The organism is Bacillus sp. FSL K6-0138 (assembly GCF_037982765.1).
In the GTDB taxonomy this organism is placed as follows: domain Bacteria; phylum Bacillota; class Bacilli; order Bacillales; family Bacillaceae; genus Bacillus; species Bacillus glycinifermentans.
This window is the reverse complement of record NZ_CP150286.1, coordinates 1,451,535-1,509,205: the sequence shown is the minus strand read 5'-3', so window position 1 is coordinate 1,509,205 and position 57,671 is coordinate 1,451,535. Positions and strand designations below refer to the sequence as shown.

The window sequence follows — 57,671 nt, the reverse complement described above, 5'->3', positions numbered from 1 at the left end:
AAAGAAGGTGAACGTAACGTGACGAAAGCGCAAACCCTTGCAGAAGCCGTCGTATATGACACGAAAAAAAGATTTAACAAGCTTGTCCAAAAACCTGATGACATAACACTAATCGGGAAAGGAAGAAGCGCTTATGTTTTTAAATTGAATGATCAGGGAAAAGAGATGGCGCTGAAGGTCTTTTTCCCCGAATTTCAAAAAACCGCCGAAAAAGAAGCGGAGATATACAAAAGGCTGTCAGGGTCTTCCTATTATCCGGATATTTATGAAACGGGCAGCTCATATATTTTAATGGAGTATATTAAGGGCCATACGTTTTATGAGTGTTTACATCAAGGCATTCCTATCGATGATGAAATGGTGATGGAAGTCGACCGCGCTTTACACGATGCGCGTCTGGCCGGATTAAATCCGTCTGACATTCACCTCCGCAATCTGATCTTGACGCCGTCAGGACGAGTAAAGGTCATCGATGTCGCCAGATTTACGCAAACGAAACAATGCACACAGTGGGATGACTTAAAAACAGCTTATCAAATCTTTTATAAAAAAAACGGATTCCCGCAAAAACTCCCAAAATGCTGGATGGAAATGATCGCTTTTCTTTACAAACGAAGCTGGCTGCAAAAACAATGGACCGCCAGAAAAAATAAATTTCTTTCATAAAGCAAAAGAAGTGAAACCCATCCGGCGCTTCAGCCGTATGCCTTTTTATGAAAGGAGAAGCGAAATTGGAGAATAAGAAAAAGCGTAAACAAAAGCATGATAAGTGGGATTTTTTTCATTTCTCAGACCTGATCGAGCCTTTGTTTTATTTGCTGAGATGGGCTTTCAAAGGGATCATCAAAATCATCAATTAACGAAAAAACACTCACGCTATTCGAGTGTTTTTTCATATGGCTGAGTCTAAAATTCATACCTCGAATTTGATTGAAGCGGACCCGCTTTTAACGGCAAAAGAAAATCCCCTTCGGAAAGAAGGGGATTTTTTTACTGCTCTTTTAGGCTCGCCAGCGGCACTTCCTGTTCGTTTTCAGGCTGGCCGAGCGGATAAATTCTCGCGGTTTCATTCTGCTGATCGACATGCTGAATATAAATCGGCCGGCCGTTGTAGGTGACGTCGACCATCACCGGCGATTCGACGATTTCCTGGGCGCGCTGTGTATTCATCATGGCATCCTCCTTTAGGTTTTATCCATAATGTGCTCACCGCGCCGCTATCGTATTCTTTATGACTGCGTTTTTTTGAGAGATCAGCGGATTTTGACGTATAACGGCAGGTCTGTATGCCCCATTTCACGGACATAGACGAACAGGTTGCCTTTGTGGTGGATCTCATGGCCGATCGCAAATTGAATAAGCTGTTCAGCTGTCACTTTCATGCCGAATGTCGTCGTCAGATCGATTTCACGGTCCAAGTCCTCATCAGTAAAAGATTCGAGCAGCTTGTTCGTTTTCTCGGTATACGTTTTCGCAAGCTCGGCAAGGCTTCCGTCCGCCTCTTCCGCCTTTTGTTTAAACGCGGCCGGGTTCCCTTCCTTAGCCGTCAAAGCAAACTTATAGAAAGAATCGAGAATATGAACAGCCAATTCTTTCGCAGACATTGATGTTTCAGTCGGTTTGTAGTCCAGATGTTTTTCGTCGATTTTTTGAATCAATTCTTCCGTCACTGTACGGTGTGATAAAAATTCCTTAATGATGCTGTTTTTGCGCGTCATTTTCGAATTCCCCCTTTTTGATGTGGCAGATCAATCATAGAATAACATGTTTTTCCTCAGGAATAAATTAAGCTTGAGCCTTAACATTTGTCTTCCAATACTTTTCGAACCGCACGGACGTATCGATAAAACGTCCGCGTTTTTGTTTCTGCTCTTTTTTTATAGGAAAAATTCCCAAAAAATTCTTTTCGCTGCGCGGTGCTGATTTCCAGCTGCACGCTCAACCCGCTTTGGCTTTCATTGTTGATATTCTCAGGGTGCGTTCCGGCGAATTTTCCGTCCTTTTCCACCAGTTCGGCAGAAAAATCTGATTTTTCGAGCGATCTGACGATGGCTTTCGCCAGCCTTCTGTCCGTGCCTCCGACCAAAGTATGCGGCCGGTCTCCCGAATATCCGTGAAACGCAATCGTGTAGCGATATTCTTTTATTTTTTGCATGGCCAGCGGCTCATCAAAATTTGTGCTCGTCAGGTGCAAATTTGAATTGTTCTCATCTTTTTTCCCTTCAAATAAATATGTTGAGAAATCGTTGTTAAACGCGCGGACAAGCTCGCTGACCCCGCCTTCAATCCTTCCTCCGTGGGGAGAAAAAATGAGACAATCGCTACCGGCTTCTTCATGATAGTCGATGCTATAATTGTTTTTTTCATGCGCTTTTAGTTCCTCGAAATTGGCATACCTGTCCCCTGCCTGGCGCTGAAATTCCTCTCTGGACGTTTTCTCCGCCCATCTGCAGACGCCATTTATCATCACAGCAGCGATCGCCAAATAGATGAACACTTTCTTTTTCATGTTTTCTTCCCCTTTTACAGCTTATCTTACAAGTATAAGGGCATGTCCTCCATGCCCGCCTGTTATATGTTTTTTGACTTTTTTGTGACACAGTTATTTTACGCTTTACATATTGCTCATTCAATTATGAATAAGTTCGATAAAAAATAAAAATTTAAATATTTTTATTAAAACAATTCTTTTTCAGTAGTTTGAAAGAAGGATAATTGTTATGAGGAAAATCCGATAAGAAAATATCCCGGCCAACTCCGTTTTTTTCTGACGCCGCATTCTCCGTGAATCTGAGCCCGATTTCTGCAAACGGGGTATACGGTTTGATAAAAAAGCGACGAATCGCTGTCATGTTTAACTGCAAAGTATATTTCATTTTTCATCTCCTTCTGTTATCCTATTAGCTGATTATAAAAGCGCAGGTGAAAAATATGATAGAATCAGAATTTGAAACAAAAGGGTATGATTTGACAATAGTTTACGACTACAATCAGTATCCTGATGTCCGTCACGGCCGCTGTGACAATTGTGATTATACGCTCTTCAAAAGCTCAGTAAAAAACGGGCAATTCTTGCGGGAATGCAGACGCTGCGGCATGAAAAAAAGCATTTAATACAAAAAAGCTGCGGATGTCTCCGCAGCCGTTCATCTATAAAAAATGCCGGCAATGCTATATCAGCTTTGCCGACAAACCAAGCCAACGATTTCCTATTCGTCGTTATTTTTCTGTACAATCGTTCCGTCAATGGCCTGACCGAGCGTTCCGTTCAGCTGGGAATTCAGACTGTTGATACTTTGGATATAATCGTTGACAAGGTTTTGAATGGATTGGTTCAGCTCTAAGTTTTGATTGTTTGTCCAGTCGACATTGCTTAAATCGACATTGCCGTTCTGCTGAACCAAGTCAGAAATGGACTGGCCAAAGCCAGAGATCATATTGTTGACCTGCTCAAGGATTTGGGCCGTTTGTGCATTCAATTGCTCTGCATTAACAGCCGGGATGTCATTTTGGAAATTTTCAGCCATTTATACACCCTCCTTTCCCTTTATGCCAATCTCCCTCATAATATATGATCCAAAACCAATCTTGTCTCCGCTGCTGTTCGGGAGCGGTTTTGAAATGGTTAAAAACATAGGAAAAGGACGCTCTTTCATTACAGCGTCCTTTTTATTTAATGAACGTTGGTATACACTTCCTGGACATCATCATCATCTTCAAGCGCATCAACGAGTTTTTCGATTTTTTCCTGAACCGGTTCATCAATTTCGGCATACGTCTCCGGGACCATTGTGATTTCAGCTGTCACAGGCTGATACCCGCGGTTTTCCAATTCCTTTTTGATCTCCTCAAATTGCTCCGGTTCTGTATATATTTCAAACAGTTCATCGCTCGTTTCAAGCTCATCAGCGCCTATATCAATAGCTTCGAGCATGAATTCATCTTCATCTGTATCAAGTTCCTCACGCTCGATGGCAATATATCCTTTTCGATTGAACATGTAAGAAACGCAGCCCGTCTCTCCGAGGCTGCCGCCGTTTTTGCTGAAAGCGGTTCTGACGTTTGTCGCCGTACGGTTTTTGTTATCTGTTAAACATTTGACCATTACAGCTACACCGGAAGGGCCGTAGCCTTCATAGGTAATTTCCTCATAGTGGCTGCCGTCCTGGTTTCCGGCCGCCTTTTTGATCGCACGGTCAATGTTGTCATTCGGCATGTTTGCCCCTTTGGCTTTATCAATTGCGAGACGCAGGCTTGCGTTGGATTCCGGATCAAGTCCGCCCCCTCTTGCCGCAACATAGATTTCTTTGGCAAGCTTCATGAAAATTTTGCCCCGTTTTGCATCTTGGGCATTTTTTCGTTTCTGAATGTTTTTCCATTTAGAATGGCCAGCCATGTCTTTCTACCTCCAAACAAATTGTGTCGTCTCTATGTATCACTTTAAACGTTTTTGCCCGGTTTTGTAAAGAAAACGGGAAAAATGCCGGGACGTCTGAGCCCGGCATTTTGCTTGTCACTGGTTCCGCAGGCGGTTCAAATGCTCGTTCGTGGTGTCCCCGCGGTTCCATACGTTTTGGAAATTGTTATTCATTTCCCGAAGTCTGGTGAATGTACCATCATCGGCTGTGATTTGAACGGTACGATTGCCGGCAAAGTCTTTAGCCGTTTTTCTGATTTGATTTTTATCATCATTCGTCAGCCTTTTGTTGGCCCGCACGGCGATAATGACCGTTTGGTCTGTTACAACCGCCTGGCTTTCGTTAATATCGTCCATTTTATTGACACGTTCGGTGATGTTCCGTGAGATGGCGCGGTTTTTCGGCGTGTTATATCCGGTGTTGGCCGCATTTACCAAATGGTTGTGATAATTCATGTCTCCCCTGCTGTAGGTTCCATCTCCGGTCGGAATGCGATTGTTATACGATACGTTCGTTGTGCCGTTTCGGCCGTTCATATTTTCCATCATGTCGGTTACAGGACCGTCTTGATCGTAACCGGCATCACGCTCCGGATCGTTTGAATAGTATCCGACCGTGCGCGTATTGTTTCTCGTATCCATGGCATTGTTATAACCGCATGCTGAAAGACCCGCCGTTAAAAGCAAGATACTAGAGAACACTTTCAGCTTCTTATCCAATGGTTGAACCCCCCGTGAAAACCGCTTTAATTTTTGAGCATGACGCTCATTTTTAGGATGTGCGGGATGCCGGGAGTTACCCTTGACAGTTATAGACAATATGCTCTTTTTGGTATGAAGCGCTTAAAGGAAAGACAACATTAAAAAAGGAACGATATATCATCGTCCCGAATGAAATCAGTCTTCATCCTCTTCCGGTCTTCCAAACATTTGCCCTCCAGCCGGCTGCTGTCCGTATGCTCCTGTTCCGTAAGGTGCACCCATTTGCGGCATTTGTCCGGGCATTTGTCCGGGCATTTGTCCGGGCATTTGTCCGAATGGCATGCCGCCTGGGTAGCCTGTCGGAATGCCTCCCGAATATTGCCCCGGTCCGCATCCGCAGTCTTCTTCACCGGCGTGCGCAATGTTCGGGTCACCCGTGTGTCCGACATTCGGCGGCGCAAATGAAGGGTACGTTTGACCCGGATAAGCTCCGTAAGACGGCATGTAGGCCGGAGCCGTCATGGGCTGATGATGGTGGGTGTGATGATGGCCGGCATTGTCGTGTCCGACGTTTTCTCCGCCTCCATATTCTGCCGGAGATACATAGCCATGATGCGGATAAGGCATATAATGCATGTGGGCAGGATACCACGGATGGCACAAACCAGAACCCGGCAATACCGGTGAAACCGGAATCAAGCAACCCGGATAATACGGATAGTGGTGAAAGTAGTGCGGATGATGATAATATCCGGCTGCTGCTACGTTCGGCATCCCGTGATATGCAGGGGGTTCCTCAGCTGCCGCTCCTGCGTGCTGAGGGTTCGGAACGTTTGGATAGTTGACGTTTTCCATTTTACTCTCCTCCTCATTTGTCCATGGAAAATACATGTTTGACTCTTTCTCTTGATGTTCATAAGGTTTTGGAGGTACAAACGGCTGATGGAGCTGGTTTACATTTTGATAAAGATTGGAAATATCGCCTTCCGGCAAACCTGGCTGCCCCAGATTGGGGACAGGCGGAACGTACGGGATTGAAGGCTTTTCTTTCATCTTTACGTCTTCGATTTCCACTTTTTCTTTAGGCTTTTCTTGTGCAAATGGGTGCTCCATTTTTGGAAGTTCCTTTTTGGGAAGCTCCTTTTTCGGCAATTCCTTCTTTTTAGACAATTCCTTACGCATATTGAGCTGTTCTTCTTCTTTTTTGACCGGCACTCCTCCAGACGGTACTTTTATTTTCATTCCGGGCATGATCAGATCCGGGTTGCTCAGCTGAGAATTTAATTTCTTCAGTTCCTGAAAGTCTACTTCGTATCTTTCTGCAATTTTTTCCAGAGAGTCGCCCTTTTGGACAATATGAATTTTCAACGTTTTCCCCTCCTATGCAAAAACGTGAACGAACGCATTAGAATAACAAATATGTTTCCTCACAAATTTATGCGGAAATAGAAGGGGTTATGATAAAAACTTGGTCTTCGGCGTCAGCTGATGCTTAGCATCCTGTTGAGAGCGCTGATGGCATCTTTTGCGATGTCTTCTTCAACTTTTATTACACCTACAGGTTCGCCTTTATCGATTTGCTCTAATGACCACAGCAGATGCGGCATGTCGATTCTGTTCATCGTCAAGCACGGGCACATGTCCGGATTGAGAGATTCGATTTGTTTGTCAGGATGCTCGCTGATGATTCTCTGTACAAGGTTCATCTCTGTTCCAATCGCCCACTTGCTCCCCGGTTCAGCCTTGTTGATGGTGTCGATGATGTATTTCGTAGAACCGCTGAAATCGCTCTGCATCACGACTTCGTGCGTACATTCGGGATGAACAATGACATTGATGGCGGGATCGCGTTCTTTTACGTTTTTAATATTATCCACGGTAAATTTTTCGTGGACTGAACAATGCCCCCTCCACAAAATAACCTTTATCTCCTGCACATCCCCATCGTACAGCAGCTTTTCTTCAATTGGATCCCAAACTGCCATCCGGCTGAGGGGAATGCCGAGATCATATGCCGTATTGCGCCCCAAATGCTGATCCGGAAGAAATAAAATCCGCTCCTTTTGTGTAAGCGCCCATCTCAGTATATGTTTGGCGTTCGATGATGTGACTGCAGCTCCCCCGTTTCTTCCGGTAAAAGCTTTAATTTCAGCCGTCGAATTCACATATGTCAGCGGAATGACCGTCTCCCCGAAGATGTCCGTCAGCTTTTCCCATGCCTTGTTTGTTTGCTGCATGTTGGCCATATCGGCCATTGAACAGCCGGCTCTCATATCTGGCAAAACGACGACCTGATTGTTTTCCGTCAGCATGTCTGCGGTTTCTGCCATAAAATGCACCCCGCAAAACGCAATATATTCCGCTTTGTTGTTGTGCTGCGCCACTTGGGCGAGCTGCAATGAATCCCCTGTGGCGTCCGCAAATTGGATGACTTCATCTTTTTGATAGTGATGGCCAGGGATAAACAGCTTTTCTCCGTATTTCTCTTTGATATGCAAAATTCTCTTCTTCATTTCCTCTTCGGGCAGCTCTTTATAAGAGCCGGGCATCATCATCTTTTCGTTCATGTTGTTCATCATGTTTAAAATCGACATTTTGTTATCTCTCCCATTTTCTTTAAATTGACATTCATACTGATATCAAGGGCTTTCGCCGAATGCGTCAAATAACCCAGTGATATGTAGTCAACTCCTGTCCCCCTGTAAAACGGCAAATTTTCGAACGTAATGCCGCCCGATGCTTCCGTTATAATGCCCGGAGGCGTCATGTCCGCAAAATTCCGCACCGTCTCCGGAGAACAGTTGTCAAACATAATGATATCCGCTTCAGCTTCGATCGCCTCGGCGAGCTCTTTCTCTGACTCGATTTCCACTTCGATCTTGATCATGTGCCCGCAGGCTGCCCTCGCTTTTTCGACGGCTTTTCGGATCGAGCCGCAGGCGGCGATATGGTTGTCTTTGATCATGACCCCTCCGTCGAGTCCAAAGCGGTGATTTGCGCCGCCGCCCGTTTTGACGGCGTGTTTTTCAAGCATGCGGAGCCCGGGAGTCGTCTTTCTCGTGTCACATATTCTGATCTCAGGGTCATTTAAACGCGAGACCGACTGCTTTGTCAGCGTGGCGATGCCTGACATTCGCTGAATGAGGTTTAAAACGACCCGCTCACCTGTCAAAAGCGAGGCTGCCGGTCCTTTTAGCCTGGCGATTACTTCCCCTTTTTCAACGGGATCACCGTCATTTTTATCGATGTCGACGGCGATTTTGCTATCGATCAGTCCAAAGCCTTCCTTTACAACCATCGCCCCTGCAAACAAGCCGTTTTCCTTCGCAGAAATGAAAGCCTCGCATTCCTGATCTTCGGCAAAAATGGCCTGGGACGTGAGATCTCCCCAGCCGACGTCTTCTTTGAAAAATTGTTCGAGCATGCGTTTAAGCGTGAGCTGCTGCATTGTTCACAATCCCTTCGTTTTGTCTTATCGTTATGCTTCCTTTTGAATGAACGATCTGTTTGCCTTTCCATCCCGCATCATCCCGAAAAGGAAAATCAGAGCGAAAATGCCCGCCTCTGCTTTCCGTTCGCAGCAAGGCGGAATCTGTCATCAATCTGGCCGTCTGCCACAAATGGGCCAATTCAAGCGCTTCCTTTGTGATTTCTTTCACATTTATCATCTGAACCGGCATCTCTTCAAACCATTTTTTCACCTTCTTCAGTTCGTCCGCCGTTCTGATGATCGAAACATGATCGGTCATGTTTTTACGGATGTCTTCAAGGCTGCATTCAGGCACGGCAAATGCAATTTCTTTCAAGCTTGGCCGTTTTGCGCTGAGAGACGTTCCAGTCGTTTCGGTTTGGATGCGTTCTGCCGCTCTTTTTCCGAAAACGAGGCATTCCAGAAGAGAATTGCTCGCCAGCCGGTTGGCGCCGTGAAAACCGGTGCACGCCGCTTCTCCGATGGCATAAAGGTGCGGCACTGACGTTTCCCCCCACCTGTTCACAGATATGCCGCCCATTAAAAAATGCATGCCGGGCGATACGGGAAGCCGGCCCTCTTCAATTGAGATTCCCGCTTGATCGCAAAGAGTAGTGACTGTCGGAAACCGCTGATGAAAGTCCGGAATTTCGCTGATATCCAAAAATACGCGGCTTCCCTGCTTCTGGTAATCATGAATCGCACGCGCTACGATGTCGCGGGGCGCCAAATCCTTTAACGGATGTACACCTTCCATGATCCTATGCCCGTTTTCATCAATCAGGACGGCCCCCTCTCCGCGGACGGCCTCTGAAACCAGTCCGTACGCTCGCCCGTTTTTCGCGAGCAGCGTAGGGTGAAATTGGACAAATTCCAAATCGGTCAGGCAGGCTCCGGCCCGGTATGCCAATGAAAGGCCGTCGCTTGTCACTGAGCGGTTGTTCGTGTGCAGTTGAAAAAGGTTTCCGCACCCTCCGGCCGCCAGCACCACATGATCCGCCTTCCTGAGACGCACCGAGCCCGCCTGATCTTTTGTCCAGACGCCTGCACAGCGGCCGTTATCGATCCATAGCTCACAAGCGGCTTCGTATTCCTTCAGGATGACATTCGAATGAAGCCGGCTGATGAGATGCCGGACAAGCATCCGTCCCGTCGCGTCTCCGCCGGCATGCAAAATCCGGCTGGCCGAGTGGGCCCCCTCCCTGCCGAGCTGAAGCCGCCCGTTTGGGTCCTTGTCAAAAGGAAAGGCTTGGCTGATCAGCTCCATCACGAATCTGCGTCCGTCTACGATAGCATCATTGACTGTTTCGATATGATTGTGGCCGCCTCCGGCGTACAATGTATCCTCAGCGTGCGCCGCAGTTGAGTCCTGCGGCAGTACAGAGGCGGCAATACCGCCTTGGGCGAGCATCGAATTGCTGTCATGCACCGAGCTTTTGGTGATGACGATGACTTCATATGAAGGCGGCATCGCGGCAGCAAACGACAGCGCAGCCGCTCCGGCGCCGACCACAACAATGGTCTGAGAAGACATGATGATTCCTCCTGTAAATTCACATGTGTCTTGACACCTATATTTACACATAGATAAAATAAACTCAAGCATTTTTTATAATGGAGACGATGATCATGATATACCTTGACTATGCAGCGACAACCCCTGTCTTAAGCGATGCCCTGCAAGCGTTTGAACAATTGAGCAGAGAGGTTTACGGAAATTCAAGCAGCCTCCATGACGCCGGCGGAAAAGCGGAAAGCGTGTTGCATTACTGCCGGGCTAAGCTGGCAGAGATCATCTCAGGCAAGGCTGAAGGCATTTATTTTACGAGCGGCGGCACCGAATCGAATATGTTGGCCGTCCATTCGATATTGAACGGTCTGCCTTCAGGAAAACGCCATTTTATCATGACAGAAATGGAGCATCAGTCCATGCATATTTTAAAGCGGCATCTGATCGCGCTCGGATACGAAGTCAGCACGATGAAGCCTGACGCAAACGGGGTGATCACGGCCGATATATTGGAACGGCACCTCCGTCCTGACACAGGGCTTGTCTCGATACAGCATGCCAATTCAGAAACAGGAATCATCCAGCCGCTCGCTGAATTGTCCTCCTTTTTGCATAAACGGGGCGTTCTCCTGCACAGCGATGCCGTTCAGACGTTTGCCAAAATCCCGGTAAAAGTTGAAGAACTCGGTGTGGATGCTTTATCCGTTTCAAGCCATAAAGTATACGGCCCTAAAGGAATCGGCGCAGTTTATATTCGGCCGGGCGTGGGCTGGAAGCCGGTTTATCCCGGAACTCTGCATGAGGGCGGTTTTCGCAGCGGAACCGTCAATGTGCCCGGAATCGGCGCATTTATTACGGCGGCTGAAAAGACGGCCGGCAGGATGGACGCCGTTTTTGAAAAACACCAAAAGCTTCGCGGCTATTTTTTGAGGCGCTTGCAGGAACGATGCCTTCCCGTCTCCCTCGCCGTCTTCGATTCGGCCGGTCACGAAGTGCTTCCGCATATTTTAGGTTGTTTTTTTCATTCCTTTGAAGGACAATATGTTATGCTGGAATGTAACAGGCGCGGCATTTGCATTTCAACGGGAAGCGCGTGTTCCGCGGGCCATCAAGAGCCGTCAAACACGATGAAGGCTCTCCGCGTTCCAAAGGAGCAGGCCCTTCGCTTTATTCGAATTTCGTTCGGATATGAGACGACAAAAGAGCACGTAGATAAACTGCTGGACGTATTTGAAAAGATGAAAACATGAGAAAGGAGACCATCGGATTGACAGACGGATTAAAACTTACGGGAGCTGAGCGGCGAAAACACCTGCTCGCATGGCTTAAAGAATCTGAGAAACCTCTGACGGGCAGCGAGCTGGCGAAAAAAGCTTCTGTTTCAAGACAGGTGATCGTACAGGATATATCCTTATTAAAAGCAAAAAATGAACCGATTATTGCAACGAGTCAAGGATATATGTATTTGCGGGCGCAAGCCTCTGACAAACAGCCGGTCAAACGCATCATCGCCTGCGACCACGACCCCGGCAAAACGGAAGAAGAATTGAACATGATCGTCGATTTTGGGGTGACGGTAAAGGATGTTACGATCGAGCATCCCGTGTACGGCGATCTGACAGCATCCATCAGGGTCAGTACGAGAAAGGAAGTCGCAGATTTCGTGAAAAAAATTTCTTCGACAAACGCCGCATACTTGTCACAGCTGACAAACGGCATACACCTTCACACGCTGGAGGCAGACGGCGAAGAGAAAATCGAACAGGCTTGCGATGCGCTGAAGAAAGCCGGCATCTTAATTCAAGAATAAACGAAAAAAGGTCCCTTTGCCTGATGGCACAAGGACCTTTTCATTATAAGGCATAGGCATTGTACGTCCCGAGCACCTTCACTTTGCAGCCCAATGCTTCGAGCTCTGCCGCGGCACCTGGGATAAGGACGTCGTCTAGCGCCATTTCGATATCAATGATAAAAAAGTAATTTCCCAATCCTGTTTTTGTCGGCCTGGATTCAATTTTAGAAAGATTCAAATTTCTCCAAGCGAAAGCGGACAGCACTTGATGAAGCGCCCCTGATCTGTCCGAAGGAAGGGTCACCATCAAAGTCGTCTTCGGCCTTGATGTTAATTCCGGATTGACTTGAACGGAAGCATGCTGATCCGGATGGAGCATCACAAATCTCGTATGATTATATTCGTAGTCGTGGATGTCCCGCTTTACAATGTCTAATCGGTACGTTTTCGCCGCCATTTCATTGGCGATCACCGCGATATTTTTGTCCGGGTTCTCGCTCACGTATTTTGCCGCGGCTCCCGTTGAAGTCGCGTATTCGAAAGGAACCGAATCAAACTGGCGGTGCAAAAACTTGTGGCATTGCGCAATCGCGTGTGAATGTGAATAGATTTTCTCGATGTTCGTCCATTCTTCTTTTCTTGAAGGGTGCACCAGCAAATGCTGGCGGATCGGCGCCGTGATTTCCCCGACAATATAAAGAGGCTGTTCATGGATTAAATAATCGATCGTCATGTTCACCGATCCTTCGATCGCGTTTTCCAGCGGAACAACGGCAAGATCGATTTCACCGCTCATGGCTGCGTCCATACAGGCAGGTATCGTATTATATGCTTGCTGTTTGGCCTCTGCAAAACAAGAGCACACGGCCAAATGGGTAAATGTTGCTTCTGGACCTAAATAACCGACTTTCATGTTCATGGTATATACACTTCTCTCCCTTAAGCGCCTGAACCCAGTATTTCGACCTTTTCTACGAATTCCAGCTTTCTTAATTTGTTCATAAGCAAATCAACATTTTCAGCCATCCCCCTCGTGCTGAGCGATAATGTAACATTGGCTCTTCCTTGAAGGGGGATGGTCTGGTGAATCGACAGCACGTTGCACCCTGAATCAGCCACAACCTGCAGCAGATGCGATAATGTTCCCGAACGGTCTTCCAAATGGAAAAAAAGTGTGATGATTTGTTCTTTGACCATTGTATAAAAAGGAAAAACCGCATCTCTGTACTTGTAAAAAGCGCTCCTGCTTAAATCGACTTTTTGGACGGCTTCTGCTACAGACTCGGCTTTCTTCCGTTTGATCAGCTTTTTGACCTCGAGCGTTTTCCGCATGGCTTCGGGCAGCACGTCTTCCCTGACAAGATAAAAGGTCTCCTCTTTCAATGGCTCTTCTCTCCTTTTAAAAACCCTGTATCCTAATGAATGTCGGAGAGTTTGCGATGCAAACTCTCCGGCACGATCAATCAATGAATTCAAATTCAAATTCAAGCAAGCGTATCGTATCCCCGTCTTTTGCCCCGCGTGCGCGCAATGCATCATCAACGCCCATGCCGCGAAGCTGTCTCGCAAACCGCTTGACGGACTCGTCCCTTGAGAAATCTGTCATTTTAAATAAGCGTTCGAGCTTGGCTCCGCTCAGGACGAAGGTTCCGTCAGAATCACGGGTAATTTCAAACGGCGCCTCTTCGTCTTCCAATTTGTACATGACCCTGTTTTCTGTCAGTTCTTCCTCGTCATACAGCGGGAATTCCGGCGTTGTTTCCAAACGATTGGCGATCTCAAACAGCAGATCTCTCAATCCCTGTCTTGTAACGGCGCTGATCGGGAAAACGGGGTGATCGTCTGTGAGTTTTTCTTTAAAAGCCTTCAGGTTTTCTTCCGCCTCAGGCATATCCATCTTATTGGCGACGATAATCTGCGGCCGTTCTGTCAGCCTGAGATTGTACTGCTCAAGCTCCTTGTTGATTGTCACATAATCCTCGTAAGGATCGCGTCCTTCAAGGCCTGACATGTCAATCACATGAACGATGACACGCGTTCTCTCGATATGTCTCAAGAACTGATGGCCAAGGCCGACTCCTTCATGAGCGCCTTCAATCAGCCCCGGAAGGTCAGCCATCACAAAGCTGCGGCCGTCATCGGTTTCCACCATGCCGAGGTTCGGAGCAAGCGTCGTAAAGTGATAATCGGCGATTTTCGGCTTGGCTGAAGAAACGACAGACAAAAGCGTTGACTTTCCGACGCTCGGAAAGCCGACAAGCCCGACATCGGCCAACACCTTTAATTCAAGAACGACGTAGCGTTCTTTGCCCGGTTCGCCGTTTTCCGAAAGCTGCGGCGCCGGATTTGCCGGTGTTGCAAACCGTGTGTTGCCGCGGCCTCCTCGGCCGCCTTTGGCAATGACGGCTTCCTGTCCGTGTTCCGTCAAATCGGCGATCACCTGTTTCGTATCATCATCAATGACAACGGTGCCCGGCGGAACTTTGACAACCATATCCTCCGCATTTCTGCCGTGCTGGTTTTTGGACATGCCATGCTCTCCGCGGGCAGCCTTGAAATGCCTCTGATAGCGAAAATCCATCAGCGTGCTGAGACCTTCGTCGACTTTAAACACGACGTCTCCGCCTTTTCCGCCGTCTCCCCCCGCAGGGCCTCCTTTCGGCACATACTTTTCGCGGCGGAACGCAACCATTCCGTTGCCTCCGTCTCCGCCTTTAACATATACTTTTACCTGATCAACAAACATAATGTCCTCCGTTCTATTCCTTTAAAACCGCGTTTACTTGACGTGGATTTCAGCAAGACATTCACGCTCTGAAACATCGAGCCGCCTGATTTCATAAAAATCTTCAGGTGATTTCTGAAATTCTTCAAAGCCGATAAGCTCTGTCAAGGCGCCGTGAAAGTCGAGATAAATGACGAGGCTTCCCTCGGGTCCGTCCGTTTGCAGCGTGACGGTCAAATGGTTTTCGCTCTCTTTTGAAACGCATTCGTCAAAAATCCGAAACAGCTTTCTGATGAGAATCACCAGCTTTTCATCATAAGCCGAGAGATCCCTGACTTCTCCGATCACCTCATATTCAAGCGTCAGCGAATGAGCCGTCCAGTTAAACGTGAGCAAATCGTAAGCAAACCGCGGTATTTTCAGGTTTGAAAGCTTTGATTCATGCTGAGCCTCAATGACCACTTCATCAATGATCTCAAACACGCGGTCATATTTCTTTAATGTTAGGTTTCCTTTAATCAATTGAAGTTTATTCATCCAGTCGTGCCTTGAGTGGCTGAGCAGATGGATAAGCTCATGAGTCAAAGCTGTATCATCGATATTCTTTTCTCGTTTTTTCGATATTTCTTCCATTTTGGCACTCCCAATCGTTTGGTCTCTTTTTAGGAGTCTGATCCGGTTTGTACTTTGAATTATAACAGAGAAGACAGTATAAATGAAACACGTTTATGCGGAATCTCCAGCGGAATCCCGGCATTTGCCGGATAGCGTGTCCGGGATTGAAATTGATATGTAAAAAAAACTCCGGTCAGAACGACCGGAGTTTCGTTTAAAGGTTAGGCTACAGGATATACGCTCACTTTTTTGCGGTCACGGCCGAAACGTTCGAATTTAACAGTTCCGTCGATTTTCGCAAATAGAGTGTCATCTCCGCCGCGGCCCACGTTTTCACCTGGGTAAATTTTTGTTCCGCGTTGACGGTAAAGGATGGAACCGCCTGTTACGAATTGACCGTCAGCACGTTTAGCACCTAAACGTTTAGCCTCAGAGTCACGTCCGTTTTTCGTTGAACCTACTCCTTTTTTAGAAGCGAAAAACTGAAGATCTAGTCTTAGCATGTAGCTCACCTCCTATATTTTGTTCTCTGTTACTCGTAAGTAACCTTTGTAATCCCGTTCGATCGTTTGCAGGGAAACGATCATGCCTTCAAGAAGCAGCTGGGCTTTGCTCCGCGCTTCCTGATCTGTCTCATCAGGGAACCGGAAAGACAAATATCCCCCGTCTTCCCCAAGATCGAGAATCGGATCAATGCCGGTCAGTGCGATGACAGCATTGACCGCTCCGAAGGCAACGGCAGATGCTCCGGCACAAACGAGATCGTGTCCATGTTCAGCAAAATTCGCATGCCCCGTCATTTCAAAGGACAAAATGTCCCCGTCCAGCCGGGATCTTGTAATTGTTGCCTGAATCATATCCTACACGCCTTAAGCGTTAATTTTTTCAATTACGACTTTTGTGTAAGGCTGACGATGACCTTGTTTTTTATGTTGGTTTTTCTTCGGCTTGTACTTAAATACGGTAATTTTTTTAGCGCGGCCTTGTTTTTCAACTTTGCCTGTTACCGTAGCGCCTTCAACCGTAGGGTTTCCAACTTTAACGTTTTCACCGCCGACAAACAATACGTTGTCAAAAGTAACTGTTTCGCCGACTTCAGCAGCAAGCTTTTCAACGTATACAGTTTGACCTTCTTCAACTTTGATTTGTTTTCCGCCTGTTTGAATAATTGCGTACATCTCTGCACCTCCTAATAAACTAAGACTCGCCAGTCAGCAGGGGGCTTTATCAAGCACTTAGCGCCTGCGCTGAGCGGTTGTAGCACGGGTGCTACATCCATAACATTAAAAAATATACCAGAATCACAGACGAATGTCAATACAGTTTTCAATAAACCGACAGAAGCTCTCCCATTGAAGACGTCGTTCGTTTATCGGCGAAATAGGCGTGAAGAACTTCATTTTCATCGAGCTGGCTCAGCTTTTCCCCGTCTTTTTCAATGATAATCGGATGCTTGCAGCCTCTCCTGAACATCAACATGACGTCGTATATGCGCTCATCCGCGCAAACGGTGAGCGGTGCAAGCCGGCGGACTTCCCGCTCTTTTCCGTAATAGCGTTCAAGCAGAAAACGGATATGGGCGTAATGCCTGCTTCTGTATTCCCGGTAAAGGGAGACGGATAGAAATACGAGCAGCACCCAGGCGCTCAGCTGCATTGGAGAAACCGCCAAAACCGCTATCATGAACAGTGCACAGCCACCACACGATACGGACAGGATCATTTGCTGCGCCTTTTGATACGGCAAATATTTCGAAAAAAGCAGAAACAACAGCTTCCCCCCGTCCAGCGGCCAGACGGGAAACAGATTCATCAGCAGGATCGTCAAGTTGTAAAATGTAAACATATCAAACATTTTCGGTTCGAGGAGCGAATTGGCAGACATCAGCCAAGCGGCTGACTGAAGCCATATGTGCTGTACCGGACCAGCGCAAACGACGGCAAGTTCTTCTTTTAACGGTCTGTTTCCATGCTCGTCAACCTCAAGGGCTCCCCCGAAAGGAAGCAGAAAAATCCGTTTGATCCTCCAGGAAAAATAGACGGCTGCTGCGGCATGGCCAAGCTCATGAACCAAAATGACGATCATTAAGCAAAATAACGCTTTAATATGCCCGGTCATTAAAGCGAGCGCCATCACCAGCCAGAGCAGGGGATGGATATGAAGCTTTGCGATGAGCTCTGTCCATCTATTCATCAAACGATATCACCTGTATCGGATCGACAAATTCGTCTCCTTGTTTAATTGCAAAATAATAGACGCCTTTATGGTCTTTATTTTGCTGAATCGTTCCGAGCTTGGCTCCTTTATCGACGAAATCGTATAAAGCGACATCGACCTTTTTCAACTGTCCGTAATAGGTGTAGCTGTTATCGGCATGCTGGATGACAACCGTCAGGCCTGTCTCCGGGCTTTTTTCCACTTCAATGACATAGCCCTCTTTCATGCTCTCAATCGTTTCGCTTTCCGTTTCGACTTTGATCCCCTCTCCGGAAAATTTCTGCTGAACTTTCCCCATCGCAGGGGTGACAAGCTCCTGGTTGACCTCCATTTGCTCTGACTGCTTTCCGCTTTTCGGCTGAAACAGCGAAAGCGGGTGTCCGAACTTTGATTCATACCAATGTCCAAGGGCCGCAAATTGAAATTCTTCTGTGAACATCCGGCCGATCACCGGTTTGACCTGCTTCACGGGTTCAAAATGGCCTTTATAAGCAATGGCAGACACAAGAACGAGGCATGCTGACAGGAGGCATTTTATGATGAATGCATCGGCCTTTACAAGCGGATGCTTTCCGTTTATCAAAGTTGAACCCCCTTCATATGCGGGGAACTCCTCATGTTTATCATCCTCCGGAAAGGCTGTCCAGGCGGGCGGTGGCAGCGGGCGCTTTGATCTGTCAGGGCGGCCCGGTCCATTTGCCGGCGTTTTCCGTTTTCGCTTTTTCGCGATTCTTTTGCGGATTTCATCTGCTCTGTGACTCATACCCCTCATCCTTTACATTCACGTTGGTTTGTACCATGATATGTCTTGTCCACAGCATTTATACCGATATTATTGACATGAAACCAAAAGGTTTCGTATAATAAAAAAACGAAACCTTTTGGTTTCATATTTTTCATGACGGAGGTATTCGAATGAAAGAACAAAACAGCCATGTGCCTGATATACATAAAAGGGTCACATTTCATGCGCCGATTCAAAAAGTATGGGAAGCGGTTGCGACAAGCGAGGGAATTGCCGCCTGGTTCATGCCGAACAATTTTCAGCCTGAAATCGGCCATGAATTCACCCTGCAGTCGCCATATGGACCTTCACCGTGCAAAGTGATTGAGCTTGAAGCTCCACATCGCCTCTCTTTCACCTGGGACACGTCAGGCTGGATCGTGACCTTTGAATTAAAAGAGACAGCCGGCGGCGACACTGAGTTTACTTTGATTCACTCCGGCTGGGGAGAGCCGGAAGAAATCGTTCCAAAAGCGGGAGCAAACAATTCGGACGTCCGCGACAGGATGAACGGCGGCTGGGAAGGGCTCGTCAATCAAAAGCTTCGCATGGCAGTTGAAGGCTAGTGTCTTCATCAGCGCAAAAACATGATGTGTTTCGGGCGGTCGCCGATCCGACGAGGAGGAAGCTGCTGAAGCTTCTCGCTGATCGGGAAATGCCCATTACCGATATCAGCAGCCATTTTCCGATAACAAGGACGGCCGTCTCCAAGCATTTGCGGATCTTGTCTGATGCGCGGCTTGTGAGTGAACGAAAAGCGGGAAGGGAGAAGCTGTACAGGCTTCATCCCGAACCGCTGATCGAATTGCAGGAGTGGCTCTCCTATTTCGAACGGTATTGGGACAACAAGCTCTCCATGCTGAAACATTATGTGGAACATGAAGGTAGAGAATAAATGCTATGAAAAAAGCAATCTCATAACTTGAGATTGCTTTTTGGCATTATGCGCGCACGCCGAAGAACGATTTAATTCTGGCAAACACGCCTTTATGCTCTTCTTCAAATGACTGTAAAGGCACGGATTCGCCGAGAACGCGGCGGGCGATGTTCCGGTATGCGATGGAAGCCTTGTTGTTGGGGTCCATGACAACCGGCTCTCCGTTGTTGGATGCCTTAATGACTTCATCATCATCGGCGACGATGCCGATCAATTCGATGGATAAATGCTGAATCACTTCGTCAACGTCAAGCATATCGCCGTTTTTCATTAAGTGATTGCGGATCCGGTTGATGATCAGACGGGGCGGCTCAATGTTTTCCTCTTTCTCGAGAAGTCCGATAATCCGATCGGCATCACGAACGGCGGAAATTTCCGGTGTCGTCACGACAATGGCTTTGTCAGCGCCGGAAACCGCATTTTTATATCCCTGCTCAATTCCTGCCGGACAGTCAATAACGATATAGTCAAAATCCTGTTTTAACTGCTGGATTAATTTGACCATCTGCTCCGGCAAAACCGCCGATTTGTCGCTCGTCTGTGCCGCCGGAAGCAAATAAAGCAGGTCATCAAAGCGTTTATCCTTTACAAGCGCCTGATGGATCTTGCATCTTTCTTCAACGACATCCACCAGATCATAGATAATTCGATTCTCAAGGCCCATGACGACATCGAGATTGCGCAGGCCGATGTCTGTGTCAACAAGACATACCCGCTTTCCCAAGATGGCCAAAGCGGTGCCAAGATTCGCGGATGTCGTCGTTTTGCCTACTCCGCCTTTCCCCGAGGTTATTACGATAGCTTCACCCAACTTTACATTCCTCCCTCAAGCCTTGTTAAACTAGGTCTCAAATGAGCCAATTGTTGAAGGCGGTCAATGACCATATTCTCTTCTTCGTCTAAATAAGCACATTCCATGTCGTTCCCTTCTTGGATGTGGTCTGGGGAGCGATTGAGCACATGATTTATGCGTAATTGAGTCGGTCTCATATCGGAAGCCGCAATAACAGCTCGTTTATTTCCGTTAAAACCAGCGTGGGCAATCCCTCTTAAAGAGCCGAGGACAAAAATATTTCCTCCGGCCTTCACCATTCCTCCCGGGTTCACATCCCCGATGAGAAGCAAATCGCCATCTGTTTCCAGGACTTGTCCCGAGCGAACGATTTTGGCGACCGAAATGACCTCGCTTTCTTTTTTTAAGCGGTCGGCTTCTGTTTTGGTCATGACTTCACTTTCGATGGACTGGATAAACAGATTTTGCTTCTCAGTGATCACTTCGGTCAGCCTGGCTTCTTGTTCCTTCGTCACATAGCGGTGGCCAAGCTTTACGAGAACACTGATTTTCTGGCCTTTTCCATCCATATAATGTTCGAGTGACAGCATATCCTGAAGACCGTTCAGTAATTCTTCAAAAGAGCATGTGTCATCAAGATGAAGCGTCAATCCATTTTTCGTTCCTTTAATTGTTACGTATTGCTGCTTTTGGGTCTTCACGGTGTTCACCTCAACATCATACTCATTTCGACATCGGCTGATAAAATCCTTTTTTTACTCTTCCCGAAGCTCTTTCTTAAGACTGGTAAAAAACGCTTTGAACGGGTAAATGAGCAAAATTCCCGCAATCGCGTTTAATCCGAGAGTAGGAAGCAGCCTTTCCAGCACAAATTGATGGAACGGCATGATCTCCGGCCGTATTAACATCTGTACGCCGTATTGATAAAACTCAAGGACACAGACGGCAAGCACCGATATGAAGATCACGACAAGCGCGTTCGTCTGCAGCACTTTAAACGCCTTTGACGTTAAATAACAAATACCGGCAAAACCAAACATGTATACCCCTAAAAGGTCGGTATAGTTAATATCATATAGCAGTCCGAATATAAATCCATATGTAATGGCAAACGACTGATTGACGTAAGCCGTCATAAAAACTAAGACGAGCAGCAGAAAACGCGGAATCAGCTGCAGATCATCGCCGATAAAAGGCAATCTGACAAAATCTGCATAAACGCTTTCAGACGCCAGGACAAACATCATGATGACAGGAAGAAGGAACCGCTTCACGATCCTCCCTCCTCCTCATTCACCGTGTCGAGTGTACGATCAACGACAATGACATTATCAAGATTATACAAATCAGCAGCCGGCTTCACGTAAGCGATTTTCGTCAAACCGTAAGAATCGGGTTCGACCTCTGTCACCTTTCCGACCGTTAAGCCTTTTGGAAATACTCCGCCTGCCCCGGAGGTTTCAACCAGGTCGCCTTTTTTGATATCCCTTTCTTTATCAGGATCAATAATTTCCATGGACAGCGCCTTTTTGTCAGAATCATATCCGTTGATAATGCCGTTTACCGTTTTTTTGCCTTTATTAGCCGAAACGATGGTTGAAATTCGGTTGTTTCTGTCCGTCGCGCTTAAAAGCTGGACAGTGGAAGTGAAGCTATTCACTTTTGTGCTGTCGATTTTACCGATCAGGTTGCCGTTTTCGTCTGTGACCGCCATGTCTTTTTTCACGCCATGCTTGGAGCCTTTGTTAATCGTGATCATGTTCCACCATTCATACTTATCCGGGTTTCTGGCGATGACAGTCGCCAGTATCGGATTATAGTCTCTGATCGACTTCAAATGGCCTAGCTCCTTGCGAAGGGACTTGTTTTCGTTTTCGAGTTCCTGAAGCTTTGCTTCATACTGAGTCTGGCCGTCAAGCTTCTTCCGCAGGCGCTCGTTTTCATCATAAGTGTTTTTTAAGTCTTCTACATTTTCAAAGAAGCCCGAAAAAAACTGAGCGGGCGTATGAAAAATGGTTTGGAATACACCAGTTGTATCGCCAATGAATTTTTCGGGCCAAGTTGCATTACGGTCGTTCTTCAACGAAAATCCAATCATTGCCACCAAAATGATGATACAAAGGAGTAAAAGCATCAACCGTTTATTCGTAAAAAACTGCGGCATGATTATACACCTCTTCTATTTCACTGTGTCCTTAATTTTTCCCTTTAAATAGATGAATTTGTTCGAGTGCTTTACCTGTTCCGATCGCTACACAGTCAAGAGGGTCTTCCGCAATGATAACCGGCATTTTCGTTTCTTCGCTGATGACTTTATCCAAATGGCGAAGAAGCGCGCCTCCGCCCGTCAGGACGATTCCGCGGTCCATAATGTCAGCCGCAAGTTCAGGCGGTGTTTTTTCCAGCGTATTTTTCACGGCGTCTACGATTGCAGACACAGTATCGCGAAGCGCCGCCGTAATTTCTTTCTCGGTGATTTCAATCGTTTTCGGCAGTCCTGTTAAAAGATCGCGGCCGCGGATTTCCATGCTTTCTCCGTTTTCACTTGCTTCGGCCGAGCCGATTTCGAGTTTGATAGCTTCGGCAGTGCGATCCCCGATCATCAGATTGTACGTTTTTCTGATATAAGAGATAATCGCCTCGTCCATCTCATCCCCAGCTACACGGATGGATTGGGATGTGACAATTCCTCCGAGGGAAATAATCGCGACTTCGGTCGTTCCGCCGCCGATGTCAACAACCATGCTTCCGGTCGGCTCCCAAACAGGCAGGTTTGCGCCGATCGCCGCGGCAAACGGTTCTTCAATCGGATAGGCGTCTCTTGCGCCCGCCTGGCGTGTGGCATCGATAACCGCGCGCTGTTCTACCGCTGTAATTCCGGATGGAACACAGACCATTACATAAGGTTTTCTTGCAAACAATCCTTTGTTTTTCACAGCTTTGCTAATATAATGCTTCATCATCGTTGCCGTTGTTTCATAATCAGCGATGACTCCGTCTTTCATCGGGCGGAGCGCAACGACATTTCCCGGAGTCCGTCCGATCATATTTTTCGCGTCATTACCGACTGCGACAATTTGCTTTGTGTCCGTTTGAAGCGCAACGACAGAAGGCTCCCTAACGACAATTCCTTTTCCTTTGACAAAGACAAGCGTATTCGCTGTTCCCAAATCTATTCCAAGGTCTCTCGCACCAATTCCAAACATTTGTATGTATCTTCCTTTCTTAAAACAAATTCCTAAGCAAAAACCCATAAATTCTATTATAGCTTAATTTAATGAAAAAAAAAGTGTTACAAATATCCTTTTTCTTTTAAGCTCACAAATTTTTGATCGCCGATGACAATATGGTCGAGCAATTCGATTCCGATGAGCTGTCCGCATTCATTGAGACGCCTTGTAACATCGATATCTTCGCTGCTCGGTGCCGGGTCTCCCGAAGGATGGTTGTGCACGCAGATAAAAGAAGCGGCTGACCGCTTCAAAGCCTCCTTAAACACTTCCCGCGGATGGACAATGGAAGAGTTCAGGCTGCCGATAAAGACGGTGCGTTTGTGGATTACCTGATTTTTAGAATTCAGGTAGAGGCAGACGAAGTGTTCCTGAGACAAAAAACGCATATCTTCCATCAGCAAATTCGCTGCATCCTCAGGAAAGCGGATCACATGCCGCTCTTCGTACACAAGCTTATGAATGCGCCGGCCGAGTTCGAGAGCCGCCAATATTTGAACGGCTTTCGCGCGGCCGATGCCCGAGATGCTTGAAAGCTCTTCAACAGATGCTTCTTTTAATAAACGCAGGCCGTCGAACGTCTGAAGAAGGCGGCTTGAAAGCTGGAGAACCGATTCTTTTTTTGTTCCGGTTCTTAAAAGAATCGCCAGCAATTCATGATTTGACAGGCTTTCGGCGCCCATGTTCAAGAGCCGTTCGCGAGGCCTTTCATCTTCCGGAAAATCTCTTAATTTTAATGGCAGATCGCTAATGATAAAACCCTCCCTGTGATTCCCCTTCCCGTTCGGTTCATCAATAGGAGTGCAGACCAAACCGCTTCAGCATTCTCATCGTTTTGGAAATAGGCAGCCCCACAACCGTGTAGTAATCTCCCTTAATATGTTTGACGAAGAGCGCGCCCTTTCCCTGTATTCCGTATGAACCTGCTTTATCAAACGGTTCGCCCGTATCAATATAGGCGCTGATTTCTTTATCTTCGAGAGGCCAAAAGGTGACTTCGGTTTCCTCAAAAAATGTTTCGCATTTGCTGTTTGACTTGATGCAGACACCCGTCAGCACCGAATGGGTTTGTCCGGAAAGCATTTTCAGCATCCTTCCGGCTTCCCCGGCATCTTTCGGCTTGCCCAGACAAACGCCTTCAAAACAAACTATGGTGTCGGCGCCAAGCACGACAGCATCAGGATATTGCTCGGCTACTTTTCGCACTTTTTGTTCCGCCAACCATTTGACGTTCTCTTCCGGCGAAAAGTTTCGGTTTAATTTTTCTTCTGCGTTGCTCGCCACGACGCGGTATGGAATGTGCAGGAGGTCGAGGAGTTCCTTTCTGCGGGGTGATTGTGAAGCTAAAATAAGCGGCTGTGTCATGGGAAGCCATCCTTTCACGGGTTTTTTGCTTAAGAAATAAAGATACTTGTTTTATCCTACCAAAAGAAAGCCTCAGCCACAATTTCAGAAAAATAACTTTTTGATGACAAAAATCGATAAATCAAAAAAACCAGCCCATCGGCTGGTTCAAATGATTATTTCATTTGGCTGAGCAATAGCTGCTGGCTTTTCCAGCCGTTTGCCGCTGTCGGTTTTTCCAGCAGATTCACGGCCTTTAGTATGCCCTCTTTTATCTTTTCCGAGTCTCCATTTGGCTTTATTCCATCAATTTCCGCTTTGAGATCGGCGACGTTTTTCGCGGTTACCTCGGCGCCGAGAATCGCTTTTGCCGACAGCTCTGCCGCTTCTTTAAAAGCCGGGGACAAATCGGAATCAAGCGAAACCGACAGCTCTTTTCCGCCCCACGCATCAAGATCGTGATCGATCAAAATCTGTCCGAGCTGAGAAGTCATCTGCTTTTCACCGGTTATGCCGGCGATCACGTAATATCCGTCATCTTTTGCCAGCGGAACAGCGGCATATCCTTTTTCAACGATTTGAGAAGCCATCGTTTCCGCCCCTTCTTTTGAGGAGAATTTGCCCGCTTGTACGGCAAAACCTTTAAAATCCGCACCGGCTTTGCCGGCCGCCTGTTTTTCGTCATCGCTGTCCCCGGCTTTGACCGCCCCGCCGTCTTCCGCATTCGCACCAAGGCTGCCCGATGCCGGCACTTCTCCTTTATCTGATGCAAGGTTGAGAGCAAAAACGCCGAGGCCTGTGCCGAGCAAAACGGCGAAAATAATCGTCATCGCGAAACGCTTAACGGGGTAAGAAAACGTTCGTTTCGCCTTTTGACTGCCTTTGGCTTCATGTTTCTTTTGATAAGGCGTCACCACTTTTGGATCGTCTTTAAAAACGGCCTCTTCCTCATCCGGCTCAGCCCATGTAAATTCGTCCGTTTCGGGTTTTCTGTCCTCCTTTGAAGCGGATATCTCCTGCTCCGCCTTCCGCTTTTCTTCCCAATTCGAAAAGGTCAATTTCTTTTCCTTATGTTTTTCCTGCGCCTCTGCTTTCGCCGTGCCGTATATCGTCTCTTCCTTTCCGTTGATCATCACTTTGAGCGGATCTTCTTTAGGCGTGTTCCCGGCCGAATTTTTCTTGCTTTTCCGTTTTTTCAATGTACTTCCCTCGCTTTCCGTTTTTGATTGTATGATGAGCATAAGACAGTATCCCGTTAGAAACAGAGGGAGCCAAAAGGAAGGAGGAGATCTCCTGAAGGCTTGTCCCTCTTATTGTCCACACTGTATCACAGCCCGAAAAAAAAAGAACAAGACTTTTGTCGTCTCGTTCAAAAAGGTTTCGTCAAATTTTTTATGCCATCATTTGGACGTACAAATCGATCAGCTGATCGCCGTAAAAATAGCCTGTCAGCGTTCCGATCAAAATGGCCGGCGCAAACGGAAAGGGCTCCCTTCGCTTGAGCTTTCCGCAAGCCATGGCTGTAAGCCCGATCACCGTTCCGCAGGCGGCGGACAGGAAAAACACGAGCACGATCAGCTTGGCTCCCAGGACGACGCCAAGGACGGCAAACAGCTTCACATCGCCCCCGCCGATGCCCCCTTTCGTCACAGCAGCCGTAAAGAGCGGCAGCAGGCATCCGCATGCCGCCCCCGTTATGCTCGAATGCCAAGGATCAAGCGGAATCAATAAACGCCCGGCAACGAAAATAGGCAGAAAAACACAAAGTACGACATCGGGTATGACCATATACGTCACATCTGAGACAAAAGCGATTAGCAGCAAAGAAATGAGCAAAAGCGCCATGACAAGCTCTCCCTCTCCGCCCATCTGCAGCCATGCAAAGGGAAACAGAAAAGCCGCCGTCAGCTCAACGGCCGGATAGACGATCGAAATGGAGCATTTGCACCCTCTGCACTTTCCTCTCTGCAAGATGTAGGACAGCACCGGTATCAGCTCAAGAAAAGTCAATGGGCGGTGGCAGACGGGGCAGGCGGAACGCGGAGCGAGCAATGAGGTTTTTTGAGGGATGCGGCGGCCGGCCGCATTAAAAAAAGAGCCTAGCACCAAACCGGTTATGACAAAGTACATCAACGAACATCAGCCTCTCGCAGGATTTCCCGGCCCGGATCTTCCGGCAGGCCAGGGGCTTCCATTTTAGCAAACCTTGGAGAGGGCCGCTGTTCGCGAAAATATAAAAATGCGCCTTCAGCCTAAGCTAAAAACGCATTTTTGCCTTTTATCGTTTCATTGCCGCTCTGACGGCGGAAATAAAGTAGAGCGAGCCGGTAATGATCACGACGGCTTTTTCATCCGCAGCTTTTTCTTCGATAAACCGAAACACGGAGTCGATGTTTTCGCCACGGGTTTTATGGCGGGCCCGGCTTTGCTCGTACAGTTTTTGAGCGGATTCGGCTCTCGGAAAATCAAACGATGTAAAATGAACCGAAGATGCAAACGCCTCTATTTCGCGGATCATATCCTGATAGGGCTTGTCTTTTAAGGCGCTGAAACAAACGTGGATGTTCCGGTCCCCAAAGTGAGCGGCAACCGTCTCGGCCAGACGGCCGACGCCTTCTTTGTTATGAGCGCCGTCAATATATGTAAGCGGCTGTTCCAGCACTTTTTCAAAGCGGCCGGCCCATTCCGCTTTTTTCAAACCGGCACGAAGCGCTTCCCGGCTGATATCGGCGTAATTTTCCGCGGCGAGCCATTCAGCTGCAAGAACCGCCAAAGAAGCATTTTGCCGCTGATGGGTGCCGATCAGGCCGGTTTCAAGCTGTTCGTACTGCTGCTCAGGCGTCTTTAGCGAAAACCGTTCGCCATCCGGCAGGGAGAGCTCCCCGTATATGTGGCAAGTCTCCTGAAGGGATATATACGGAGCGCATTTTTCCGCAGCTTTGCGTTTGATCACACCGGCAGCTTCACGCTGATGAACAGCTGTTAACACGGGCACGCCCTGCTTGATGATTCCCGCTTTTTCAGCCGCGATCTCTTCCAGTGTATCTCCCAAGATTGCGGTGTGGTCGCGGCCGATCGAGGTGATGACCGTCAATATCGGTTCGACGACATTCGTCGAATCAAGGCGGCCCCCAAGGCCCGTTTCAAAAATAACAAAATCGGTCTTGCGGTATGCAGCAAAATATAAAAATGCACAAGCGGTGATGATTTCAAATTCGGTGGCCGCCCCAAGTTCGGTTTTTTCCAGCTCCAGGACGAGCGGTGCGATTTCATTGAAAAGCGCCGTCCACTCCTCATCTGAAATCGGAATGCCGTCCACGCTGATCCGTTCGTTGAAGGTTACGATATAAGGGGAAGTGAACGTGCCCGCCGTATATCCGGCTTCCTGCATTATCGAGCGGATAAAGGCGATCGTCGACCCTTTTCCGTTTGTTCCGGCAACGTGCACAGCTTTCATTTTTTTCTCCGGGTGCCCGAGCTCCTCAAGCAGCCACTCCATTCGTTCCAACCCCGGCTTGATGCCGAATTTCAGCCTTCCGTTCAACCAGCTTAGCGCTTCTTCAAACGTGTTGAACAAGCCTGTTCCCTCCCTTCAATGATGAAGGTGTTTCCCGGCCTTGTGAAGACCGAAAAACACCTCGCTTTTCCTTTTTTAGTTTTTCAATTCGGCGATCCTTTTTTCGACGGCTTCGCGTTTTGCCGTATAATCGGCTTCTTTCGCCCGCTCTTCGTCGATGACGTGCTGCGGCGCTTTTTTCATAAAGCCTTCATTGCTTAATTTCTTCTGAACCCGTTCGACTTCTTTGTTCAATTTACCGAGCTCTTTTTCAAGGCGGCTGATTTCTTCGTCAATGTTGATCAGCCCTTCAAGCGGCAAAATCAACTCTGCCCCTGATACAACGGCAGTCATCGCTTTATCAATCGTCTTGACGTCCGTTCCGATTTCAAGCACGCTCGGGTTTGTAAAGCGTTCCACGTAAGAGCGGTTTTCTTCAAGGCGCCCGGCGACTTCAGGCGTGCTCGTTTTGATATAAAGCTCGATCTGTTTGCTGAGCGGTGTATTGACTTCACTGCGGATATTCCGCACTGCACGGATCACTTCAACGAGAAGCTTCATATCTGCCGCAGCCTCTTCGTCGGAATATGCTTTGACGACTTCAGGCCACTTCGCAACCGTAATCGATTCACCTTCATGAGGAAGGTGCTGCCAAATCTCCTCTGTTAAAAATGGCATGAACGGATGCAGGAGGCGCATCGTCTGATCCAGTACATACGCCAAAACGGAGCGTGTCGTCTTTTTGGCCGCTTCATCATCGCCGTAAAGCGGAAGTTTGGCCATTTCGATGTACCAGTCGCAGAAATCGTCCCAAATAAAGTTGTAGAGATGGCGGCCGACTTCGCCGAATTCGTATTTTTCTGCAAGATGTGTCACCGTTTCGATCGTTTCGTTTAATCTCGTTAAAATCCATTTATCTGCAACCGATTTTTCACCTGATAAATCGAGTTCTTCATACGTCATACCGTCCATGTTCATCAACGCAAACCTTGAGGCATTCCAAATCTTGTTTGCGAAGTTCCATGTAGATTCGACCTTTTCAAAGCTGAAGCGCAAATCCTGTCCAGGCGAGCTTCCGGTCGCCAGGAAATAGCGGAGTGAATCGGCTCCATACTTTTCGATGACTTCCATAGGATCGACCCCGTTTCCGAGCGATTTGCTCATCTTGCGGCCTTGGTCGTCTCGGATCAATCCGTGAATCAAGACGTCTTTGAACGGACGCTCGCCCGTAAACTCGATGCCTTGGAAAATCATTCTGGACACCCAGAAGAAAATGATGTCATATCCTGTAACAAGAACGTTAGTCGGATAGTAGCGCTTGAAATCTTCCTCATCGACATCAGGCCAGCCCATCGTCGAAAACGGCCACAGAGCCGAACTGAACCACGTGTCAAGAACATCTTTGTCCTGCTCCCAGTTTTCGGCATCCTCAGGCGCTTCAACGCCGACGTAGACTTCACCCGTTTCTTTATGATACCAAGCCGGAATCCGGTGGCCCCACCAAAGCTGGCGTGAAATACACCAGTCGCGGATATTTTCCATCCAGTGAAGGTATGTTTTTTCAAACCGCTCCGGTACGAAATTGACTTTGCCTTCGCTTTTTTGCAATTCGATTGCCGCATCGGCCAGCGGCTGCATTTGGACGAACCATTGCGTTGAAAGGTACGGTTCAACGACTGCGCCGCTGCGCTCGCTGTGACCGACGGAATGCATATGCTCTTCGATTTTGAAAAGAACGCCCTGTTCCTGTAGGTCTTTCACAATCGCTTTGCGGCATTCAAAACGGTCCATGCCTTTATATTGAAGGGCATTATCGTTCATCGTTCCGTCTTCATTCATAACGAGAATCCGCTCCAGATTGTGGCGGTTTCCGATCTCAAAGTCGTTCGGATCATGAGCCGGCGTGATTTTCACCGCACCTGAACCAAATTCCATGTCGACGTAATCATCAGCGACAATCGGAATTTCTCTTCTCGTGATCGGCAGAACGACCGTTTTTCCGATTAGGTGTTTGTACCGTTCATCTTCCGGATGAACCGCAACCGCCGTATCTCCGAGCATCGTTTCCGGACGGGTCGTCGCGATCTCAATCGAGCCTGAGCCGTCTTTCAGCGGATAGCGCATATGGTAGAATGCGCCTTGAACGTCTTTATAGATGACTTCGATGTCGCTCAGAGCCGTTTTTGTGGCCGGGTCCCAGTTGATGATATATTCTCCCCGGTAAATCAGCCCTTTTTCATAAAGCTTCACAAAGACTTCGCGAACCGCTTTTGAGAGCCCTTCATCAAGAGTGAACCGCTCTCTTGAGTAATCGAGGCCAAGACCGAGCTTTGCCCATTGGCTGCGAATGAAATCGGCGTATTCCTCTTTCCATTTCCACGTTTCCTCGAGAAATTTTTCGCGCCCCAGATCATAGCGGGTTTTTCCTTCCTCGCGCAGCTTGGCTTCAACCTTTGCCTGTGTCGCAATTCCGGCGTGGTCCATTCCCGGAAGCCACAGCACGTCATACCCTTGCATCCGCTTCATTCTCGTGACGATATCCTGCAGCGTCGAATCCCACGCGTGTCCCAAATGCAGCTTCCCTGTCACATTCGGCGGTGGAATGACAACGGTATACGGCTCTTTGTCAGAGTCGTTTGCAGCTTCAAAAAACTTGCCGTTCACCCAATATTCGTATCTGTCTTTTTCGACTTTGGCCGGATCGTATTTTGTCGGCATCGTCAGTTCTTGTTTATCCATTTTCAAACCTCCAGCAATATAAACGGCTGATCAATAGAAAAAGAGTCCTCTTTATCCTGTTAAAAGGACGAAGAGAACTCTCTCGCGGTACCACCTTTTTTCATGAACGCCGAATGAGGCATTCACGCACTTAATGGGATAACGGGTCTTTCCCGAATTTCTCTACTTTTATGTTCAAGAAATTGCGCTCCTGGGCGACCTTCCAAAAAAGACTGGCTGGGAAACCTTTCAGCTCTAGGAGTCCCTCTCTGTAAGCGTCTGTTTTTGTACTCTTCCCATTCAAAGCGGGTGATCATTGATTTTTCAGCACGTACTTTTTTCTTGTTCTTATATTACTAAATCTTTTTCATTTTCGTCAATCATCTTTGCCGTTTTTCTCCCGTTTTATACGAGATTGGGCCATGCACACAAGCTTCGTTTTCTCATATGATGCTGTAACGAAAAGGAGAGGAGGCATAAGGTGCGGAAAAAGTTCAACATTCACTCGCTCCAGCCGTGGCTGAAACAGATAAAGCTTGTCGGTGTTCAAGTCATCCTCCCGCTTACGATCTTTCAAGGCATTCGAACCCTTTTCTTTCCAACGACGTTTGATGTTCTCCTGTTGGGTATTCTCATATTCCTTGCATGCGCCTTTCACCTTGACTGGATATAAAACAGGCAAGGCCTGCTGCAAGCAGAAAAGTCCGCATCATGATGATGGGGACTCTGTTTCTGCCTGGAGTTTTCGGTTTTCTTCTGTTTGATGGATGCCCATTACGAGCGGCTCCGCATTTTTCATTTGCCAATACGCCTTCAGCAGTCTTGTGCATTCTTCTTTCTCTCCGGAGCGTTTTCCCGTCTGATAGCGTTTCAGCTCATCAAATACGGCTGCCGGATAAGCCATATAGCTTAAAAACAAGCTGATTTCTTCATCGCGCAAAGGGTAGACTTTGTGATACGTATAAAACCAGCTTACACATTCCGGGCACATGACGGGATTTGTCTTAAACATTCTCGTAAAAAATACGATAAGGTCATTTGCAGGCGGCCCGTATCCCGCTTTCTCAAAGTTGGTAAAGTAGCCCGTGCCCATATCATTATACAGAAAGTGGCGGACGGACAATTGCCCGTGGTTTAAGACGAGTCTGGAAGACTCCTTACCTTTGATGGCTTCGTACCACTCATCAAGACGTTCAAGCGCAAAATCGACGGCGGACAGCGTCTCTTTGTAATACATTGCGGCCTGAAGCTGAAATGGCGACATGTACCATTCTTTTTCCGCCACTGTGAGAAACTCTTCATATCTTTGTTTTTGCGCTTCCCATTTTCGTTTTGTCCGTTCATAGTGCCCGAGCGTATCCTCTTGCCTTATATCGGTTTCTTTTTCCGTTTTCTGATGAATAAGAGCGATTTCCTGAAATAAATATTCGTGCTTTTGATCGCGCTCTTCCTCTTTTTGAAGCGACAGCCACGGCATTAAATAGCAGACATCAGCACCCGCACCGGTCAAAAATTCCCCTGACCGGTTTCTGTAAACGGGAACGAAATTTCTGTAGCCCTTCTCCTCAAGGATGATCATCTGCTCCGTAAAACGGGCATTCCTTGAAGCGACCAGTTTTTTCAGGGCGAATACGCCGTGGTTCGTATATACTTTCCACACTTTTCGACTGACGGGCTCAACATATTGAGCGGCAAGCCCGTATTCATGCAAAACAGACTGGATATCTTCCATTTCTGCTCACCACGCATCAGGCATGGCTGTTTTGATAATAGGGAATATAAAGGATTTGTCCTTCCTTTAATTCTTCATCAAGAGAAAGGGAATTCATCCGGATGAGCTGCTGGGCATTAATGCCGTAACGTTCGCACAGAAGGTCGATTGTATCATTTTGCTGAACGATGCACATCCTCATTCGCGCAAACTCCTCCTCCCCTTGTTTTGTAAACAGTTTCGTTAAATAGAGCGCGTTATCGTTCTCTTTCGTTTCTTCTTCCGCGTTGTCATCCCGTTCTTCTTCAGGCTCTTCCTGCTCATGAAAAGAGTATTCCGGAATTACGATGGAATGGCTCGGCTCCGGTTCTTCTTCTGCTGTTTCCTGTTTTACTTCAATTTCAAAGGACTCCCTTTCCTCCTGCTCTTCTTCATCCTGCAGAATAGGAGGAACGCCGAAAAACGGTGTTTCCTTTGTTTCTTCAGAATCGGAATAAGACCTGTATAACGGTTCCGCCGTCTCTTCCGCCGTCTCTTCCGCCGCCTCGCTTTCTTCCATTCTCGGTTCCGCTTTTGCGTCCCTGCCGCTTTCTTCCATTCTCGGTTCCGTTTTTGCGTTCCCGCTGCTTTCTTCCATTCTCGGTTCCGCTTTTGCGTCCCCGCTGCTTTCTTCCATTCTCGGTTCTGCTTTTGCGTCCCTGCTGCTTTCCTCCATTCTCAGTTCCGCTTTTGCATCCCTGCTGCTTTCTTCCATATTCCGTTCTGTTTTTACCTCTTCTCTTACTTCCTCAGTTTCCTTTTGCGTTTCCAGCTCGCGCTTCGTTCTTTCCGCAGCGGACAATGAAGCGGCAAAAAACGGTTTTGCTTCGTTTCCGGATTCTCCGAGAAACGATTGATAAATCGGAACCGTTTGTTCATCGGTTTCATCTTCATCTTCGTATGTTTCTTCTTCTACTTCCTGGTCATCGTACGGAGCGTCTAGGCTAATGGAAAACGTCTTTTCTTCAGGATCGTCTTCTTCATCCGGATAAGACCGGTACGCAGGTTCAGGTTCTTCTTCATACTGAGGAATTTCCCCCAGGACCGGCGGGGTGTGCGCCCCGTTTTTCTCCTCTTCTTCCCCGCTCACATTCAGCAGGCCTTCAATCGCCAAGTCCGCCTGAATCGTCAGCATGCGGGCATCTGTCAGCTGATAATCGAAAGCATCAATAAACACAAATACATCGTTTAAATGATTCACCTTGTTTTTCGGAATCGTAATATCTACGGGAAAGCAATGCGTCAGCTCGGCGCTTCCGTCCCCTTTCAATTTTACGTCTTCCACAAATCGGCTTGTCGCAGGCAGCTCAGCATACTCCCGGGTTTGATCTATGTTGTATTCGCCTGTCAGCTCTAATGACCCGCGTATTGATACGTAATCATTCACTTCCTGAACGGAAATGTCAGGATCCAATGATATCGATAACAATTCCGATACTTCCTGTCCTTTTTGAAAACAGATCGACTCTTCCACAGAAAATTGCAAACGGTGGTTTTGCGGCAAACTGATATCCTCCCTTCACCTAATTTTTAAAATTAGATGTCAGTAAAGATGTATGAAAAAAAACGGCAAAATATGAACATAAAAAAAAGGGCCGCCGGCAATGCCGGCAGCCTCCTTCGTTCTTTACTTTTTGCGGCTGATCGCGCTGAACACCCGTTCAACCGCTCTGATCGTATGTTCAATGTCTTCATCCGTGTGGGCGGTTGACAAAAACAGCCCTTCAAACTGTGACGGCGGCAGGAACACGCCTTCATCCGCCATGCCTTTGTAATAGTCGGCAAACAGGCTGAGGTCAGACTGTCTGGCGGTTTCATAATTGATGACAGGCCCGTCTGTGAAAAAGAAGCCGATCATCGATCCCGCCCGGTTAAACGTATGCGGGATGCCGTTTTTCCGGGCGGCTTCAGAAATTCCTTTTTCAAGAAGATCCGCTTTCCGTGAAAATTCCCGATAAGAATCAGGCGTCAGCTGCTTCAATGTTTCGAGCCCGGCTGTCATGGCAAGCGGGTTGCCGGACAATGTGCCGGCCTGATAAATCGGTCCGCTCGGCGCGATTTTCTCCATGATTTCAGCTTTTCCTCCGTACGCGCCGACTGGAAGCCCGCCGCCGATCACTTTTCCGAGACACGTCAAATCAGGCGTCACGCCGAAATAGCCTTGAGCGCAATTATAATCGACCCTGAAGCCCGTCATAACCTCGTCAAAGATCAACAGCGCACCATATGTTTCGGTAAGCTCGCGGAGCCCTTCAAGGAACCCTTTAACAGGCGGAACGACACCCATGTTGCCTGCTACAGGCTCAACGATAACACCGGCGATGTCGTCTCCGAACTCTTGGAAGACAAGCTTCATCGTTTCGAGATCATTGTAAGGAACTGTAATCGTATTTTTGGCAATGCTTTCAGGAACACCCGGGCTGTCAGGCAAGCCGAGCGTCGCGACTCCGGAGCCCGCCTTGATGAGCAGCGAATCGCCGTGCCCGTGGTAACAGCCTTCAAATTTCACGATTTTATTCCGGCCCGTGTATCCCCGTGCAAGCCTTAATGCGCTCATCGTCGCTTCGGTTCCCGAGCTGACCATCCGGACGATTTCTATGGAAGGGACGCGTTCAATGACAAGCTCAGCGAGCTCTGTTTCCAGCTCGGTCGGCGCACCGAAGCTTGTCCCGTTTTGCGCAGTCTCTTGAATGCTTTTCACAACTTGTTCGTTGCTGTGTCCCAAAATGAGCGGACCCCATGATAAGACGTAATCAATATATTCGTTTCCGTCGATATCATAGATCTTCGAACCTTTGCCCCGTTCCATGAAAATCGGATCCATGTTTACCGATTTAAACGCGCGGACCGGACTGTTTACTCCGCCCGGCAGCACTTGCTGGGCTTTTTTGAAAGCCGCTTTAGATTTTTCATAGCTCCGCATTCGCTAAAACCTCCAGTCGATTTTCGTTATTCTGCAATCCATTTTGCTGCATCTTTTGCAAAATACGTGATGATCAAATCACAGCCTGCCCGTTTCATGCTTGTCAGCATTTCAAGGACAAGCGCTTTTTCATCGATCCAGCCGTTTTGGCCTCCCGCTTTTACGATCGAATATTCTCCGCTCACATTATATCCTACGACAGGCAGATTGAACTCGTTTTTCACGTCGCGGACGATATCCAAATAGGAGAGAGTCGGTTTGACGATCAGAAAATCGGCGCCTTCTTCAACATCGGATTTTGCTTCTCTGATGGCTTCCAGACGGTTGGCGTAATCCATTTGATACGTTTTCCGGTCTCCGAACTGCGGGCTGCTTCCCGCTGCATCGCGGAACGGCCCGTAAAACGCACTCGCATATTTTACAGCGTAAGACATAATCGGCACGTTCGTAAATCCTTCTTCATCAAGCGCCTCCCTGATGGCGGCAACGAACCCGTCCATCATGTTGGACGGCGCGATGATGTCAGCGCCGGCCCTGGCCTGGCTGACCGCCGTCTTCGCCAAGAGAGCGAGCGATTCGTCGTTTAAGATTTCGCCGTTCTCGACGAGGCCGCAGTGGCCGTGATCCGTATATTCGCAAAGGCACGTATCGGCGACTACGACAAGCTCCGGGAAGTCCTCTTTTATTTTTGCGATCGCTTTTTGGACGATACCATGGTCATGATATGCTCCACTTCCGACAGCATCTTTATGTTCCGGCACGCCGAAAACGATAACCGATTGAATGCCGAGGCTTGCGACTTCTTCAAGTTCTTCGTTCAGTCTGTCCAGTGACAGCTGATACACGCCGGGCATTGAAGGCACTTCACTTTTAATGTTTTCTCCTTCGATTGCAAAAATCGGATAAATAAAGTCTGACGCTCTTAATTCGGTTTCTCTGACAAGCTTCCGCATGCCTGCCGTTGTCCGCAGACGGCGGTGTCTGTGAAATGATGCTTTCATTTGTCATTCTCCTTTTCTTGAAATGCTGCACATCGCATCCAGCATTCCGTCAATTGTATAAACCTCCGGCATAGTTGAAGGGATCCCGTATTCCGAGAGCACCTTTTTCGTCAAAGGCCCGATGCTGATAAAGGATGTGCCTTTTTCAGCCCACCTTTTGCTCTCCTCTTTCAACATGCTCATAAACGCATGTACGGTCGAAGAGCTCGTAAACGTCACGAAATCAAACGCTTCACGCGACGCCGCACTTTTGAGCAGACGCATTCCATCCGTGTCAGGGACGGTTTCATACAAAACCCACTCCGAAATGTCAATGCCGAGCGGAGTAAGGGTTTCTTTTATAACATCGCGCGATAAATTCCCTTTCAAAACCGCTACCTTGTCACTCGGCCCGATTTTTTGCTGCAGCGCTTCAGCCAGATCTTCAGCGACGTAACGTTCCGGAATAAGGTCAACCCCGACATTCCTGTCTTCTAAATATCGGGCGGTCTTTTCGCCGACAGCGGCAACCTTCGCCTTGGATGCGGCCGAAATCCCGATTCCGTGATCTTCCATGTAAGAAAAAAAGAACTTCGCTCCGTTTACGCTCGTAAAGACAAGCCAGTCCGCCCGGCCGATGTCCGCATGAAATTGCGGGGCCCGATCAGAAGAGAGAGCAGGCCGGAACGAGATCAAAGAGGTTAATACCGCTTCTCCTCCCAAATCCTTCACCTTTTTTCCAAATGACCGGGCTTGCGCTTTATTGCGGGTGACGAGCACCTTCTTTCCCTGCAGAGGAAGATCACGATTCATGATCGTCCAGCTCCTGTTTGACCCGGTCAATTAAAGCCTTGGCTCCTTTTTGCGCCATCCGTTCGGCGCACTCTTTGCCGACGGCTGCGGGATCTGTCCCGCCCGTCTTTTCCCTGTATACCGTTTTGCCGTCCGGAGAGGCGACAAGACCGGTCAGTTCGATGACATCTTCTTTATTCATCACGGCAAAACCCGCAATCGGAATTTGACAGCCGCCTTCCATCGCATGAAGAAAAGCGCGTTCAGCGGTGACAGTCTGTTCTGTGTAACGGTCATTCAGCCCGGATAACAGGCCTAGCAGCTCTTCGTCCGCAGCTCTGCACTCAATCGCCAACGCGCCTTGCCCGACTGCAGGCAGGCAGCTCTCAGGCTCAAGAAACTCCGTCACGACATCGTCTTTCCAGCCCATTCTCGAAAGGCCGGCAGCCGCTAAAATAATCGCGTCATACTCCTCTGTCTCAAGCTTTTTGAGCCTTGTGTCGATATTCCCTCTGATCCATTTAATCTCAAGGTCGGGACGGATCTGCAAAAGCTGGGCGCTTCTCCGCAGGCTGCTTGTGCCGACAACCGCCCCCTGCGGAAGCTCTGCGAGTGTTTGACGTTTTTTTGAAATCAGCGCGTCGCGGACATCCTCCCGCTTCGGAACGCATCCGATCACAAGGCCCTCCGGAAGCGCGGACGGCATGTCTTTCATACTGTGAACGGCCATATCAATTTCTCCCGAAAGCATGGCCTGCTCGATTTCTTTAACGAAAAGGCCTTTTCCGCCGACCTTTGACAAGGTGACGTCAAGAATCCGGTCGCCTTTCGTCACGATTTCCTTTATTTCAAATGTAACATTCGGATGCAGTTCCTCCAGTTTTTTGATTACCCATTTCGTCTGGGTCATCGCCAATTTGCTTCTTCTTGAGCCTACGATGATATTTCTCATATGTTCTTCCTCCCATTTCCGTACGGGCAACCGTTTTAACTAAACCAATGAAATTGTGAAAAGCTGCCTAGTAAAAAGAAATTGATTAAGAGAACAAGAAAAGACGCGGTATTCCACATAGCCGCGATCCTCCCCTGCAGCTCTTTGACGATCCTGATAAATAAATAATAACCATATAAAAAGAGAAGCACGATGGAGCCGAGCACTTTCGGGTCCGTCCAGTACAGGGTCTCAAGCGACACATATGACCAGATGATTCCGAGTATCAGGCTCAAGAGGAGCATGGGCACGCCGATGATATTAAGGACGTACGCCATGTAATCAAGCTTTGCCAAATCCTCGATTCTCAAAAGCCATTTTCCCCACTTTTTCTTTTTCAATAAATTGTACTGAAAAAGATAAAGCATTGAAAAGACAAATGACAAAGAAAATGCTCCGTATGAGAGAATCGCCATCGTAATATGAATGATCAGAAGCTCTGACACCAGCCTGCCCGAAAGCTCCGCCGACTGCTGTGCGGTCGGTGTAAACGTATGAATCGCCACCATGGAAAAGCCGATCACGTTTGTGAAAAAGACGAGAAAATCCACCTTCAAGAGCTTTGTCAATACAAGGGACAGCGTGACAAGCACCCAGGCATAAAAATAAAGACCCTGCACATTATTCAGCACAGGAAACGCCTCGGTATACCACATAAAATAAAAAAGATACACCGTCTGAAGAATCCAGACAATAGAAAGCAACCAGAAGGCCGCTCTGCCTGCCTTCCGGTTGTGCTGTAGAAAATCTATAAAATAAAAGAGAACGCTGAGCGCATATAACACGATCGTGCCTTCATTAAGCCTTGCTAGCAGTGTATCCGTCATGACGTCACTCACTCGCGATAGAGGTGAAGCCCTGCTGATGCTGTTTTGTAAAGCCTTGAACCAGCTGGCGCTCATCTTGTTCCTTTTCATTCGCGAAAGCCGCTTCTTCAATATCAAAAATCTGTGTGAACAGGCTGAGCTTTTCCTCAGCATCCGATTCTGAGGCAAACTCTTTCGCTTTTAAAATCGGATCGCGCAAAAGCTGGTTGATGATGCTTTTCGTATGTTTATTTAAAAGCTTCTTTTCCCTCGTACTTAAATGAGGCAGCTTGCGCTCAATGCTCTGCATCGTTTCAGACTGGATCGCGAGGGCCTTCTCCCTCAATGCCGAGATGACCGGAACGACTCCGAGCGTATTGAGCCATTGCTTAAAGGCAACGATTTCAGCCTCGATGATGAGCTCGACTTCTTCAGCCACGGCCTGGCGCTCTTTCAAGTTTTCCTCGACGATGCCTTCAAGATCGTCGATGTCATACAAAAAGACGCCTTCCACGTCTTGAAGCGCAGGATCAAGGTCGCGCGGCACAGCGATATCCACCATGAAAAGCGGACAGCCTTTCCGAAGCTTGTTGACCTGTTCGATCATCTCTTTTGTAATGACGTAGCCGTTTGCACCGGTCGAGCTGATGAGAATGTCAGCTTCCGTCAGAGCGCATTGCAGCTCGTTCAGGCTCTTTGCCTCGCCTGAAAAGCGGCCGGCCAGCTCTTTTGCCTTTGAAAATGTTCTGTTGATGACCGTAACCTGTCCGATTCCTTGCCCGTGAAGGTTTTGTACGGCAAGCTCTCCCATTTTGCCCGCTCCGAGAATGAGAACGTGCTTATCCGCAAGGCTGCCGAAGATTTTTTTCGCCAGCTCAACGGCGGCATAGCTGACAGATACCGCATTTGATGCGATGTCCGTCTCAGCGTGGCAGCGTTTGGCAACGGTGACAGCCTGTTTAAACAAATAGTTGAAAACGGTACCAATCGTCTTCTCTTCCTGAGCGAGCTTGAAGCTTGTGCGCACTTGGCCCAAAATCTGCGTTTCGCCGATGATCATTGAATCAAGGCCGCACGATACACGGAACAGATGTTCTACCGCTCCGTCATTTTCATAATATTTCAAGTAAGGCGACATGTCTTCTTTGTCCATGCCGAACCAATCCGCCAAAAACCTTTTCATATAATAGCGTCCGGTGTGCAACTGATCTACGACAGCATACAGTTCTGTTCGGTTGCATGTCGACACGATGATGTTTTCGAGTATGCTTTTCTCTTCTTTTAACTGCGACATGGCACGCCCCAAATCGCTGGGCTGAAACGTTAATTTTTCGCGTATATGAACAGGGGCCGATTTGTAATCCAATCCCACAACAAGTATATGCATAATTCCTGCTTGCACCCCCAACATCTATCTAGATTAGAATTATTATAATATAGAATTTATTATTCATAACGATTATAACATATATTCACTATTTTCTCTTCACAAAATGTGAACAGATTTTAAAAAAATGTTGTGTTATAGTAGAAATTGCTTTCCTATTTTCTTTACAACGAGAAGGTGATATTTTGAAAAAGAAATCGATTTTGCTCCCGTGCCTGTTCCTCGCCGTATCGATTTACGCAATATTGCGTTCCGGACAAATCAGCCTCTTTGACGGACAAGGGGAATGGTCTGTTTTAGCCGCTCTCGTCGGCCTGGCATTTTTATATCAGGGGCACAAAGAAGCCGATAACGTTCATTTTTTTGCCGGCTTGCTGCTTGCCGCAATCGGCAGTTATTTCGCCTTTAAACAGGAGCTTTTCGGACAAGCCGACGATTTCACCGCAGTCGTCCTGATTGCCGGATGCGCCCTGTTCATCAGATCGCTTCGCACGAAAGAATATCAATTTGAAAGTTTTTTGATGATCGCTTTTGCGCTGTATCTTTATTTTTTCAACCGGATCATCGCCTGGCTCCAATCGCTTAAAATTGAAACATCCTATGTAGAAGCATACTGGCCGGCCGCACTGATTGCAGTCAGTCTGCTCTTATTATTCTTAAAAAGAAAATAATTTATTCCGCAAAAAAGCACCTGCATCCTTGACGCAAGTGCTTTTTTTCAGCCGCTGATCATTTGTTCAATTGCGGCCCATGCTTCCTGCTTTCCTTTTTTCGTTTCCGAGGAAAACAGAATCAGTTTGTCTCCATCTTCAATATCCAGCGTCTGCCTGACGACTTTTGCATGCTTATCCCATTTTCCCTTAGGGATCTTATCAGCCTTTGTCGCAATGACAATCACCGGAATATCATAATGCTTTAAAAAGTCATACATCATGACATCATCCTGCGAAGGCGCGTGTCTGAGGTCGACGATTTGTACGACTGCTTTCAGTTCTTCTCGCGACCTCAAATACGTCTCGATCATCCGGCCCCACGCTTCGCGCTCGGTCTTGGACACTTTTGCAAACCCGTAGCCCGGAACGTCGACGAAATGGAGCACATCATTGATGATATAGAAGTTGAGCGTCTGTGTTTTGCCGGGCTTTGAAGACGTTCTCGCTAAATTTTTCCGGTTGATCATTGTATTAATGAATGATGATTTCCCGACATTGGATCTCCCGGCAAGCGCGATCTCCGGCAGCCCCCCTTCAGGGTACTGCTCGGGTTTCACCGCGCTGATGACGATTTCTGATTTTGTTACTTTCATTTCTCTACTCCCACTAGCGCTTGCTTAAGGACTTCATCCAGATGAGAGACGGGTATAAAATTCAATCCTTCCCGCACGCTCTCCGGAATGTCCTCAATGTCTTTTTCATTATCTTTCGGTATGATGATGTTTTTCAGTCCGGCCCGATGCGCGGCGAGCGCTTTTTCTTTCAGGCCGCCGATCGGAAGCACCCGGCCTCTCAGCGTAATTTCCCCGGTCATGCCGACATTGCGGGAAACCGGGCGGCCCGTCAGTGCAGAAACGAGAGCGGTCGCCATCGTGATGCCGGCGGACGGGCCGTCCTTCGGAACCGCGCCTTCGGGAACATGGATGTGAATGTCATGCTTTTCATGAAAATCCGGACTGATCTTTAATTCTTCCGCTTTTGAACGGACATAGCTGAATGCAGCCTGCGCCGATTCCCTCATGACATCGCCGAGTTTTCCGGTTAAGATCAGCTTGCCTTTACCCGGTGAAAGCGACACTTCAATAGAAAGCGTATCACCCCCGGCTGTTGTATAAGCAAGCCCCGTCACGACGCCGATTTGGTCATCCAGCTCCGCTTGCCCGTATCTGAAGATCCGTTTTCCTAGATAGTCCTCGAGATTTTTCTCTGTGACCGTGATTCTTTTTCTTTCTCCTGAGACGATCAGCTTTGCCGCTTTTCTGCAGATCGCGGCAATTTGGCGCTCAAGGTTCCGCACCCCGGCTTCCCTCGTATAATAGCGGATGACATCAAGTACGGCCTGGTCCCGCATTTGCAGATTTGATTTTTTCAGCCCATGCTCCTTGATCTGCTTCGGCAGAAGATGGTCTTTGACGATTTCCACCTTCTCCACTTCGGTATAGCCCGCGATCGTAATGATTTCCATTCTATCTCTAAGCGGAGCAGGAATTGTCGCCAGATTATTCGCTGTCGCGATAAACAAAACCTTCGATAAGTCAAACGTTTCTTCTATATAATGGTCGCTGAACGTGTGATTTTGCTCAGGATCGAGCACTTCAAGCATCGCTGAAGCAGGGTCGCCCCTGAAATCTGAGGCCATCTTATCAATTTCATCCAGCAGAAATACTGGATTGATTTTGCCCGCTTTTTTCATTCCCTGAATGATCCGGCCGGGCATCGCCCCGACATACGTCCGGCGGTGGCCGCGGATTTCGGATTCATCCCTGACGCCGCCAAGCGAAATGCGGACGAATTTCCGCCCGAGCGATTTAGCGATCGATTTTGCAAGGGAAGTCTTTCCGACGCCGGGAGGTCCGGCCAAACACAAAATCGGTCCTTTTAATGACTTTGTCAGCTTTTGGACGGCTAAGTACTCAAGAACCCGCTCCTTGACTTTCTCAAGGCCGTGATGCTCTTCATCAAGAATTTTGCCGGCAAGGTGAATATCAAGCCTGTCTTCTGTTGCATCATTCCACGGAAGCGAAATCAGCCATTCGATGTAATTGCGGATCACTGAACTTTCTGCAGAGCTTGACGGGATTTTTTCGTACCGGTTCAGCTCTTTGAATGCCGTTTCTTTCACATGGTCCGGCATACCGGCCTCTTCGATTTTATCCGTAAGCTTTTGAACCTCGCCCGCTTTTCCTTCTTTGTCTCCAAGCTCTTTTTGGATGGCTTTCATTTGCTCGCGGAGGTAGTATTCCTTTTGCGTTCTTTCCATTGAACGCTTCACGCGCTGCCCGATTTTTTTCTCAATCTCCAAGACTTCTTTTTCATTGTGAATCAGGTCGATCACTTTATTCAGCCTTGCTTTCACATCGATTGTTTCCAGCACTTCCTGCTTGTCCTTTAACTTAAGCGGAAGGTGGGAAGCGACGATATCGGCCATTCTCCCGGGCTCTTCAATGTCTGTTACCGCGGCAAACGTTTCAGCCGATATTTTTTTGGAAATCTTTATGTATTGATCAAAGTGGTCGAGCAGGGTGCGCATTAGTGCTTCATCTTCAACATCTTTTTCAGTATCCTCTTCGATTCGCTCGATCGTAACCGATGTATAATCATCCAAATCATGGTATTCAACGATTCGGGCGCGCTGAATGCCTTCCACTAAAACGCGGATCGTTCCGTTCGGAAGCTTCAGCATCTGCTTGATTTTCGTGTAGGTCCCGAATGGGAAGATTTCTTCTTCATCCGGTTCGTCTATCGATATGTCCTTTTGTGTTGCAAGAAAAATCATATGGTCATTCATCATAGACTGTTCAAGCGCCTGCACCGACTTTTCGCGTCCTACATCAAGGTGCAACACCATGGTCGGATAGACGAGTAAACCTCTTAAAGGGAGGAGCGGGATGCTTCGTTTCGTTTCATCTGCCATTTTGACTGACACCTCCGTAACTTTAGTAAGAAACATTATAATACACTTTTTTTATCGATGTACAATGGTAAGTCCCGCGAATTAAAAGGGTCTCCTGTAGTATACCCTTTCTTTCACTTCTGAAAAAGGAAAAGATGTCCTCCGCAAAGAAAACTTGCCCGGATACGGCCCGTTAAAAAATCCTCACCGAAAAGTGATGAGGATTATACGGATTCTTTTTTGATCTTTACGCCGTCCGGCATTTCTGAAGGCGGATTGACCAATGAAAGGTCAAGCACTTCCTGAAGCGTTTTGACGGGAACGATGCGAATGCCTTCGATCTGCTTTAAGATGGACTGGACATTTTCATGCGGGATAATGACCGTCTTCGCGCCCGCATGCTTGGCAGCTTTAATTTTCGGAATCACGCCGCCGATCGGTTTAACCCGGCCGTGCAGGCTGATTTCACCAGTCATCGCGATCGTATGGTCGATCGGGATTTTGTGGATTGCCGAAAAAATGCCCGCGGCCATCGCAATTCCAGCCGACGGCCCGTCAACCGGGATTCCGCCCGGGAAATTAATGTGGATGTCATAATCTGAAGCTTTTACCCCCATTGTCCTGAGGACGGTCATGACGTTTTCAACAGACCCTTTCGCCATGCTTTTCCGGCGGATCGATTTTGACTGATTGCCGATATTTTCTTCTTCGGCAATGCCGGTAATATTGATCGATCCTTTATCAGCCGCTTGATTGACAGTAACTTCGATCTCTAGCAAAGAGCCGCTGTTCGGACCGTGTACCGCAAGACCGTTGACGATGCCGATCTGCGGCTTACCTCCGATTTTTTGTTCATATTTCGGCGTCAGCTGGCTGGAATGGATCACCCATTCGATATCCTCGAGAGTGACGTGGTCGCGGTCTTCAGTAAGCGCCATCCCGGCGGCGATCTGCATCATATTGACGACTTCGCGCCCGTTCCTCGCATAGCATGTCAAAAGGTCGAGCCCTTCGTCTGTTACGTGTTTTTTAATTTTTTCAGCCGCTTTTTTCGCGACGGTTTTCAATTCGTGCCTTTCAAGGTCTCGGAAAAACACTTCAAGGCAGCGCGAGCGGATGGCGGGAGGAATTTCCTCGGGCATTCTCGTCGTCGCGCCGATCAGTCTGAAGTCCGCCGGCAGCCCGTTTTGAAAAATATCGTGAATATGCTTCGGAATTTGCGTGTTTTCTTCGCTGTAATAGGCGCTTTCCAGAAAGACTTTCCGATCTTCCAGCACTTTCAGCATTTTATTCATTTGAATCGGATGAAGCTCTCCGATTTCATCGATAAATAAAACGCCTCCATGGGCATGTGTGACGGCCCCTTGTTTCGGCTGCGGAATTCCCGCCTGTCCCATCGCGCCGGCTCCCTGGTAAATCGGGTCATGAACCGAACCGATTAAAGGGTCGGCAATTCCCCGCTCATCAAATCGGGCCGTCGTTGCGTCAAGCTCCACAAAAACGGAAGAATCCCGAAAAGGAGAACGTTTATTTTTTTTTGCTTCTTCCAGGACGAGCCGGGCGGCTGCCGTTTTTCCGACCCCCGGAGGGCCGTAGATGATCACGTGCTGAGGATTCGGTCCGCAAAGAGCGGCTTTCAGCGCTTTGATTCCGTCTTCCTGGCCGACAATGTCATGAAAGCTTGTCGGCCGGACTTTTTCTGATAAAGGTTCTGATAAATGGATTGATCTCATTTTCCGGAGCTGTTCCATCTCTTTTTTGGATTCTCTGTCTATCGTAACCTTTTGCGTTCTTTGGTTTTTAAGCAGATTCCAAAAATATAATCCGATGATAATCCCGAAAAATAATTGTACAAAAAGTGCAATGCTCGTCCAGCTCAACTGATGGTCCCTCCCGTATCTGATCTATGTCTGTTAGTATTTCCTGTTGGGAGAGGGAATAAACGTTTCGGAAGGGATAATTTTGGCCAAACAAAAACCCCCTGAAGCTTCAGGGGGATGTAAGCATTATGCCGACGTTTTTTTGTCTTCGGTGGCGACGGTGCCGTCTTTCATAATCAGACGCGGCGGCTCGCCGTCAGTGACGGTTTCTGCCGTAATCACGCATTTTTCGATATCGTCGCGTGACGGCAGGTCAAACATCACGTCAAGCATGATTCCTTCGATAATGGAACGAAGTCCGCGCGCACCTGTTTTGCGTTCGATCGCTTTTTTGGCGATTGCTTTGAGAGCTTCTTCTTCGAAGACAAGCTCCACATTATCCAGTTCAAGCATTTTCGCGTATTGTTTTACAAGTGCATTTTTCGGTTTTGTCAAAATTTCAACCAGCGCTTTTTCATCAAGCGGTTCAAGGCTGGCGATAATCGGAAGCCGGCCGATGAATTCCGGAATTAAGCCGAAGCGAAGCAAATCTTCAGGAAGCACTTTGGACAACAGCGCTTCTTTCTCAAGGTCTTCGTGCTTGTTGTCGGCGCCGAAACCGATGACTTTCTGACCGAGACGGCGTTTGATAATCTGCTCGATTCCGTCAAAAGCCCCGCCGCAGATGAACAGGATATTGGTCGTGTCAATTTGGATGAATTCTTGATGCGGGTGCTTTCTTCCGCCTTGAGGCGGAACGCTGGCAACCGTGCCTTCAAGAATTTTCAGAAGCGCCTGCTGGACGCCTTCACCTGAAACATCGCGCGTAATCGAAGGGTTCTCCGACTTTCTCGCGACTTTGTCAATTTCATCGATGTAGATAATGCCTTTTTCGGCTTTTTCCACGTCATAGTCAGCCGCCTGGATCAGCTTCAGCAAAATGTTTTCCACGTCTTCACCGACATAGCCCGCCTCCGTCAGGGAGGTAGCGTCAGCGATCGCAAACGGCACATTTAAGATGCGTGCAAGCGTTTGGGCAAGAAGCGTTTTTCCGCTTCCTGTCGGTCCGATCATGGAAATGTTGCTCTTCGACAGCTCGACATCGTCGACTTTGCTGTTGGAGTTAATCCGTTTATAGTGATTGTAAACGGCTACGGCAAGGGATTTTTTCGCCTGGTCCTGGCCGATTACGTATTCATCAAGAATTTCACGGATTTCCTGCGGCTTCGGAACATCTTTAAACTCCACTTCTTCTTCATTGCCGAGCTCCTCTTCGACGATCTCAGTGCAAAGTTCGATGCACTCATCACATATATATACGCCTGGTCCGGCGACAAGCTTGCGTACCTGATCTTGGGTTTTTCCGCAAAACGAGCATTTCAATTGTCCTTTTTCCTCGTTGAATTTAAACATTCTTTCACCCCTTATATCCTTGTCATATCCGTTTCTTCGTTAAAAGAAACATACGCTGTAAAACATTCGTTCCATTATGTATTGCATTTTACCACACTTTCCAAAAAGGCGATAACATTGTGTTTGCCTTTCCGGCATATTCAATATGTATGTTGATCCGCTTGACATTATCTATCCTTTCCAAAAGAAGGGCCGATAAGTCAAAATTGTATAAAACAAGGCACGAAACACTCGCGCCCTGTTTTATATAAACTATGATTATGAAACATATTAACGGTTTTCTACAAGAAAATCAATTGCTTTGCGAATTTTTAAATCCTCTTTCATGCCGTCTGTAGAACCGATCGCTTGTTTGATGTTTTCAACAGGCATGTTATACGCTTCAGCCATTTTAGAAAGCTCTTCTTCGACTTCCTCGTCAGAAACTTGAAGGTCTTCGGCTTTTGCGATGGCTTCAAGCGTCAAGTTTGATTTTACGCGTTTTTCGGCATCTTCTTTCATTTGCTCTTTCAGCGCGTTTTCATCCTGGCCTGAGAATTGGAAGTAAAGATCAAGGTTCATGCCTTGCATTTGCAGACGCTGTTCGAATTCTTTCATCATGCGGTCAAGCTCTGTATCGATCATCGCTTGAGGAATGTCGATCTCAGCATTTTCAGAAGCCTTCAAAACAAGCTCCTCGCGCAATTTTGCATCCGCTTCGTTTTCTTTCGCTTCTTCAAGGCGTTTTTTCGTTTTCTCAGTCAGTTCGGCAAGCGTTTCGACTTCTTCATCGACGTCTTTCGCGAACTCGTCATCAAGCTCAGGAAGCTCTTTCGCCTTGATTTCATGAATTTTCACTTTGAAGACGGCTGGTTTGCCGGCCAATTCTTCAGCATGATATTCTTCAGGGAATGTGACTTCAACGTCTTTTTCAGCGCCGGCTTCCAGTCCGACAAGCTGGTCTTCAAAGCCCGGAATGAAAGAGCCTGAACCGACTTCCAGAGAATAGTTCTCCGCTTTTCCGCCTTCGAAAGCTTCGCCGTCAACGAATCCTTCGAAATCAAGAACAACGGTGTCTCCTTCTTCCACTTTTCCGTCTTCTTTGACGACAAGCTCTGCCTGGCGCTCTTGAAGAGACTTCAGTTCGTTTTGTACGTCTTCATCCGTTACGGCAGTATCGTCTTTTTCAACGCCGAGCCCTTTGTATTCGCCAAGCTTCACTTCAGGTTTAACCGTTACTTTCGCAGTGAAGATCAGGTTCTCGCCTTTTTCGATTTTTTCAACATCGATTTCCGGACGGTCAACAGGCTCAATACCCGCTTCTTCAACCGCTTTCGGATATTCGACAGGAAGCAGGATGTCCAGTGCGTCCTGATAAAGCGCTTCAACACCGAAACGCTGCTCAAACAAGCCGCGCGGCACTTTTCCTTTACGGAATCCAGGAATGGATACTTGCTTCACTACTTTTTTGAATGCATCATCAAGGGCTTTATTAAAGGTATCAGCATCAACCTCAACCGTTAAAACGCCTTCGTTTCCTTCTTGCTTTTCCCATTTTACTGACATGTGTTTCCCTCCAAAATCTATTCAGGTTGTGTCGGTTTTCCATTTTAAAACAAGCACGCGGCTTCGTCCATCAAAACATTGATCCTGCCGTCAGCTTAGTTCTTCCTCATGAGCCATCATTATGTATGCAAAGATAAATAATGAATCTTTAGCGGCAAACGGAACAATCGCCTTCCGTTTCATAAATGCAACCACTTTATTATAACACAATGCCTGCTGCTTTCAACATTTACAAGTAAGAAATTTCTTCTATGTCTTTGATCATCGCGCACGCTTCTTCAAGCTGTCCGTCATTGAAATCATAGAGAATGTGAAGCTCGCTTTTGTCAATGTCGATGCCGTGCATTTCATATCCGACCTTATGAAGCGCGGCGGCCCAAAGCTCGCGGTTCGAGTATTTCGGCTGAAACGGATACAGCACATAGAGATGCCTGCGCCACAATTCTTCAACCGCCTGATACAGCGAGGGATTCTCATTTCCGAGCGTATCGTCAAGGACGTTCAGGACGTGTTTTAAAATCGGCATGTCATCAGGCTTGACCGTTTCTTTCGGATTGATTGTCATCGATTCGCCAAATTTTGTGACGAGCGTCGGTTTTTCATAGTCCGACTCGGCCAGGAGCTGAAGGATCATCGTCTTTACGACCGGATGCCCGTTCGGATGCTGCAGAATCGTTTTCAATAAACCGGCGTATTTCGAGAGATTCCGGTCTTTCAGCGCATGGATCAGCTTCACCTGCTCGCCGGTGTCGTTTAAAACTTTCTCACGGTCGTAGCCCTCGGCGTCTGACGGATCCTCTATGATGTCCTCCGCCTCCGGCTCTTCGGTCATCTTGCGGCTGAATTCGAGCAGTTTATAAAACTGTTCAGCGCTTTCGGGGGGCAGCTTGTTTTCCTCAAGAACGGCTTCGATCGTTTCCTTTACTTTATCATACTGTCTAAGCTGAATTAAAATCGTCATATAGACCTGTAAAACCGTAAAATAGTGACCCTGGCCCTCCTTGAGCATTTTTTCACAGATGCCCCTCGCTTCTTCAAGCTCGCCGATTTCCAGAAAGCATATTGCCATTCCGAGATAAATGTCAGATTCCTCTTCATCGTAATTCCTCGCCTCTGAAAACAGCCGCAGTGCTTCATGGTAATTTTTTTCTTTTAGGGCGGACATCCCTTTATGCACTAACCGCTCTTTCACGTTAGGGAACGGGATGATCTTTGAATTTTTCTTGTCACGCTTCATGCTTAAGTTCCTTTCAGGCACTTATTTTTATCAAGTGTACCAACCCGGCCCGCTAAACACAAGAAAGAACCGTTTCTGCCCCTTTCAGCAAAAAAAAGCTTCCGAAAAAATCGGACAGCTTTTTTAAACTTGCAGCCAGGGGCTTCTCTGTTTTTCAAATTGTTCAATCTCATCTTCCAATAGCAGCGTTAATGAGATTTCGTCATAGCCGTTCAAAAGCATTTCCTTCCAGTGCGGATCAACGTCGAATGCAATCTGCTTCCCGCCGTGATCCGTAATCGTCTGCTTTTCGAGGTCGACTGTCAAAGGCAGCGACTGATGTTCATAATGTGCAGCAAGCTCCTTCCACGTGTCATAAGGAAGGCGGATCGGCAGCATCCCGTTTTTAAAGCAGTTTTGATGAAAAATGTCGGCAAACGACGGCGCGATGATGATTTTAAAGCCGTAATCGTTCAAAGCCCACGGCGCATGCTCCCTCGAGGAGCCGCAGCCGAAGTTTTCACCAGCGATTAAAATCGATGCCCCTTCATATTCGGGCCGGTTGAGCTCGAATTCCGGATTCGGCGCACCGTCCTCCAAATACCGCCAGTCAAAGAATGCGAAGCGGCCGTAGCCCGTTCTTTCGATCCGTTTCAGGAATTGTTTCGGTATGATTTGATCCGTGTCTACATTAATTCTGTTTAATACCGCCGCTTTTCCGGTATGCGTTTTTAAAGGCTCCATCTTTTCACTCCTTTACACGACTGTTTTTTCTTTAAAGTGCTTTCTGACATCGACAAAACGGCCGAAAATCGCAGCCATCGCCGCCATTGCAGGACTGACGAGGTGCGTTCTTGCTCCCTTGCCCTGCCTTCCTTCAAAATTCCGGTTTGACGTGGAGGCGCAGCGCTCTCCTTCCGGAACGACGTCGTTATTCATGCTCAGGCACATGCTGCATCCCGATTCTCTCCATTCGAAGCCGGCCTCGGTAAAGATCTCATGAAGGCCTTCTTTTTCCGCCTGGATTTTGACGCTTTGCGAACCGGGAACAACGATCGCCCTGACGCCGTCGGCGACCTTTTGCCCTTTGATTATCTCGGCCGCCTGGCGGAGATCCGTCAGCCGCGAGTTCGTGCATGAGCCGATAAACACGTGCTCAATCGTAATATCTTCGATTTTTTTATATGGTTCAAGTCCCATATATTCATAGGCGCGCAGCGCTTCTTTTTTATCGTCTTCCTGGTCGAACGCCTCAGGGCCCGGAATGGCTTCATCAACCGGCAGAACCATTCCCGGATTGATGCCCCATGTCACCATCGGGGAAATCTCATTGCCGTCCAGAACAATCGTCCGGTCGTATACAGCTCCCGGATCGGTCCTCAGACTCTCCCATTCCTCGACGGCCTTTTCAAACGCTTCGCCTTTTGGCGCATATTTTTTCGTTTTAATATATTCAAACGTCGTTTCATCAGGTGCGATAAGCCCAGCCCTTGCCCCGGCTTCGATCGACATGTTGCAGACGGTCATCCGTTCATCCATCGACATGTTTCGGAACACTTCGCCCGTATATTCAATGACATAGCCGGCGCCGAATTTAACACCGTACTTTCCGATGATGGCAAGGATCACGTCTTTTGCTGTGACGCCTTTTTGCAGTGTGCCGTCAACGCGGATTTCAAGCGTTTTCGGTTTTTGCTGCCAAAGCGTCTGCGTTGAAAGCACATGCTCGACTTCGCTCGTTCCGATTCCGAATGCGAGCGCGCCGAACGCGCCGTGCGTTGACGTATGGCTGTCGCCGCAGACAATCGTTTTTCCCGGCAACGTTAAACCGAGCTCAGGTCCGATGACATGGACGATTCCCTGATCAGGGCTCGACAGGTCGGCAAGGCGGATGCCGAATTCTGCGCAATTTCGTTCAAGCGCGCTGACCTGCCGTTTTGCGACTTCATCATGAATCTCAAACCGGTTCACGGTCGGGATGTTATGATCCATCGTGGCAAACGTATTCTCAGGCCTTCTCACCTTTCTTTTCTTTTGTCTCAGACCTTCAAAGGCCTGGGGTGAAGTGACCTCATGGATTAAATGCAGATCGATGTATAAAAGGTCGGGCTTTCCCTCTCCTTTTTTAACGACATGCTGATCCCAAATTTTTTCGATGATCGTTCGAGGCGTCATCTTGTTTCCTCCCTCTACCAATATCCGTTTTCCTTAAACGTAAGCGGTCATGATGTTCGAAATGGCGTTGTCATCTGCCAGTGCTGCTTTAACCTCTCCCGTGATCGCCTTTGTCGTACAATGCTCTCCGCCTTTTGCAAGATCCTTTGTTCTTTTTCCGGACTGAAGCACTTGATCAACGGCGATTTCAACGGCTTTCGCTTCCGTTTCAAGGCCGAATGACGTGCGGAGCATCATCGCCGCCGACAAAATGGCTGCAAGCGGATTGGCGACGTTTTGTCCCGCGATGTCAGGAGCTGACCCGTGAACAGGCTCATACAGATGGAGGCCTGAGCTTGATAAGCTGGCCGACGGCAGCATGCCGAGCGATCCCGTCAGCATCGAAGCTTCATCGCTTAAAATATCGCCGAACATGTTTTCAGTGACGACGATGTCAAATTGACCCGGATGATAGATGAGCTGCATTGCGGCATTGTCGACGAGCATATGCTCAAGCTTCACGTCAGGAAATTCTTGAGCGACTTCTTCGGCCGTCTTTCTCCACAGCTTGCTTGATTCAAGAACGTTCGCTTTATCGACGGATGTGACTTTTCCTTTGCGTCCCTTTGCCATTCGGAAAGCTTCCCTGATGACCCGTTCCATTTCGGATTTTTTATAGAACAGCGTGTCAACGGCTTCTTCCTCGCCGTTTTCATTGACGTACTGCCTGCTCGGCTTTCCGAAATATAGACCGCCCGTCAGCTCGCGGACGATGACAAAGTCAACGCCTTTAATATATTCCTTTTTTAAAGGAGAGGCTTCGGCAAGGCTTTCAAACACTTTGACAGGTCTCAAGTTAGCGAAAAGATCGAGCTGTTTGCGAATGGCGAGGAGCCCTTTTTCCGGTCTCAGGTCAGAAGGATTTTGATCCCATTTCGGTCCTCCTACGGCTCCGAGCAAAATGGCGTCAGCTCCTTGGCAGACGGCGACCGTTTCCTTCGGTAGCGGCACACCCGCCTCATCGATGGCAGCTCCGCCGATCAGACCGTATTCAAATTCGAAATCATGCTGATAATGCTCGGCAACGCTTTTCAGAACGTCTACCGCCGCTTCCAGCACCTCGGGGCCGATTCCGTCACCTGGCAAAAGTGCGATTCGTTTTTTCACGTTAAACCAACTCCTTCCTTTTCACTGTCATGATCCTACAGCCGCTTCCTTTAGCAAGCCTTCCGCATTCGTTTGGTAAACGAGAAGGCGGTTCACCGCATTTACATACGCTTTTGCCGAAGCTTCAAGCACATCCTGCGCGACTCCGCGGCCGCCTGATTCTTTTCCGTCGATCAACACCCTGACATACACCTGGGCAAATGCGTCCTGCCCTTTGCGGTTGGATTGAATCCGGTAGTCTAAGAGCTGGATTTCTTTATCCATACAGCGCTTCAGCGTATTATAGACCGCTTCAACGCTGCCCGCTCCCGTCGCCGCTTCCTGAATGACCTGATCCGTCTTTTGGTCCTTCAACGAAACCGTCGCCGTCGGAACTTGCGATGTGCCGTAATGGACTTGAAGCGACACCAAATCGTAGCCGATTTTGCGGTCTGTCGCTTTTTCTTCAAGGATAAGAGAAATCAGGTCTTCATCTGTAAATTCTTTTTTCTTTCCTGTCAGCTCTTTAAATATGTTGAAAAACTTATTGATCTCCTCTTCCGCAAACTGGAATCCGAGCTTTTGCAGCTTATCTTTAAACGCATGGCGCCCTGAATGCTTTCCGAGCACAAGCGCGTCTGTCTTGACGCCGACAAGCTCCGGCGAAATGATTTCGTACGTTGTTTTTTCTTTTAGGAAACCGTCCTGATGGATGCCTGATTCGTGTGCGAAAGCGTTGTCGCCGACGACCGCTTTATTGCGCGGAACGGCCATTCCCGTCAGCTTGCTCACCAAATCACTTGTCCGTTTAATTTCATTCAATTGAATCGTAGACTCCGCCTGGTAAAAATCCTTCCGAATATGGAGAGCAACGGCAATTTCTTCAAGAGACGCATTCCCCGCTCTTTCGCCAATGCCGTTGATTACCGATTCCACTTGGTCAGCGCCGTTTTCAATGGCGGCCAGAGAGTTGGCGACGGCCATTCCCAAATCATCGTGGCAATGGGCTGAAAGCTTGACCCTGTCTGCATTGCGGACATTTTCCTTGATGTAGCGGAAAATGTTTCCGTACTCGGCCGGCGCCAAATACCCCACCGTGTCCGGAAGATTGATGACATCCGCACCGGCTTCGATTACCCGGCTCACGATTTCGGCTAAAAACGCCAGATCCGTACGGCACGCATCTTCTGCCGACCATTGCACGACCGGAAATTTCCGCTTCGCGTATTTAACCATTGCCACCGCCTGTTCCAGCACTTGCTCCCGCGTTTTTTTCAGCTTATATTTCAAATGGATGTCAGAGGTCGCAATAAATACGTGCAGCCGCGGTTCAGCCCCGTTTTTCAGCGCCTCCCAGGCCGAATCGATATCCCCTTTGACAGAACGGGCAAGCCCTGTTACCGAACAGTTTTTAATCGTTTGCGCGATTTCCTTTACAGCGTAGAAATCCCCGGGGGATGAAGCGGGAAAACCCGCTTCCATAATATTGATCCCGAGTTTTTCCAGCTGCCGGGCGATCGCCAGCTTCTCCTGCGTGTTTAAATTGACGCCTGGTGACTGCTCGCCATCGCGGAGTGTCGTATCAAAAAAGTTAATTTTTCGCACCGGCTACCACCGCTTCCTTCTTTTTGCCCTGTTTGACAAACGGCATCATTTCGCGAAGCTTTCTGCCGACCACTTCGATTTCATGCTCATTTTCTCTTGCATTGATGGCGTTAAAGCGCGGGCGGTTTACTTGGTTTTCAACGATCCATTCTTTCGCGAACGTTCCGTTTTGGATGTCTTTCAATACTTCTTTCATAGAAGCTTTGACATTTTCATCGACAACGCGCGGACCTGATACGAAATCTCCCCATTGCGCCGTGTCGGAAATGGAGTATCTCATGCCTGCCAAGCCTTCTTCATACATCAGGTCTACGATCAGCTTCAGCTCGTGCAGACACTCAAAGTATGCGAGTTCCGGCTGGTATCCTGCTTCTGTCAGCGTTTCAAAGCCGGCTTTGACTAGGGATGTCAGTCCTCCGCACAGAACCGCCTGTTCCCCGAATAAGTCTGTTTCAGTTTCTTCTTTAAATGTTGTTTCAAGCACTCCTGCTCTCGCACCGCCGATCGCTTTCGCATATGCAAGCGCCTTGTCTTTCGCTTCACCTGATACATCCTGATAAATCGCGAACAGCGCCGGCACTCCTGCGCCCTGCTCGAACGTTCTTCTGACGAGATGTCCCGGTCCTTTAGGAGCGACGAGGAATACGTCAACGTCTGCCGGAGGAACGATTTGATGGAAATGAACGTTGAAACCGTGTGCGAAAACGAGCGAATTGCCGGCTTGAAGCTCATCTTTAATCTCGGCTTCATACACTTTTTGCTGCTGTTCATCAGGAAGCAGAACCATGACGATATCAGCCTGTGCCGCTGCTTCTTTTACAGTAAATACTTGATGGCCGTCTTCTTCCGCTTTCGTGAACGATTTTCCTTTTCTGACGCCGACAATGACGTCGACTCCGCTTTCTTTCAGGTTCAGCGCATGCGCATGGCCTTGTGAACCGTATCCGATAACCGCCACTTTTTTTCCTGCCAATACGTTTTCTTTAATATCCTCGTTGTAATATACTTTTACCATTTCAATCTCTCCCTTTTTTTGTTTTTAAGATTTATACAATAGATATTGTTTTAATAGAGGCCGGCTTTTGCTGAGTACCTCTTGCAAAAGCCGTTGTGCCTGTTCTGGCAACCTCTTTAACCCCGTATGGCTTCAGCAGTTCAATAAGCGCTTCGATTTTGCTTGATTCGCCTGTGACCTGAATGACGACGCTGTCCTTGGCGACGTCGACCACTGTGGCACGGAACGGCTCGATCACGCCGTTGATTTCCGCTCTGCTCGAAGGAGGGGAGACGACCCTGATTAAAGCCAGCTCCCTTTGGACGATGGATTGATTCGTAATGTCCGTGACTTTTAATACATCAATCTGCTTATTTAGCTGTTTTGTCAGCTGTTCGGTTTCTTTTTCATCTTCCACATGAACGACGAACGTAATTCTGGAGATGCCCTCTGTTTCGGTGTGTCCCACCGTAATGCTTTCAATGTTATAGTGCCGTTTTGTAAACAGCCCCGTGATCCTGTTTAAGACGCCGGATTGATTCAGTACCGTGAGCGTAATGATTCTTTTCAAGGTTTCACCCCCACCATTTCATGAAGCCCTTTTCCAGGTGCAACCATCGGAAATACCTTTTCATCTCTTGCGACCTGAACGTCGATGACCATCGGTTCATTCGATGTCAAAGCAGCTTCGAGCTTTTCTTTCGCTTCCTCTTCAGATGTAATTCGGACGCCTTTGATGCCGTAAGCTTCAGAAAGCTTGATAAAATCGGGCTGCGACGAAAATTTCGAATGGGAATAGCGTTCATCATAAAAGATTTCCTGCCATTGCCGAACCATGCCGAGACAGTGGTTGTTTAACACGACGACTTTGATCGGAAGGTTGAGGTCGTGGATGACCGCCAGCTCCTGAAGGGTCATTTGAAATCCTCCGTCTCCGAGGAGGGCGACAACCGTTGCATCTTTCTCCGCAAGCTGCGCCCCGATTGCTGCCGGGAGCCCGAATCCCATCGTGCCGAGACCGCCTGAGGTCACCCATCTGTCGGCTTTTTTGAACGGATAGAACTGTGCGGCCCACATTTGATGCTGACCGACGTCTGTTGTCACAATGGCTTCGCCCCTCGTATATTTATGAATGTACTCGATCAGCTTCTGCGGCTTAAAGCCTTCGGCTGCATTCTCTTCATACCAGAGAGGATATTCGCTTTTCCAGCCGGCAAGCTGTTGTTTCCATTCATCAGAAGCGCTCGGTTTGCCGTTTTGCTTGATCAGTTCCGTTAAGACGAGTTTGCTGTCTCCGACGACAGGAATGTGCGTGTGGACGTTTTTGCCGATTTCGGCCGGATCAATGTCAATATGGGCGACTTTCGCGTATTTGGCGAAATGTTTCAAATTCCCTGTAACCCTGTCATCGAACCTCGCCCCGATGCTGATTAATAAATCACATTCATACAGCGCCATGTTCGCGGCATATGTCCCGTGCATTCCTGCCATTCCAAGGAAAAGCGGATGGTCGGCCGGAAAACCTCCGAGCCCGAGCAGCGTGTGCGCAACCGGAATCTGCTGCTGTTCGACATAATTTTTTAATTCTTCCGACGCTTTCCCGTGCAAAACGCCGGCTCCGGCTAAAATAACCGGCTTTTTCGCTCCGCTGACCGCTTCCACAAGCTTTCTGACCTGCAGATAATTCGGCTCTTT

At 48.0% G+C, this 57,671-nt stretch carries 60 protein-coding genes, 1 pseudogene and 2 other annotated features (1 of these 63 only partly in view); of the genes and pseudogenes, 9 read left to right on the top strand and 52 right to left on the bottom strand.

Annotated elements, in window-relative coordinates; translation table 11 throughout:
- The first annotated feature begins 18 nt into the window (after positions 1-18).
- Both MHB78_RS08185 and MHB78_RS08180 read left to right on the top strand, forming a co-directional pair.
- The gene (locus MHB78_RS08185; protein WP_046132090.1) at positions 19-666 is read left to right on the top strand and encodes a phosphotransferase; all 648 of its coding nucleotides are present in this window, start codon (positions 19-21) and stop codon (positions 664-666) included.
- Positions 667-731: 65 nt separating this feature from the next.
- Positions 732-860: a hypothetical protein gene (locus MHB78_RS08180; protein ID WP_269082053.1), complete on the top strand. Its 129-nt coding sequence runs from the start codon at positions 732-734 to the stop codon at positions 858-860.
- A gap of 130 nt (positions 861-990) precedes the next feature.
- On the opposite strand, the gene MHB78_RS08175 is transcribed toward MHB78_RS08180, so the two are convergent.
- The 4 genes from MHB78_RS08175 to MHB78_RS08160 form a co-directional block, all read right to left on the bottom strand.
- Positions 991-1,170, bottom strand: coding sequence for a small acid-soluble spore protein H (locus MHB78_RS08175; RefSeq protein ID WP_046132089.1), 180 nt, complete (start codon positions 1,168-1,170; stop codon positions 991-993).
- A gap of 83 nt (positions 1,171-1,253) precedes the next feature.
- A complete protein-coding gene (locus tag MHB78_RS08170) occupies positions 1,254-1,718 on the bottom strand; it encodes a DinB family protein (protein ID WP_046132088.1) in 465 nt (154 codons plus the stop codon).
- Between the two features lie 80 nt (positions 1,719-1,798).
- Positions 1,799-2,509: a poly-gamma-glutamate hydrolase family protein gene (locus MHB78_RS08165; RefSeq protein ID WP_046132087.1), complete on the bottom strand. Its 711-nt coding sequence runs from the start codon at positions 2,507-2,509 to the stop codon at positions 1,799-1,801.
- Positions 2,510-2,663: 154 nt separating this feature from the next.
- Positions 2,664-2,876: a hypothetical protein gene (locus MHB78_RS08160; RefSeq protein WP_046132086.1), complete on the bottom strand. Its 213-nt coding sequence runs from the start codon at positions 2,874-2,876 to the stop codon at positions 2,664-2,666.
- Between the two features lie 58 nt (positions 2,877-2,934).
- On the opposite strand from MHB78_RS08160, the gene MHB78_RS08155 reads away from it, so the two are divergent.
- Positions 2,935-3,114, top strand: coding sequence for a hypothetical protein (locus tag MHB78_RS08155; protein WP_046132152.1), 180 nt, complete (start codon positions 2,935-2,937; stop codon positions 3,112-3,114).
- Between the two features lie 95 nt (positions 3,115-3,209).
- Here MHB78_RS08155 and MHB78_RS08150 read toward each other — a convergent pair whose 3' ends face one another.
- The 7 genes from MHB78_RS08150 to nadB all read right to left on the bottom strand — a co-directional run bounded on the left by MHB78_RS08150 (position 3,210) and on the right by nadB (position 10,122).
- Positions 3,210-3,527: a hypothetical protein gene (locus MHB78_RS08150; protein WP_046132085.1), complete on the bottom strand. Its 318-nt coding sequence runs from the start codon at positions 3,525-3,527 to the stop codon at positions 3,210-3,212.
- A gap of 146 nt (positions 3,528-3,673) precedes the next feature.
- Positions 3,674-4,396, bottom strand: coding sequence for a YebC/PmpR family DNA-binding transcriptional regulator (locus MHB78_RS08145; protein ID WP_046132084.1), 723 nt, complete (start codon positions 4,394-4,396; stop codon positions 3,674-3,676).
- Between the two features lie 117 nt (positions 4,397-4,513).
- Positions 4,514-5,137, bottom strand: coding sequence for a YhcN/YlaJ family sporulation lipoprotein (locus MHB78_RS08140; protein WP_046132083.1), 624 nt, complete (start codon positions 5,135-5,137; stop codon positions 4,514-4,516).
- Between the two features lie 177 nt (positions 5,138-5,314).
- On the bottom strand, positions 5,315-6,487 hold the full coding sequence (safA, locus tag MHB78_RS08135; RefSeq protein WP_065894603.1) for a SafA/ExsA family spore coat assembly protein: 1,173 nt from the start codon (positions 6,485-6,487) through the stop codon (positions 5,315-5,317).
- A gap of 113 nt (positions 6,488-6,600) precedes the next feature.
- Positions 6,601-7,713: a quinolinate synthase NadA gene (gene nadA, locus MHB78_RS08130; protein WP_046132081.1), complete on the bottom strand. Its 1,113-nt coding sequence runs from the start codon at positions 7,711-7,713 to the stop codon at positions 6,601-6,603.
- On the bottom strand, positions 7,701-8,567 hold the full coding sequence (nadC, locus tag MHB78_RS08125) for a carboxylating nicotinate-nucleotide diphosphorylase (protein ID WP_046132080.1): 867 nt from the start codon (positions 8,565-8,567) through the stop codon (positions 7,701-7,703). Before nadC ends, nadA begins: the two co-directional genes overlap by 13 nt.
- On the bottom strand, positions 8,548-10,122 hold the full coding sequence (nadB, locus tag MHB78_RS08120; RefSeq protein WP_046132079.1) for an L-aspartate oxidase: 1,575 nt from the start codon (positions 10,120-10,122) through the stop codon (positions 8,548-8,550). Before nadB ends, nadC begins: the two co-directional genes overlap by 20 nt.
- 95 nt (positions 10,123-10,217) lie before the next feature.
- Between nadB and MHB78_RS08115 the strand changes: the two are divergent.
- Together MHB78_RS08115 and MHB78_RS08110 are read left to right on the top strand one after the other, a co-directional pair.
- Positions 10,218-11,397: pseudogene (locus MHB78_RS08115) on the top strand (IscS subfamily cysteine desulfurase).
- On the top strand, positions 11,366-11,908 hold the full coding sequence (locus MHB78_RS08110) for a transcription repressor NadR (RefSeq protein ID WP_046132077.1): 543 nt from the start codon (positions 11,366-11,368) through the stop codon (positions 11,906-11,908). Before MHB78_RS08115 ends, MHB78_RS08110 begins: the two are co-directional and overlap by 32 nt.
- 43 nt (positions 11,909-11,951) lie before the next feature.
- On the opposite strand, the gene pheA is transcribed toward MHB78_RS08110, so the two are convergent.
- The 9 genes from pheA to MHB78_RS08065 form a co-directional block, all read right to left on the bottom strand.
- Complete coding sequence (gene pheA, locus MHB78_RS08105) at positions 11,952-12,803, bottom strand: prephenate dehydratase (RefSeq protein ID WP_046132151.1); 852 nt, start codon at positions 12,801-12,803, stop codon at positions 11,952-11,954.
- Positions 12,804-12,829: 26 nt separating this feature from the next.
- Positions 12,830-13,273 (bottom strand): ACT domain-containing protein, encoded by a 444-nt coding sequence (locus MHB78_RS08100; protein WP_046132076.1) that lies wholly within the window; start codon positions 13,271-13,273, stop codon positions 12,830-12,832.
- A gap of 76 nt (positions 13,274-13,349) precedes the next feature.
- Positions 13,350-14,636 (bottom strand): GTPase ObgE, encoded by a 1,287-nt coding sequence (gene obgE / locus MHB78_RS08095; protein WP_046132075.1) that lies wholly within the window; start codon positions 14,634-14,636, stop codon positions 13,350-13,352.
- 33 nt (positions 14,637-14,669) lie between these two features.
- Positions 14,670-15,248: a sporulation initiation phosphotransferase B gene (locus MHB78_RS08090; protein WP_046132074.1), complete on the bottom strand. Its 579-nt coding sequence runs from the start codon at positions 15,246-15,248 to the stop codon at positions 14,670-14,672.
- Between the two features lie 203 nt (positions 15,249-15,451).
- Entirely contained in the window at positions 15,452-15,733 is a 282-nt protein-coding gene (gene rpmA / locus MHB78_RS08085; protein WP_006637844.1) for a 50S ribosomal protein L27, read from the bottom strand.
- Between the two features lie 12 nt (positions 15,734-15,745).
- Positions 15,746-16,087: a ribosomal-processing cysteine protease Prp gene (locus MHB78_RS08080; protein WP_046132073.1), complete on the bottom strand. Its 342-nt coding sequence runs from the start codon at positions 16,085-16,087 to the stop codon at positions 15,746-15,748.
- A gap of 12 nt (positions 16,088-16,099) precedes the next feature.
- Positions 16,100-16,408, bottom strand: a complete 309-nt coding sequence (gene rplU, locus MHB78_RS08075; protein WP_046132072.1) for a 50S ribosomal protein L21 — start codon at positions 16,406-16,408, stop codon at positions 16,100-16,102.
- A gap of 12 nt (positions 16,409-16,420) precedes the next feature.
- Positions 16,421-16,497, bottom strand: a sequence feature (ribosomal protein L21 leader region).
- A gap of 59 nt (positions 16,498-16,556) precedes the next feature.
- Complete coding sequence (locus tag MHB78_RS08070) at positions 16,557-17,423, bottom strand: M50 family metallopeptidase (RefSeq protein ID WP_046132071.1); 867 nt, start codon at positions 17,421-17,423, stop codon at positions 16,557-16,559.
- Positions 17,416-18,210, bottom strand: coding sequence for a peptidoglycan DD-metalloendopeptidase family protein (locus MHB78_RS08065; RefSeq protein WP_046132070.1), 795 nt, complete (start codon positions 18,208-18,210; stop codon positions 17,416-17,418). Before MHB78_RS08065 ends, MHB78_RS08070 begins: the two co-directional genes overlap by 8 nt.
- Before the next feature lie 152 nt (positions 18,211-18,362).
- On the opposite strand from MHB78_RS08065, the gene MHB78_RS08060 reads away from it, so the two are divergent.
- Positions 18,363-18,797 (top strand): SRPBCC domain-containing protein, encoded by a 435-nt coding sequence (locus MHB78_RS08060; protein WP_046132069.1) that lies wholly within the window; start codon positions 18,363-18,365, stop codon positions 18,795-18,797.
- Entirely contained in the window at positions 18,797-19,126 is a 330-nt protein-coding gene (locus MHB78_RS08055) for a metalloregulator ArsR/SmtB family transcription factor (RefSeq protein ID WP_046132068.1), read from the top strand. Before MHB78_RS08060 ends, MHB78_RS08055 begins: the two co-directional genes overlap by 1 nt.
- Positions 19,127-19,172: 46 nt before the next feature.
- On the opposite strand, the gene minD is transcribed toward MHB78_RS08055, so the two are convergent.
- The 11 genes from minD to MHB78_RS08000 form a co-directional block, all read right to left on the bottom strand.
- Complete coding sequence (gene minD / locus MHB78_RS08050; RefSeq protein ID WP_046132067.1) at positions 19,173-19,979, bottom strand: septum site-determining protein MinD; 807 nt, start codon at positions 19,977-19,979, stop codon at positions 19,173-19,175.
- A 2-nt stretch (positions 19,980-19,981) separates the two neighbouring features.
- Entirely contained in the window at positions 19,982-20,662 is a 681-nt protein-coding gene (gene minC, locus MHB78_RS08045; RefSeq protein WP_046132066.1) for a septum site-determining protein MinC, read from the bottom strand.
- A gap of 54 nt (positions 20,663-20,716) precedes the next feature.
- Positions 20,717-21,235, bottom strand: a complete 519-nt coding sequence (gene mreD, locus MHB78_RS08040) for a rod shape-determining protein MreD (RefSeq protein ID WP_046132065.1) — start codon at positions 21,233-21,235, stop codon at positions 20,717-20,719.
- Positions 21,232-22,125 (bottom strand): rod shape-determining protein MreC, encoded by an 894-nt coding sequence (gene mreC, locus MHB78_RS08035; protein WP_046132064.1) that lies wholly within the window; start codon positions 22,123-22,125, stop codon positions 21,232-21,234. The genes mreD and mreC overlap by 4 nt, the downstream gene beginning before the upstream one ends.
- A gap of 31 nt (positions 22,126-22,156) precedes the next feature.
- Positions 22,157-23,167, bottom strand: a complete 1,011-nt coding sequence (locus MHB78_RS08030; protein ID WP_046132063.1) for a rod shape-determining protein — start codon at positions 23,165-23,167, stop codon at positions 22,157-22,159.
- Positions 23,168-23,253: 86 nt separating this feature from the next.
- Complete coding sequence (gene radC / locus MHB78_RS08025; protein ID WP_173427510.1) at positions 23,254-23,946, bottom strand: DNA repair protein RadC; 693 nt, start codon at positions 23,944-23,946, stop codon at positions 23,254-23,256.
- Between the two features lie 37 nt (positions 23,947-23,983).
- On the bottom strand, positions 23,984-24,556 hold the full coding sequence (locus tag MHB78_RS08020) for a Maf family protein (protein ID WP_046132062.1): 573 nt from the start codon (positions 24,554-24,556) through the stop codon (positions 23,984-23,986).
- 155 nt (positions 24,557-24,711) lie between these two features.
- Positions 24,712-25,734: an SPOR domain-containing protein gene (locus MHB78_RS08015; protein WP_046132149.1), complete on the bottom strand. Its 1,023-nt coding sequence runs from the start codon at positions 25,732-25,734 to the stop codon at positions 24,712-24,714.
- A gap of 193 nt (positions 25,735-25,927) precedes the next feature.
- Positions 25,928-26,665 carry an A24 family peptidase gene (locus tag MHB78_RS08010; protein WP_046132148.1) on the bottom strand — a complete coding sequence of 246 codons (738 nt, stop codon included), beginning with the start codon at positions 26,663-26,665 and terminating at the stop codon, positions 25,928-25,930.
- Between the two features lie 148 nt (positions 26,666-26,813).
- Complete coding sequence (locus MHB78_RS08005; RefSeq protein ID WP_046132061.1) at positions 26,814-28,112, bottom strand: folylpolyglutamate synthase/dihydrofolate synthase family protein; 1,299 nt, start codon at positions 28,110-28,112, stop codon at positions 26,814-26,816.
- Between the two features lie 75 nt (positions 28,113-28,187).
- Positions 28,188-30,830, bottom strand: coding sequence for a valine--tRNA ligase (locus tag MHB78_RS08000; protein WP_046132060.1), 2,643 nt, complete (start codon positions 30,828-30,830; stop codon positions 28,188-28,190).
- Positions 30,831-30,890: 60 nt separating this feature from the next.
- Positions 30,891-31,122: a binding site (T-box leader), on the bottom strand.
- A gap of 168 nt (positions 31,123-31,290) precedes the next feature.
- Between MHB78_RS08000 and MHB78_RS07995 the strand changes: the two genes are divergently transcribed.
- The gene (locus MHB78_RS07995; protein WP_082094150.1) at positions 31,291-31,482 is read left to right on the top strand and encodes a hypothetical protein; all 192 of its coding nucleotides are present in this window, start codon (positions 31,291-31,293) and stop codon (positions 31,480-31,482) included.
- A 36-nt stretch (positions 31,483-31,518) separates the two neighbouring features.
- Here MHB78_RS07995 and ysxE read toward each other — a convergent pair whose 3' ends face one another.
- The 8 genes from ysxE to hemA form a co-directional block, all read right to left on the bottom strand.
- Positions 31,519-32,541 carry a spore coat protein YsxE gene (gene ysxE, locus MHB78_RS07990; RefSeq protein ID WP_046132058.1) on the bottom strand — a complete coding sequence of 341 codons (1,023 nt, stop codon included), beginning with the start codon at positions 32,539-32,541 and terminating at the stop codon, positions 31,519-31,521.
- 16 nt (positions 32,542-32,557) lie between these two features.
- Positions 32,558-34,063 carry a LysM peptidoglycan-binding domain-containing protein gene (locus MHB78_RS07985; RefSeq protein ID WP_046132057.1) on the bottom strand — a complete coding sequence of 502 codons (1,506 nt, stop codon included), beginning with the start codon at positions 34,061-34,063 and terminating at the stop codon, positions 32,558-32,560.
- Positions 34,064-34,186: 123 nt separating this feature from the next.
- On the bottom strand, positions 34,187-35,482 hold the full coding sequence (gene hemL, locus MHB78_RS07980; RefSeq protein WP_046132056.1) for a glutamate-1-semialdehyde 2,1-aminomutase: 1,296 nt from the start codon (positions 35,480-35,482) through the stop codon (positions 34,187-34,189).
- Positions 35,483-35,508: 26 nt separating this feature from the next.
- Positions 35,509-36,483 (bottom strand): porphobilinogen synthase, encoded by a 975-nt coding sequence (gene hemB, locus MHB78_RS07975; protein WP_046132055.1) that lies wholly within the window; start codon positions 36,481-36,483, stop codon positions 35,509-35,511.
- A 3-nt stretch (positions 36,484-36,486) separates the two neighbouring features.
- Positions 36,487-37,275, bottom strand: a complete 789-nt coding sequence (locus MHB78_RS07970; protein ID WP_046132054.1) for a uroporphyrinogen-III synthase — start codon at positions 37,273-37,275, stop codon at positions 36,487-36,489.
- Complete coding sequence (hemC, locus tag MHB78_RS07965) at positions 37,265-38,206, bottom strand: hydroxymethylbilane synthase (protein ID WP_046132053.1); 942 nt, start codon at positions 38,204-38,206, stop codon at positions 37,265-37,267. Before hemC ends, MHB78_RS07970 begins: the two co-directional genes overlap by 11 nt.
- A 35-nt stretch (positions 38,207-38,241) precedes the next feature.
- Entirely contained in the window at positions 38,242-39,072 is an 831-nt protein-coding gene (gene ccsA / locus MHB78_RS07960) for a cytochrome c biogenesis protein CcsA (RefSeq protein WP_046132052.1), read from the bottom strand.
- A 4-nt stretch (positions 39,073-39,076) separates the two neighbouring features.
- On the bottom strand, positions 39,077-40,438 hold the full coding sequence (hemA, locus tag MHB78_RS07955; RefSeq protein WP_046132051.1) for a glutamyl-tRNA reductase: 1,362 nt from the start codon (positions 40,436-40,438) through the stop codon (positions 39,077-39,079).
- A 185-nt stretch (positions 40,439-40,623) separates the two neighbouring features.
- On the opposite strand from hemA, the gene MHB78_RS07950 reads away from it, so the two are divergent.
- The gene (locus MHB78_RS07950; RefSeq protein WP_046132050.1) at positions 40,624-41,109 is read left to right on the top strand and encodes an FUSC family protein; all 486 of its coding nucleotides are present in this window, start codon (positions 40,624-40,626) and stop codon (positions 41,107-41,109) included.
- Between the two features lie 47 nt (positions 41,110-41,156).
- Here the strand turns inward: MHB78_RS07950 and yihA are convergent, their stop codons facing one another.
- The 13 genes from yihA to ilvB form a co-directional block, all read right to left on the bottom strand.
- Positions 41,157-41,744 carry a ribosome biogenesis GTP-binding protein YihA/YsxC gene (yihA, locus tag MHB78_RS07945; RefSeq protein WP_046132049.1) on the bottom strand — a complete coding sequence of 196 codons (588 nt, stop codon included), beginning with the start codon at positions 41,742-41,744 and terminating at the stop codon, positions 41,157-41,159.
- Positions 41,741-44,065, bottom strand: a complete 2,325-nt coding sequence (gene lon / locus MHB78_RS07940; RefSeq protein ID WP_046132048.1) for an endopeptidase La — start codon at positions 44,063-44,065, stop codon at positions 41,741-41,743. The genes yihA and lon overlap by 4 nt, the downstream gene beginning before the upstream one ends.
- Positions 44,066-44,268: 203 nt before the next feature.
- Entirely contained in the window at positions 44,269-45,924 is a 1,656-nt protein-coding gene (gene lonB, locus MHB78_RS07935) for an ATP-dependent protease LonB (RefSeq protein ID WP_046132047.1), read from the bottom strand.
- Between the two features lie 126 nt (positions 45,925-46,050).
- Entirely contained in the window at positions 46,051-47,316 is a 1,266-nt protein-coding gene (gene clpX / locus MHB78_RS07930; protein WP_046132046.1) for an ATP-dependent protease ATP-binding subunit ClpX, read from the bottom strand.
- 270 nt (positions 47,317-47,586) lie between these two features.
- Positions 47,587-48,861, bottom strand: coding sequence for a trigger factor (gene tig, locus MHB78_RS07925; RefSeq protein ID WP_046132045.1), 1,275 nt, complete (start codon positions 48,859-48,861; stop codon positions 47,587-47,589).
- A 229-nt stretch (positions 48,862-49,090) separates the two neighbouring features.
- On the bottom strand, positions 49,091-50,098 hold the full coding sequence (gene ddcA / locus MHB78_RS07920; protein WP_046132044.1) for a DNA damage checkpoint antagonist DdcA: 1,008 nt from the start codon (positions 50,096-50,098) through the stop codon (positions 49,091-49,093).
- Positions 50,099-50,221: 123 nt separating this feature from the next.
- Complete coding sequence (gene leuD / locus MHB78_RS07915; protein WP_046132043.1) at positions 50,222-50,821, bottom strand: 3-isopropylmalate dehydratase small subunit; 600 nt, start codon at positions 50,819-50,821, stop codon at positions 50,222-50,224.
- Between the two features lie 12 nt (positions 50,822-50,833).
- Positions 50,834-52,252, bottom strand: coding sequence for a 3-isopropylmalate dehydratase large subunit (leuC, locus tag MHB78_RS07910; RefSeq protein WP_046132042.1), 1,419 nt, complete (start codon positions 52,250-52,252; stop codon positions 50,834-50,836).
- Positions 52,253-52,285: 33 nt separating this feature from the next.
- Positions 52,286-53,398, bottom strand: a complete 1,113-nt coding sequence (gene leuB / locus MHB78_RS07905) for a 3-isopropylmalate dehydrogenase (RefSeq protein ID WP_046132041.1) — start codon at positions 53,396-53,398, stop codon at positions 52,286-52,288.
- A 27-nt stretch (positions 53,399-53,425) separates the two neighbouring features.
- Positions 53,426-54,982, bottom strand: coding sequence for a 2-isopropylmalate synthase (locus MHB78_RS07900; RefSeq protein ID WP_046132040.1), 1,557 nt, complete (start codon positions 54,980-54,982; stop codon positions 53,426-53,428).
- Complete coding sequence (gene ilvC / locus MHB78_RS07895; protein WP_046132039.1) at positions 54,969-55,997, bottom strand: ketol-acid reductoisomerase; 1,029 nt, start codon at positions 55,995-55,997, stop codon at positions 54,969-54,971. Before ilvC ends, MHB78_RS07900 begins: the two co-directional genes overlap by 14 nt.
- Before the next feature lie 31 nt (positions 55,998-56,028).
- On the bottom strand, positions 56,029-56,547 hold the full coding sequence (gene ilvN, locus MHB78_RS07890) for an acetolactate synthase small subunit (protein WP_046132038.1): 519 nt from the start codon (positions 56,545-56,547) through the stop codon (positions 56,029-56,031).
- Positions 56,544-57,671, bottom strand: partial view of an acetolactate synthase large subunit gene (ilvB, locus tag MHB78_RS07885; protein ID WP_046132037.1) — the 3' portion only. It continues 597 nt past the right edge of the window; 1,128 of the gene's 1,725 nt are visible here — the last part of the coding sequence; its start codon lies off the right edge, out of view; the stop codon is at positions 56,544-56,546. The genes ilvN and ilvB overlap by 4 nt, the downstream gene beginning before the upstream one ends.

Bases quoted from the DNA above. Each gene is read 5' to 3' on its own strand.
- leuC (WP_046132042.1), bottom strand. From the start codon at position 52,252: ATGACGCCTCGAACGATCATCGAAAAAATTTGGGATCAGCATGTCGTT.
- ysxE (WP_046132058.1), bottom strand. From the start codon at position 32,541: ATGGAAGATATCCAGTCTGTTTTGCATGAATACGGGCTTGCCGCTCAA.
- rplU (WP_046132072.1), bottom strand. From the start codon at position 16,408: ATGTACGCAATTATTCAAACAGGCGGAAAACAAATCAAAGTTGAAGAA.
- ccsA (WP_046132052.1), bottom strand. From the start codon at position 39,072: ATGACGGATACACTGCTAGCAAGGCTTAATGAAGGCACGATCGTGTTA.
- MHB78_RS08030 (WP_046132063.1), bottom strand. From the start codon at position 23,167: ATGTTTGGAATTGGTGCGAGAGACCTTGGAATAGATTTGGGAACAGCG.
- ilvC (WP_046132039.1), bottom strand. From the start codon at position 55,997: ATGGTAAAAGTATATTACAACGAGGATATTAAAGAAAACGTATTGGCA.
- nadA (WP_046132081.1), bottom strand. From the start codon at position 7,713: ATGTCGATTTTAAACATGATGAACAACATGAACGAAAAGATGATGATG.
- hemC (WP_046132053.1), bottom strand. From the start codon at position 38,206: ATGAGAAATATCATCGTAGGCTCAAGAAGAAGCAAATTGGCGATGACC.
- MHB78_RS08065 (WP_046132070.1), bottom strand. From the start codon at position 18,210: ATGAGTCACAGAGCAGATGAAATCCGCAAAAGAATCGCGAAAAAGCGA.
- rpmA (WP_006637844.1), bottom strand. From the start codon at position 15,733: ATGCTAAGACTAGATCTTCAGTTTTTCGCTTCTAAAAAAGGAGTAGGT.
- MHB78_RS08020 (WP_046132062.1), bottom strand. From the start codon at position 24,556: ATGACACAGCCGCTTATTTTAGCTTCACAATCACCCCGCAGAAAGGAA.
- clpX (WP_046132046.1), bottom strand. From the start codon at position 47,316: ATGTTTAAATTCAACGAGGAAAAAGGACAATTGAAATGCTCGTTTTGC.
- MHB78_RS08060 (WP_046132069.1), top strand. From the start codon at position 18,363: ATGAAAGAACAAAACAGCCATGTGCCTGATATACATAAAAGGGTCACA.
- tig (WP_046132045.1), bottom strand. From the start codon at position 48,861: ATGTCAGTAAAATGGGAAAAGCAAGAAGGAAACGAAGGCGTTTTAACG.
- mreC (WP_046132064.1), bottom strand. From the start codon at position 22,125: ATGCCGCAGTTTTTTACGAATAAACGGTTGATGCTTTTACTCCTTTGT.
- MHB78_RS08145 (WP_046132084.1), bottom strand. From the start codon at position 4,396: ATGGCTGGCCATTCTAAATGGAAAAACATTCAGAAACGAAAAAATGCC.
- MHB78_RS08090 (WP_046132074.1), bottom strand. From the start codon at position 15,248: ATGGAAGAAATATCGAAAAAACGAGAAAAGAATATCGATGATACAGCT.
- MHB78_RS08175 (WP_046132089.1), bottom strand. From the start codon at position 1,170: ATGAATACACAGCGCGCCCAGGAAATCGTCGAATCGCCGGTGATGGTC.
- yihA (WP_046132049.1), bottom strand. From the start codon at position 41,744: ATGAAAGTAACAAAATCAGAAATCGTCATCAGCGCGGTGAAACCCGAG.
- MHB78_RS08080 (WP_046132073.1), bottom strand. From the start codon at position 16,087: ATGATTCAGGCAACAATTACAAGATCCCGGCTGGACGGGGACATTTTG.
- MHB78_RS08170 (WP_046132088.1), bottom strand. From the start codon at position 1,718: ATGACGCGCAAAAACAGCATCATTAAGGAATTTTTATCACACCGTACA.
- MHB78_RS08150 (WP_046132085.1), bottom strand. From the start codon at position 3,527: ATGGCTGAAAATTTCCAAAATGACATCCCGGCTGTTAATGCAGAGCAA.
- obgE (WP_046132075.1), bottom strand. From the start codon at position 14,636: ATGTTTGTTGATCAGGTAAAAGTATATGTTAAAGGCGGAGACGGAGGC.
- nadC (WP_046132080.1), bottom strand. From the start codon at position 8,567: ATGCAGCAGCTCACGCTTAAACGCATGCTCGAACAATTTTTCAAAGAA.
- MHB78_RS08010 (WP_046132148.1), bottom strand. From the start codon at position 26,665: ATGTACTTTGTCATAACCGGTTTGGTGCTAGGCTCTTTTTTTAATGCG.
- pheA (WP_046132151.1), bottom strand. From the start codon at position 12,803: ATGAAAGTCGGTTATTTAGGTCCAGAAGCAACATTTACCCATTTGGCC.
- MHB78_RS08000 (WP_046132060.1), bottom strand. From the start codon at position 30,830: ATGGATAAACAAGAACTGACGATGCCGACAAAATACGATCCGGCCAAA.
- hemL (WP_046132056.1), bottom strand. From the start codon at position 35,482: ATGCGGAGCTATGAAAAATCTAAAGCGGCTTTCAAAAAAGCCCAGCAA.
- MHB78_RS08165 (WP_046132087.1), bottom strand. From the start codon at position 2,509: ATGAAAAAGAAAGTGTTCATCTATTTGGCGATCGCTGCTGTGATGATA.
- hemA (WP_046132051.1), bottom strand. From the start codon at position 40,438: ATGCATATACTTGTTGTGGGATTGGATTACAAATCGGCCCCTGTTCAT.
- MHB78_RS08160 (WP_046132086.1), bottom strand. From the start codon at position 2,876: ATGAAATATACTTTGCAGTTAAACATGACAGCGATTCGTCGCTTTTTT.
- MHB78_RS07970 (WP_046132054.1), bottom strand. From the start codon at position 37,275: ATGAATCGTGATCTTCCTCTGCAGGGAAAGAAGGTGCTCGTCACCCGC.
- leuD (WP_046132043.1), bottom strand. From the start codon at position 50,821: ATGGAGCCTTTAAAAACGCATACCGGAAAAGCGGCGGTATTAAACAGA.
- MHB78_RS08070 (WP_046132071.1), bottom strand. From the start codon at position 17,423: ATGAATAGATGGACAGAGCTCATCGCAAAGCTTCATATCCATCCCCTG.
- nadB (WP_046132079.1), bottom strand. From the start codon at position 10,122: ATGTCTTCTCAGACCATTGTTGTGGTCGGCGCCGGAGCGGCTGCGCTG.
- lon (WP_046132048.1), bottom strand. From the start codon at position 44,065: ATGGCAGATGAAACGAAACGAAGCATCCCGCTCCTCCCTTTAAGAGGT.
- ddcA (WP_046132044.1), bottom strand. From the start codon at position 50,098: ATGAAGCGTGACAAGAAAAATTCAAAGATCATCCCGTTCCCTAACGTG.
- hemB (WP_046132055.1), bottom strand. From the start codon at position 36,483: ATGAAAGCATCATTTCACAGACACCGCCGTCTGCGGACAACGGCAGGC.